Source organism: Paenibacillus sp. FSL K6-2859, assembly GCF_038008265.1.
Taxonomy (GTDB): domain Bacteria; phylum Bacillota; class Bacilli; order Paenibacillales; family Paenibacillaceae; genus Paenibacillus_AQ; species Paenibacillus_AQ nitricinens.
The window spans coordinates 4,608,838-4,666,508 of the sequence record NZ_JBBOYU010000001.1 but is presented as its reverse complement, the minus strand read 5'-3'; the positions used below and the strand labels follow the sequence as shown (position 1 = coordinate 4,666,508).

The 57,671-nt window shown below is 43.5% G+C and carries 49 protein-coding genes (2 of these 49 only partly in view); 39 read left to right on the top strand and 10 right to left on the bottom strand.

Translation table 11 applies throughout. The annotated features are described in order from the left end of the window. The 6 genes from MHB64_RS20890 to MHB64_RS20865 all read left to right on the top strand — a co-directional run. Nucleotides 1–708: the 3' portion of a GDSL-type esterase/lipase family protein gene (locus MHB64_RS20890; protein ID WP_341135303.1), read on the top strand. Its footprint begins 129 nt before the window's first position; 708 of the gene's 837 nt are visible here — the last part of the coding sequence; its start codon lies beyond the left edge, outside the window; it ends in the stop codon at nt 706–708. A 64-nt stretch (nt 709–772) separates the two neighbouring features. Continuing rightward, nucleotides 773–1,753: an ABC transporter ATP-binding protein gene (locus MHB64_RS20885; protein WP_094874813.1), complete on the top strand. Its 981-nt coding sequence runs from the start codon at nt 773–775 to the stop codon at nt 1,751–1,753. Further along, entirely contained in the window at nt 1,746–2,735 is a 990-nt protein-coding gene (locus MHB64_RS20880) for an ABC transporter permease (protein WP_094879024.1), read from the top strand. The genes MHB64_RS20885 and MHB64_RS20880 overlap by 8 nt, the downstream gene beginning before the upstream one ends. Before the next feature lie 168 nt (nt 2,736–2,903). Beyond that, nucleotides 2,904–4,886, top strand: coding sequence for a DNA topoisomerase IV subunit B (gene parE / locus MHB64_RS20875; RefSeq protein WP_042190046.1), 1,983 nt, complete (start codon nt 2,904–2,906; stop codon nt 4,884–4,886). Nucleotides 4,887–5,139: 253 nt separating this feature from the next. Continuing rightward, complete coding sequence (gene gyrA / locus MHB64_RS20870; protein ID WP_094870246.1) at nt 5,140–7,581, top strand: DNA gyrase subunit A; 2,442 nt, start codon at nt 5,140–5,142, stop codon at nt 7,579–7,581. Nucleotides 7,582–7,752: 171 nt separating this feature from the next. After that, nucleotides 7,753–8,184 (top strand): MarR family winged helix-turn-helix transcriptional regulator, encoded by a 432-nt coding sequence (locus MHB64_RS20865; protein WP_094870245.1) that lies wholly within the window; start codon nt 7,753–7,755, stop codon nt 8,182–8,184. 107 nt (nt 8,185–8,291) lie between these two features. Here the strand turns inward: MHB64_RS20865 and MHB64_RS20860 are convergent, their stop codons facing one another. Then, a complete protein-coding gene (locus MHB64_RS20860; protein WP_280786560.1) occupies nt 8,292–9,038 on the bottom strand; it encodes an RluA family pseudouridine synthase in 747 nt (248 codons plus the stop codon). Nucleotides 9,039–9,041: 3 nt separating this feature from the next. Beyond that, on the bottom strand, nt 9,042–9,905 hold the full coding sequence (locus tag MHB64_RS20855; protein WP_042190039.1) for a class I SAM-dependent methyltransferase: 864 nt from the start codon (nt 9,903–9,905) through the stop codon (nt 9,042–9,044). A gap of 228 nt (nt 9,906–10,133) precedes the next feature. Here MHB64_RS20855 and MHB64_RS20850 point away from each other — a divergent pair, with 228 nt between their 5' ends. The 4 genes from MHB64_RS20850 to MHB64_RS20835 all read left to right on the top strand — a co-directional run bounded on the left by MHB64_RS20850 (nt 10,134) and on the right by MHB64_RS20835 (nt 12,856). After that, nucleotides 10,134–10,994, top strand: a complete 861-nt coding sequence (locus MHB64_RS20850; RefSeq protein ID WP_341135302.1) for a helix-turn-helix domain-containing protein — start codon at nt 10,134–10,136, stop codon at nt 10,992–10,994. Nucleotides 10,995–11,086: 92 nt separating this feature from the next. Further along, nucleotides 11,087–11,452 carry a VOC family protein gene (locus MHB64_RS20845; protein ID WP_076299603.1) on the top strand — a complete coding sequence of 122 codons (366 nt, stop codon included), beginning with the start codon at nt 11,087–11,089 and terminating at the stop codon, nt 11,450–11,452. A gap of 170 nt (nt 11,453–11,622) precedes the next feature. Continuing rightward, nucleotides 11,623–12,075 carry a flavodoxin gene (locus tag MHB64_RS20840; RefSeq protein ID WP_094870242.1) on the top strand — a complete coding sequence of 151 codons (453 nt, stop codon included), beginning with the start codon at nt 11,623–11,625 and terminating at the stop codon, nt 12,073–12,075. 25 nt (nt 12,076–12,100) lie between these two features. Beyond that, complete coding sequence (locus MHB64_RS20835; protein ID WP_143812133.1) at nt 12,101–12,856, top strand: hypothetical protein; 756 nt, start codon at nt 12,101–12,103, stop codon at nt 12,854–12,856. A 78-nt stretch (nt 12,857–12,934) separates the two neighbouring features. Here MHB64_RS20835 and MHB64_RS20830 read toward each other — a convergent pair whose 3' ends face one another. Next, nucleotides 12,935–13,780, bottom strand: a complete 846-nt coding sequence (locus MHB64_RS20830; protein ID WP_341135301.1) for a GNAT family N-acetyltransferase — start codon at nt 13,778–13,780, stop codon at nt 12,935–12,937. Nucleotides 13,781–13,863: 83 nt separating this feature from the next. After that, nucleotides 13,864–14,157 (bottom strand): GNAT family N-acetyltransferase, encoded by a 294-nt coding sequence (locus MHB64_RS20825; protein ID WP_341135300.1) that lies wholly within the window; start codon nt 14,155–14,157, stop codon nt 13,864–13,866. Nucleotides 14,158–14,998: 841 nt separating this feature from the next. Here MHB64_RS20825 and MHB64_RS20820 point away from each other — a divergent pair. From MHB64_RS20820 to MHB64_RS20725, 20 genes are all read left to right on the top strand, one after another. Next, nucleotides 14,999–15,901: an ArsR/SmtB family transcription factor gene (locus MHB64_RS20820; protein ID WP_094870239.1), complete on the top strand. Its 903-nt coding sequence runs from the start codon at nt 14,999–15,001 to the stop codon at nt 15,899–15,901. 231 nt (nt 15,902–16,132) lie between these two features. After that, nucleotides 16,133–17,881, top strand: coding sequence for an ABC transporter substrate-binding protein (locus MHB64_RS20815; protein ID WP_094875512.1), 1,749 nt, complete (start codon nt 16,133–16,135; stop codon nt 17,879–17,881). Nucleotides 17,882–17,941: 60 nt separating this feature from the next. Then, nucleotides 17,942–18,895, top strand: a complete 954-nt coding sequence (locus tag MHB64_RS20810; RefSeq protein WP_094870237.1) for an ABC transporter permease — start codon at nt 17,942–17,944, stop codon at nt 18,893–18,895. A 16-nt stretch (nt 18,896–18,911) separates the two neighbouring features. Continuing rightward, the gene (opp4C, locus tag MHB64_RS20805; protein WP_094870236.1) at nt 18,912–19,835 is read left to right on the top strand and encodes an oligopeptide ABC transporter permease; all 924 of its coding nucleotides are present in this window, start codon (nt 18,912–18,914) and stop codon (nt 19,833–19,835) included. Between the two features lie 11 nt (nt 19,836–19,846). Next, nucleotides 19,847–20,830 carry an ABC transporter ATP-binding protein gene (locus MHB64_RS20800; RefSeq protein ID WP_094870235.1) on the top strand — a complete coding sequence of 328 codons (984 nt, stop codon included), beginning with the start codon at nt 19,847–19,849 and terminating at the stop codon, nt 20,828–20,830. Next, nucleotides 20,823–21,788: an ABC transporter ATP-binding protein gene (locus MHB64_RS20795; protein WP_094875518.1), complete on the top strand. Its 966-nt coding sequence runs from the start codon at nt 20,823–20,825 to the stop codon at nt 21,786–21,788. Before MHB64_RS20800 ends, MHB64_RS20795 begins: the two co-directional genes overlap by 8 nt. A 211-nt stretch (nt 21,789–21,999) precedes the next feature. Next, nucleotides 22,000–22,608 (top strand): 50S ribosomal protein L25, encoded by a 609-nt coding sequence (locus MHB64_RS20790; RefSeq protein WP_341135299.1) that lies wholly within the window; start codon nt 22,000–22,002, stop codon nt 22,606–22,608. Nucleotides 22,609–22,931: 323 nt separating this feature from the next. Then, nucleotides 22,932–24,776, top strand: a complete 1,845-nt coding sequence (locus MHB64_RS20785) for a fibronectin type III domain-containing protein (RefSeq protein WP_341135298.1) — start codon at nt 22,932–22,934, stop codon at nt 24,774–24,776. A gap of 450 nt (nt 24,777–25,226) precedes the next feature. Beyond that, nucleotides 25,227–25,772, top strand: coding sequence for a hypothetical protein (locus MHB64_RS20780; protein WP_341135297.1), 546 nt, complete (start codon nt 25,227–25,229; stop codon nt 25,770–25,772). A 189-nt stretch (nt 25,773–25,961) separates the two neighbouring features. Next, nucleotides 25,962–26,294 carry an HIT family protein gene (locus MHB64_RS20775; protein ID WP_341135296.1) on the top strand — a complete coding sequence of 111 codons (333 nt, stop codon included), beginning with the start codon at nt 25,962–25,964 and terminating at the stop codon, nt 26,292–26,294. Between the two features lie 241 nt (nt 26,295–26,535). Continuing rightward, nucleotides 26,536–27,180, top strand: coding sequence for a YhbD family protein (locus MHB64_RS20770; protein ID WP_341135295.1), 645 nt, complete (start codon nt 26,536–26,538; stop codon nt 27,178–27,180). Between the two features lie 11 nt (nt 27,181–27,191). Continuing rightward, the gene (locus MHB64_RS20765) at nt 27,192–27,878 is read left to right on the top strand and encodes a hypothetical protein (protein ID WP_094870230.1); all 687 of its coding nucleotides are present in this window, start codon (nt 27,192–27,194) and stop codon (nt 27,876–27,878) included. Next, nucleotides 27,871–28,527: a hypothetical protein gene (locus tag MHB64_RS20760; RefSeq protein ID WP_094875523.1), complete on the top strand. Its 657-nt coding sequence runs from the start codon at nt 27,871–27,873 to the stop codon at nt 28,525–28,527. Before MHB64_RS20765 ends, MHB64_RS20760 begins: the two co-directional genes overlap by 8 nt. A gap of 45 nt (nt 28,528–28,572) precedes the next feature. After that, nucleotides 28,573–30,111 (top strand): MDR family MFS transporter, encoded by a 1,539-nt coding sequence (locus MHB64_RS20755; protein ID WP_094870228.1) that lies wholly within the window; start codon nt 28,573–28,575, stop codon nt 30,109–30,111. A gap of 290 nt (nt 30,112–30,401) precedes the next feature. Continuing rightward, nucleotides 30,402–31,361 carry an ABC transporter permease gene (locus MHB64_RS20750; protein WP_094870227.1) on the top strand — a complete coding sequence of 320 codons (960 nt, stop codon included), beginning with the start codon at nt 30,402–30,404 and terminating at the stop codon, nt 31,359–31,361. A gap of 17 nt (nt 31,362–31,378) precedes the next feature. Next, entirely contained in the window at nt 31,379–32,275 is an 897-nt protein-coding gene (locus tag MHB64_RS20745; protein WP_042190000.1) for a carbohydrate ABC transporter permease, read from the top strand. A gap of 92 nt (nt 32,276–32,367) precedes the next feature. Continuing rightward, complete coding sequence (locus tag MHB64_RS20740) at nt 32,368–34,203, top strand: ABC transporter substrate-binding protein (RefSeq protein ID WP_341135294.1); 1,836 nt, start codon at nt 32,368–32,370, stop codon at nt 34,201–34,203. Nucleotides 34,204–34,343: 140 nt separating this feature from the next. After that, nucleotides 34,344–36,089 carry a sensor histidine kinase gene (locus MHB64_RS20735; RefSeq protein WP_179281590.1) on the top strand — a complete coding sequence of 582 codons (1,746 nt, stop codon included), beginning with the start codon at nt 34,344–34,346 and terminating at the stop codon, nt 36,087–36,089. Continuing rightward, nucleotides 36,082–37,485, top strand: coding sequence for a response regulator transcription factor (locus MHB64_RS20730; RefSeq protein ID WP_341135293.1), 1,404 nt, complete (start codon nt 36,082–36,084; stop codon nt 37,483–37,485). The genes MHB64_RS20735 and MHB64_RS20730 overlap by 8 nt, the downstream gene beginning before the upstream one ends. Next, a complete protein-coding gene (locus MHB64_RS20725) occupies nt 37,482–39,152 on the top strand; it encodes an extracellular solute-binding protein (RefSeq protein ID WP_341135292.1) in 1,671 nt (556 codons plus the stop codon). The genes MHB64_RS20730 and MHB64_RS20725 overlap by 4 nt, the downstream gene beginning before the upstream one ends. A 356-nt stretch (nt 39,153–39,508) precedes the next feature. On the opposite strand, the gene MHB64_RS20720 is transcribed toward MHB64_RS20725, so the two are convergent. Then, entirely contained in the window at nt 39,509–39,928 is a 420-nt protein-coding gene (locus MHB64_RS20720; RefSeq protein WP_094870222.1) for a MarR family winged helix-turn-helix transcriptional regulator, read from the bottom strand. 164 nt (nt 39,929–40,092) lie between these two features. Here MHB64_RS20720 and MHB64_RS20715 point away from each other — a divergent pair, with 164 nt between their 5' ends. Beyond that, nucleotides 40,093–41,556: an MFS transporter gene (locus tag MHB64_RS20715; protein WP_341135291.1), complete on the top strand. Its 1,464-nt coding sequence runs from the start codon at nt 40,093–40,095 to the stop codon at nt 41,554–41,556. Between the two features lie 28 nt (nt 41,557–41,584). Here the strand turns inward: MHB64_RS20715 and MHB64_RS20710 are convergent, their stop codons facing one another. Together MHB64_RS20710 and MHB64_RS20705 are read right to left on the bottom strand one after the other, a co-directional pair. Continuing rightward, nucleotides 41,585–42,658, bottom strand: coding sequence for a glycosyltransferase WbsX family protein (locus MHB64_RS20710; protein ID WP_094870220.1), 1,074 nt, complete (start codon nt 42,656–42,658; stop codon nt 41,585–41,587). A 13-nt stretch (nt 42,659–42,671) separates the two neighbouring features. Continuing rightward, nucleotides 42,672–43,709 carry a glycosyltransferase family protein gene (locus MHB64_RS20705; RefSeq protein WP_179281589.1) on the bottom strand — a complete coding sequence of 346 codons (1,038 nt, stop codon included), beginning with the start codon at nt 43,707–43,709 and terminating at the stop codon, nt 42,672–42,674. A gap of 206 nt (nt 43,710–43,915) precedes the next feature. Here MHB64_RS20705 and MHB64_RS20700 point away from each other — a divergent pair, with 206 nt between their 5' ends. After that, nucleotides 43,916–44,326, top strand: coding sequence for a hypothetical protein (locus MHB64_RS20700; RefSeq protein ID WP_341135290.1), 411 nt, complete (start codon nt 43,916–43,918; stop codon nt 44,324–44,326). Nucleotides 44,327–44,417: 91 nt separating this feature from the next. Here MHB64_RS20700 and MHB64_RS20695 read toward each other — a convergent pair whose 3' ends face one another. Together MHB64_RS20695 and MHB64_RS20690 are read right to left on the bottom strand one after the other, a co-directional pair. Next, nucleotides 44,418–45,773 (bottom strand): PFL family protein, encoded by a 1,356-nt coding sequence (locus tag MHB64_RS20695; protein ID WP_256989813.1) that lies wholly within the window; start codon nt 45,771–45,773, stop codon nt 44,418–44,420. A gap of 13 nt (nt 45,774–45,786) precedes the next feature. Then, the gene (locus MHB64_RS20690) at nt 45,787–46,056 is read right to left on the bottom strand and encodes an ACT domain-containing protein (protein ID WP_042189980.1); all 270 of its coding nucleotides are present in this window, start codon (nt 46,054–46,056) and stop codon (nt 45,787–45,789) included. Nucleotides 46,057–46,273: 217 nt separating this feature from the next. Here MHB64_RS20690 and MHB64_RS20685 point away from each other — a divergent pair, with 217 nt between their 5' ends. The 6 genes from MHB64_RS20685 (at nt 46,274) to map (ending at nt 56,524) form a co-directional block, all read left to right on the top strand. Further along, nucleotides 46,274–47,905, top strand: a complete 1,632-nt coding sequence (locus MHB64_RS20685; RefSeq protein WP_341135289.1) for a diguanylate cyclase — start codon at nt 46,274–46,276, stop codon at nt 47,903–47,905. A 21-nt stretch (nt 47,906–47,926) separates the two neighbouring features. Further along, nucleotides 47,927–48,301 (top strand): response regulator transcription factor, encoded by a 375-nt coding sequence (locus tag MHB64_RS20680; protein WP_094870215.1) that lies wholly within the window; start codon nt 47,927–47,929, stop codon nt 48,299–48,301. Further along, the gene (locus tag MHB64_RS20675; RefSeq protein WP_094870214.1) at nt 48,285–51,545 is read left to right on the top strand and encodes an ATP-binding protein; all 3,261 of its coding nucleotides are present in this window, start codon (nt 48,285–48,287) and stop codon (nt 51,543–51,545) included. The genes MHB64_RS20680 and MHB64_RS20675 overlap by 17 nt, the downstream gene beginning before the upstream one ends. A 258-nt stretch (nt 51,546–51,803) precedes the next feature. Beyond that, on the top strand, nt 51,804–53,666 hold the full coding sequence (locus MHB64_RS20670) for an assimilatory sulfite reductase (NADPH) flavoprotein subunit (protein ID WP_341136107.1): 1,863 nt from the start codon (nt 51,804–51,806) through the stop codon (nt 53,664–53,666). 45 nt (nt 53,667–53,711) lie between these two features. Continuing rightward, nucleotides 53,712–55,436 (top strand): assimilatory sulfite reductase (NADPH) hemoprotein subunit, encoded by a 1,725-nt coding sequence (gene cysI, locus MHB64_RS20665; protein ID WP_094870213.1) that lies wholly within the window; start codon nt 53,712–53,714, stop codon nt 55,434–55,436. Nucleotides 55,437–55,777: 341 nt separating this feature from the next. Beyond that, nucleotides 55,778–56,524 carry a type I methionyl aminopeptidase gene (gene map, locus MHB64_RS20660; protein WP_094870212.1) on the top strand — a complete coding sequence of 249 codons (747 nt, stop codon included), beginning with the start codon at nt 55,778–55,780 and terminating at the stop codon, nt 56,522–56,524. Between the two features lie 81 nt (nt 56,525–56,605). Here map and MHB64_RS20655 read toward each other — a convergent pair whose 3' ends face one another. Beyond that, nucleotides 56,606–57,010, bottom strand: a complete 405-nt coding sequence (locus MHB64_RS20655) for a CBS domain-containing protein (protein ID WP_042189973.1) — start codon at nt 57,008–57,010, stop codon at nt 56,606–56,608. A gap of 181 nt (nt 57,011–57,191) precedes the next feature. Between MHB64_RS20655 and MHB64_RS20650 the strand changes: the two genes are divergently transcribed. Then, on the top strand, nt 57,192–57,671 hold the start of the coding sequence (locus MHB64_RS20650) for a methyl-accepting chemotaxis protein (RefSeq protein ID WP_094870211.1). 1,629 nt of this gene lie beyond the right edge of the window; the window shows 480 of its 2,109 coding nt (coding positions 1–480); it begins with the start codon at nt 57,192–57,194; its stop codon lies beyond the right edge, outside the window.

Sequence of the window (57,671 nt, the reverse complement as noted above, 5' to 3'; positions counted from 1 at the left end):
GACACCAACATACCTCAACAAACAGCTGCTCCAGCGGCGGAAGCTGACAAGAAGCTCAAAGTTGTTGCTCTCGGAGATTCGCTAACCAAGGGAACTGGTGATAACACCGGGGAAGGATTTGTTAAGCGTACAGTTAGTGGTTTATCTGCTAAAGGTGTTGAGGTTGATTTTTTAGGGAATATGGGGATTAATGGTTTAACTACTGCAGGACTGCTAAGCAAGCTGGAAGAAGATGGTGTAGATTACGCGCTGCATATGGCGAATGTCATTCTGCTCTCGATCGGAGGGAATGATTTATTCAAGGACTCCAATATTTTGCAGAATAGTGGCGCACTTCAAAGTGAATCCACGACCGATCAAGAGCTGACTCCAGAGTCTTTGCTAGCAGCCCTTCCAGAAGCAGTAGGAAGATTAGGTAAGATTCTGCAGAAAATCACGGAAATCAATCCAAATGCTCAAATTTATTATATGGGTCTATACAACCCCTTTGGTGATATACCAGATCTGCTTGTACCAGGTAATCAGGCGGTTGCGAAGTGGAATAATGCGGCAATGGATGTTATTAATAAGCACAGCAATATGACATTGGTTCCAACCTTCGACTTGTTTAACAAGCATTTGGACAAATACTTATCAACGGATCATTTTCATCCCAATGGGGATGGCTATCAGCGAATCGGAGAGCGATTCATTCAGGCTATACACTAGAACACAATTGAGAGCCAGCTTTCTAAGAAAGATGATTTGTGTTTAACAAGGAGCTAAAGAGAATATGACAAAAGCGAACAGTGATGAATCCAGTCCGGTCGTCTTGTCTGTAGACGGGGTACGGAAAAAAATAGGGCGAAAGTGGATTATAGATGATGTTACGTTTGATGTGAGAAAAGGAGAAATTTTTGGCTTCCTCGGACCCAATGGAGCTGGAAAGACAACTACGATTCGAATGCTTGTCGATTTGATTCGTCCAAGCGAGGGCAAGATTACGGTATGTGGTTACAATGTAAACCGAAATCCGGAAAAAGCGTTGCAATTTGTTGGCTCTATCGTGGAGAACCCTGAGGTATATACCTATTTGACGGGATGGGAGAATTTACAGCATTTTGCCCGGATGCAGCCTGGTATTGATAATACTCGCATTAGTGAAGTGGTAGATATCGTACGGTTAGATCAACGAATCCATGATAAGGTAAGTACATATTCGCTTGGGATGAGGCAGCGACTTGGTATAGCGCAGGCTCTTCTGGGACATCCGCGTCTGCTTATTCTGGACGAGCCAACAAATGGCTTAGATCCAAAGGGAATTAAGGAGCTGCGAGAATTTATACGCAAGCTAGCAGATGAGGGGTTGGCGGTATTTGTATCGAGTCATTTACTTAGTGAAATCCAGCTTCTCTGCGACCGTGTTGCGATTATTAGTAAAGGGCGAGTACTTGCAGTGGGTTCGGTAGATGAGCTTATTGCCCGAAATTCGCCGTATGTACTTTGGGAGCTAGAGCCTTTTGCTGAAGCTAGGACATTACTGGCTGATCGCCCAGATATTCAGATTCAGAATCTGGAAGACGTTACCTTGGATGATTCAATAATTGCAGGTATGGGCCCGAATTCTTTAATCACAATTATGGAGCAGGATTTGATCCCCGAGATTGTGGCTGTTATGGTGACTGCTGAAATCGAAGTTAGGGCTGTGCATAAAATCAATCCGACACTGGAACAGCTATTCTTGAAACTAACGGAGGGTGAGAACGTTGAATAATATGCTTCCGCTAATCCGTAATGAATGTTTAAAAATCATAAAAAAGAAACGGTTTTATGTTATACTGCTGATTCTGATTGTTCTGGTGCCTATGTTCACCTACGCGCAAATGCGATCTGCTGAGCGTAGCCGAGATAAATTCAACTCCGATTGGCGCCTGGAGATCCAGCAGCAGATCATTGATAATCAAAATTCTTTGGGTAGCGACCGGATTCCAGAGGAATGGAAGACTTATCGGCGAATATTTGTACAGCAGCTTCAATATTACCTTCACCATGATGTGAATCCGAACGAGCCAAGTGGCGTTACCTTTACCCGTGAGTTTATGGATAATTCCGTTACTTTATTTATTCCACTACTCATTATGGCTGTAGCTTCGGATTTAGTTTCTGCGGAGCGGACTACAGGGACGATCAAAATGCTGCTGACAAGGCCAGTTAAGCGTTGGAAAGTTTTGTTTAGCAAAATGGCGGCACTGCTTATGTTTGTCTCACTCATCGTACTCTCCACATTTGTGATCAGCTATTTGATCTCTGGTCTCGCTTTTGGATATAAGGGCTTCAATATCCCTGTTTTTACAGGCTTTAAGATCAGTGGGGACTCGGTAGATATGTCTACTGTACATGCAATACCACAGTGGAAATATATGCTTATGCAAGGTGGATTGGTCTGGTTCGTAAGCGTTGTAGTTGCCCTGCTTGCTTTTATGATCTCTGTACTTGTAAGGAGCACTGCTGCTAGTATAGTGGTCATGATGGCAGCGCTGATCGCTGGAAATATTTTGACCAATATGGCTTCAGCCTGGACAACAGCGAAATATTTATTTATGGTAAATCTTGGACTGACCGGCTATTTGTCAGGAACTCCCGCCCCTATAGAGGGGATGTCCTTGTCATTTTCCATGGCTGTACTGGCAGTATGGGGGGCTGTTTCGGTGATCATTTCATTCGCCGTCTTTACGAAAAGGGATATTTTGAATTAGAATGTACAAAGTGACGAAAACGTTTGTTTGCATTTTTAGAAATATAAGAACGTATAAGTTTTGCACCTATACTTTATATCTTATGTTTCTCGCTAAAAGGCTTACCGTCCTTATAAGGACGCCAAAGGCGCTAATGCTTTAGTATAGAGAAAAGAAGGAGGAGCATGAATGCTCGAACAGATCGATATGTTTGCTGAAGTTTCTAATAACGGCGAGAATAGCCGTACTGGATACGATGCTGACGACATTCAAGTGCTCGAAGGTCTGGTTGCAGTGCGCAAACGACCTGGCATGTATATCGGCAGTACAAGTTCTTCGGGACTACATCATCTAGTATGGGAAATTGTAGATAATGCTGTGGATGAGCATTTAGCCAAGTATTGTACGAAGATTGACTTACTACTTCGCAAAGATGGCTCAGTAACAGTGACAGACAACGGCCGTGGAATTCCAACTGGAATGCATAAGACAGGAGTGCCAACGCCGCAGGTTGTATTTACAATTTTGCATGCAGGCGGTAAATTCGGTGGATCTGGTTACAAGAAATCAGGCGGTTTGCATGGCGTAGGGGCTTCAGTAACGAATGCTTTGTCTGAATGGCTTGAAGTAGAGATTTATCGTGAGGGCAAAATCCATCGTCAACGTTTTGAATATTGGGTGGACAAGAAGGGGAAAGAGCATGTTGGCGAGCCGGTAACGGGCCTTGAAATCTTAGGCAACACCAACAAAACCGGTTCGAAAATTACTTTTAAACCGGATATTCGCGTCTTTCCAAATGGAATTGCCCTGAATTATGACACGCTGGCAGAGCGGGTACAGGAGATTGCCTTTCTGAATTCCGGTCTGCGTATTACGCTGCATGATGAGCGGAGTAATCGTCAGGACGAGTTCTTTTACGAGGGTGGAGCAAGCCAATTTGTGCAATTCCTGAATGAGGGCAAGGATGTTCTGCATGACGTTATTCACTTCAGCGCAGAAAAAGACGATATCGAAGTGGAGGTAGCTCTTCAGTACAATGGGGGCTATACGGAAACCTTGGCTTCTTTCGTTAACTCCATTCCTACTCGTAGCGGGGGTACTCATGAGACGGGCTTTAAAACTGCGTATACTCGTGTGTTAAATGACTATGCCCGCCGTACACAGTTGCTTAAAGAAAAGGATAAGAATTTAGAAGGAAATGATTTGCGCGAAGGTATGATGGCTGTCATTAGTGTTAAAATGTCCGAGGTTGAGTTTGTTGGACAGACGAAGGATCAGCTCGGAAGTGCTTCTGCCCGTAGTGCAGTAGACTATATCGTATCTGAGAATATGGCTCGTTTCCTGGAAGAAAACCCACAGGTAGCACAGAGTCTTTTGAAAAAATCAATTCAGGCTTCGAAGGCTCGGGAAGCGGCTCGCAAAGCCCGCGATGAGATTCGTACAGGTAAGAAACGTAGCGAGAGCTCGAATCTTGGTGGGAAATTGTCACCTGCGCAGTCCAAGGACGTTACACGTACTGAGCTGTTCATCGTAGAAGGTGATTCAGCCGGTGGCTCAGCGAAGCAAGGCCGTGATTCAAAGATTCAGGCGATCTTGCCGCTAAAAGGGAAACCTATGAATCCGGAAAAAGCCAAGCTGCTGGATATCCTGAAGAACGATGAATATAAAGCAATCATTTCCACGATTGGTGCAGGAATTGGCCCGGATTTTACTGTCGAAGACAGCAATTATTCCAAAATTATCATTATGACCGATGCGGATACAGATGGAGCGCATATTCAGGTGCTGCTGCTGACATTTTTCTATCGTTATATGAAGCCGTTAATAGATGCCGGAAAGGTTTTTATCGCCCAGCCTCCGCTTTATAAGCTGACCCGCAAAACGGGCAAGCTGGAGACCGTAAGATATGCATGGAGTGACGAAGAATTGCAAAATTATTTAAAGGAATTCGGCAAAAACTTCGAGCTTCAGCGATATAAAGGATTGGGTGAGATGAACCCTGATCAGCTGTGGGAAACAACGATGAATCCAGAATCGCGTACACTGCTTCAAGTGCAGATTGAGGATGCGGCTAAGGCTGAGCGTCGTGTTTCTACACTGATGGGTGATAAGGTCGATCCTCGTAAACGTTGGATTGTTGAAAATGTCGATTTCACTGAAATTGTAGAGTAGCTGCAGTTAGTAGTGCTGCAAGTGACGATAATCCCGATTTTCTAAAAGCTTGGTGATTCTTGGAACGTAGGGGAATTTTGGAACTGTAGGAGCGATAGCGTCCGCCTTTGTCTCCTGATTTTATCCGCATTAGCGGTATAATCAAAGAAATCTGGAGACAACAGCGGCTGGAAGTCCAAGAATCCCAGGAGTGTTCATGAGAAGCACCATACTATTATAAAACGGGCAGTTTGAGGAACAGAAGGTGAGCAAAGTGAGTAGTTTATCAGAACAATTTTTGCCGGCTTTTCTGGAAGAGGTCGTCGGTGACCGCTTTGGTCGGTATTCCAAATATATTATTCAGGACCGGGCGATTCCCGATGTCCGCGATGGACTTAAGCCTGTACAGCGCCGGATTCTTTATGCGATGTACGATTCTGGCAACACGCCTGACAAGCCGTACCGCAAGTCAGCCAAAACCGTCGGGGATGTAATGGGTAATTACCATCCACATGGTGACTCCTCGATTTACGATGGTATGGTTCGTATGGCACAGCCATGGAAGATGGGGCATGTTCTTGTTGACGGTCATGGCAACTGGGGCTCGATGGACGATGACCCAGCTGCGGCAATGCGTTATACGGAAGCACGCTTATCTCCGATTGCAATGGAGATGATGCGTGATATCGAGAAGCGGACGGTGCTGTTTAAGGACAACTTTGACAATACAGCCAAAGAGCCTGTAGTTGTTCCTTCCAGGTATCCGAATCTACTCGTAAATGGCACGAGTGGGATTTCCGCAGGCTTTGCCACTGAGATTCCGCCACATAATCTACGGGAGGTTATTGATGCTTGTATCGCAGTGATGCAGAAGCCGGATATTGAACTAGAAGATATCATGACCTTTATGAAAGGTCCGGATTTCCCTACAGGCGGCACTATTATGGGCGGAGATGGCATCATGGATGCTTACCGTACTGGTAAAGGCCGTATTTATTTACGCTCCAAGACTGAGATTGAAAATATGCGTGGCGGCAAGCAACAAATCGTGATTACGGAAGTTCCATTCCAGATTGTAAAATCACGACTAGTTACCTCCATGGAGAATATTCGATTAGAGAAGAAGATCGATGGCATTGCTGAAGTTCGTGATGAGAGTGGACGAGAAGGACTTCGGATTGTAGTGGAGCTCAAGAAAGAAGCGGATGCCCAAGGCGTTTTGGCATATCTGCTCAAAAAAACCGATCTTCAAATTACCTATAACTTCAATATGGTGGCGATCGTCAACAAGGCTCCGCAACAGCTTGGCCTTAAAGCCATCCTGGAGGCCTATATCGCGCATCAGCGTGAAGTAGTGACTCACCGCACCCAATTTGATCTGGAACGCGCAGAAGACCGTGCTCATGTCTTAGAGGGCTTGGTTAAGGCACTGAATATTCTTGATGAGGTCATCGCTGCCATCAAAGCATCGAAGAACCGTCAGGACGCTCAGAACAATCTCGTGTGGATGTTCGGGTTCAGTGAACGTCAAGCGGATTCTATTCTTACCTTACAATTGTATCGTCTGACGAATTTGGAGATTACTTCACTCCAAAAAGAATTGGATGAAATGATGGTCAAGATTACACATCTGCGTGGCATATTGGAAAGTGACAAGAAGCTCGTAGCTGTAATCCGTAAGGAATTGCTGGAGATCCGCGATAAATACGGGATCGATCGCCGTTCGCTCATCCAAGGCGAAGTTGAGGAGCTTAAGGTTAGCCTTGAAGCGCTGGTCAACGCAGAGGATGTGCTAGTAGCACTTTCCGCAGACGGTTATATTAAGCGTACAAGTATGCTTTCCTTTACCCGCTCTGGTGGGGAACGTCATACTTCAGGCGTTAAAGAAGGCGATCATATCGTTAAGCTGCTCGATGTGAATACCCGTGACAGTCTGCTGGTATTTACGCGCAAGGGGCAGTACTTCTTACTTCCGGTTCACCAGATTCCAGAGTTTAAATGGAAAGAACCTGGTACTGCGATTGTTAACGTTATCGGGTTGTCTAAAGGGGATGGAATCATTAGCGTGATTCCGGTCAATAATCTTGATGATCCGCAGCAAAGCCTTGTGTTTATCACCCGCAGAGGTCAGGTTAAGCGTACAGAGCTCAAGGAATACTCTACAAGCCGCTCTGGAGCCGTAGCAGCCTGTAAGGTAGCAGACGGTGATGAGATCATTACAGTCGTTACTAGTACGAATGACAAGGACATTGTACTAGTGACTCGTGAAGGAATGAGTATTAGATTCCATGAGAATGAAGTTAATCCTATGGGCCGTGTTGCATCCGGTGTAAGAGGCATTCAGCTTCGTGAGGGCGATGAGGTGATTTCTTGCTTCTGGGTCAGTGAAGATGAAGGTGAGATCCTTTCTATCTCCGATATCGGATATGCGAAACGTTCATTACTAGTGGATTATCCATCTCAAAGCCGCGGTGGCAAAGGGATGCCAACCTTTGAATTTAAGGAAGGCAAGCGAGTACGGCCAAATGGCAGTAAATTGGCAGGGGCTTTCTATTGCAGAGAGCCGCTGGAACTTAATGCAATTACACGGGAGAATGCACATCACACGTTCTCTTCTGAATCTGCACCACTTGGAGAGCGTCGTTCTACAGGCAAACAGATTGTCCCTGTGGAGAAAAAGGATGAGATTGTTAATCTTTTCCCAGCAGTGAAGTAAACAAGCCAAGGCACGTAGTCAATTCTTCTTGAGAATTGACTACGTGCCTTTTTTTAATTTTCTCGCTTATCAGTTATGAAGATTTATTTTTCTTCTTTTGCAGGAAATGGAATTTGTTTCGCGAAAATGTAGTTATACCGGATAGAACCGCAAGGAAAGGAAGGAATCAGTGTGCACGCTTCTGAATTCAGTAAAATTTGGCATAAAATTTTAAAAGATTACAAACTACATATGGACAGTAATCTTGCCCCATCGCTAACGGATGCCCAACTCACAGTACTTGAACTGCTTCAGGAACGTGATGCCATGAAGCCTTCTGATCTGGCTCCACATCTGGCGACCAGTCCTGCAGCGGTTACTATGTTACTTGATCGGATGGAGAAAAATGGGCTTATCATTCGGGAGAGAGATGCTGCGGATCGCCGTATTGTATGGGTGAGTATAACGGAAATTGGAACGCAGGAGACTGCACGTGGTTTGAAGATCCGCAGTGATTTTTTTGCAGAAGCGCTTGATCCGATATCCTCTCATAACCAACAGCTACTACTCTATTTAATGGGCAAAATGGTTGTTACAACAACACCGGAAGGTTCTACACCATGAATAATCGGGGTGACAAGGGCCGGAGAAATAGATTGAGGTACAAGCTTGCGATGACAAGCTATTAAAAAAGTACAACAACACTTATTTTTAAAAAAGAAGGCCATCCATTAACGGATAGCCTTCTTTTGTAATTCCTTGGACCATAAATCCCAAGGATGGGTTTGCGGGGGCAGGGAAATAAGTTCTACTTCTTCTTTAGTAACAGGGTGGGGAAAGCCTACAAGTGCAGACCACAGTGCAATTTGCTGTCCAGGTCTGTTCACCGAAGCCCCATACTTCTGATCACCGTATAATGGGCAGCCGATGGAGCTGAGCTGCACTCGAATTTGATGGGAACGACCGGTGAGTAAATCGATCTTGAGCAGGCTGTAACCCTCAGCGCTGCCAAGTACTGTGTAATCCAGAATGGCTTCCTTACCGCCGGGGGTTCCTTTACGGACGACAGTGACGGTATTGCTCTTGGCGTCTTTAAGCAGTGTATCGGTAAGACGGCCATGAGATGCTGGTGGTTTACCGTGCACGACCGTTAAGTACACCTTATGAAAGCTGTGAGTTCTGACACACTCGGATAGTCTTGATGCTGCTTTTGATGTCTTGGCAAAGATCATTGCACCCCCAACTGGACGATCCAGGCGGTGGACTAGCCCCATATAGACGTTGCCAGGCTTGTTGAAGCGTTCCTTCACATCTTCTTTGAGCAGATTGAGCAGATCAGGATCTCCAGTAGCATCCTCCTGAACAGGAATATTCACGGGCTTCACTATGCCTAGAAGATGATTATCTTCGTATAACACTTCAAAGCGCTTCGATATTCCGTCCAGCGGCTCGTTGCTGCCAGATAAATGCTGTGTCATGGCTTACGCCTCCCAGCGTCCCAGAATACCGCATGGCAGGTTCATGCCGGAGGAAGTGATCGGAAGACCGATTTCACCGGAGGTGAGCTTCCCGCCATAACGTTTACCCATGGTCATCGACAACATATTACGTAGGACCGTTGGAGAAATCCCAGTGGTGTATGAATTGATTAGCATAAACAAAGGTTTGTCGCTCATGATTTGCATACAGCTCTCAAGGAAAGGATATAAGCTGGACTCCAGCTTCCACATTTCTCCGCCAGGCCCTCTTCCATAGGAAGGCGGGTCCATGATAATCGCATCATACTTACTACCACGACGTTGTTCACGTTGTACGAATTTGAATACGTCATCCGTGATGTAGCGAACTGGACGCTCGCCTAGGCCGGACAGCTGGACATTTTCTTTTGCCCATTGCACCATTCCTTTGGCTGCATCCACGTGAACAACCGAAGCGCCGGCACTTGCTGCGGCTACAGTAGCTCCACCTGTGTAAGCAAATAGATTTAGTACTGAGATCGGACGGTTAGCAGCCGCAATCTTGTCCATCATCCAGCTCCAGTTGGCCGCTTGTTCAGGGAATAACCCTGTATGTTTAAAATTCGTAGGACGCAAATGGAATTTTAATTTTCCGTAACTAATTTTCCAATCATCCGGAATTGTTTTCTTCATTTCCCATTGTCCACCACCCGCTGAGGAACGGTGATAATGACCGTGTACATCACGCCATTTCGCTGTCTCATTGGAGAGTGGCCAAATAATTTGTGGATCCGGACGGCGCAGGATGATGTCACCCCAACGTTCAAGCTTCTCTCCACCGCCAGTGTCAATTACTTCATAGTCTTTCCAGTCGCTAGCTATATACATTTTTTAATCCATCCTTCAAAAATTCATTTAGCCTTTATTGTACATCATTTCACCATATAGCTACAAACAAAATAAGCACAAGCCCAACACTCTGCTTATTTTATCCAATGAAGATAATGTGTATAATATTTCCATGCTCACAGCTATTATTCTGGCAGATCAAGCAATGATTGTGTATGATCAGATACCAGAGTCTTTACAATATTTATGATCGGAGAATAGCAGCTTATGTTCAATCTCGCACCTCTATATTTCCCGATAACTGCAAATCCAGCACAAACTAGTGAATTTCTACCTAGTCGAGCTTTGCAGCCATATATTCGCTGTTTCTGGGGCTCTGTTACACCGCGTATTTCTACAGAGGCATCCGTTCACGTAGTGGACAAGGCATCTGGTTACAAAATTCGAATGGAAACCATTATTCCAGATACATGCATGGACATTATTTGGAATCTGAATGAATCGACAGGCTTAACAACTACCGTTTTTTCCGGCATCAATGATGCTCCTTTTGAAGTCCCTTCAGACAGGGGGAAGGGTATGATCTCAACCTTTGGTATCCGATTTCATTTCTGGGCCGTTCATTTTTTTGCAGATGACCATCTCCGGGATGTCCTGAATGCATTTGTAGATGTGGACCAGTACTTTTGTACTTTTAAAAAAGAGCTAGGACTTCTGCTGGAACAAGCAAATTCTATGAATGAAAGGATAGCAGCAGCTGAGGCATATCTTTTTCAGCGTCTTGAGCGTGGAGGACGGACTAATGATCGGATGATGAATGCAATTTATACCCTAATTAAACAAAAGGGTGTGGTAACAGCTGAGGATTTGGAAACCAGCTCTAATCTAAGCAGACGCCAACTCGAAAGACTTTTTCAAGAATACGTAGGTGTATCCCCTAAAAAAACAGCTGACCTTGTGCGATTTCAGAATGTATGGCGGGAAATGTATCAACTGCCTGTGCAGACGAAGAATATTCAGGATCTTATTTTTACTTATGGATTCAGCCATCAGCCTCATTTTATAAACAGTTTTAAAAAATATGCAGGAAGAACACCACTTGAGGCTTTAGTCTATGCGGGCAGATAAATGTCGCATTTTTGCAATACAAAGGATGCTAGCCTTGTTAAACTCAAGTAAGAAATGGATACTATGATGATGAGAATGAAAGGGGACAAATTATGATTTCGTCTTTTGAAGGTACTAACATCTACACTAAGGATACTGCTGCGTTGGCTGCATTTTATTCGGAGGTGCTAGGGATTCCAATTCCGTTCGAAGGCTACGGCAATTTTGATGGTGCAAAGATTGGATTCGACAAGAAGCAGCCTGGAATCATCATTTGGGATGAGACGAAATGGGAAAAGCTCACGACTGGCTTTGTTAATTTAGTATTCGGCTGCGATAATCTCGATGAGACGTACGAGCAGTTAAAGGCTAAGGGACTGGATTGTCAGCCACCGGTTACGATGGCGTATGGCGGGAAAGAAATGAATTTCCGCGATCCAGATGGTAATCACATTACCTTGCTCGAAGGAGCATACTAAAACATTTTGAACAAAAAAGGGATTGAACGCAAACATCAACCGTGTGATTAAACGGGAGTTTGCGTTTTTTTTTATTTTATTCATTTGACAATGATAATCATTATCAAATAGAATGGGGGTGAAGCACAAATCATTTAAATTTTATGTTTAGTAATGGGAGGAACAGAAAGATGACTAAAGTGCTAGTGGCATACGCCAGTCTAACTGGAAACACTGAGGAAATGGCTGAGTTGATTGTAGAGGGAATACGCCAAGCAGGTGGTGAAGCCGTTTTGAAATCGGTCACTGAATGTAATGCGGTTGAGATAAATTCATATGAAGGCGTTCTGTTAGGAGCATATACTTGGGGAGATGGAGAGATACCAGATGAAGCTCTTGATTTCTATGAGGAGATGGATGAGCTTGATTTGACTGCTATGAAGTCAGCAGTTTTTGGAAGTGGAGATACAGGGTACGCGATTTATTGTGGAGCCGTGGACTTATTCGTGGAGAAGTTAAAGGAACGTGGAGCTGTGATATTACAGGATAGTCTTAAGATTGAATATGGCCCGAACGCTGCTGAAAAAGAAGCCTGCCGTCAATTCGGTCGTCAATTTATCGAAGCTTGTATGGTGGCATCATAGGATGGGCGGGCCAGCAGGAAGTTGGATGAAGAAACAAGTGAATTTACATACGCCTCCATATAAACGACTGCATGATTATCGAGTGGAGCACATTATGCTTGGTGGGGCCGAGAATTTATCAAGCGGAGCTCCAGCGACCGGGCTCCCACGCTGGCGCCAGCAGGTTCAATATGCTGTAGGGCATACACTTAACGACTTTTATAGTTTGCTGCCTGAAGTTCGAAGGGAGATACCGATACAATTTCTGTTAGAGCGTCGTTGGCCGCCTAGAGGGGATGCTTTTCCTTCATTACTGCAATATTGGGATATCAAGACAAGTATAGCGGATGAACTAATGCGTATCGTTTCGACCAATCATTTACTGGAAATTCCGGTTATGCTATACGAGCAGTGGTATGTGCCAGTCCCGGAGCTGAACTTGGAGCTTTCGATGATTACTCAATTAGCTTGGAATTCTATTCAGAATGGTCGAAGCCTGAACATTCAGAAATTTATGGTGAATGGCAATGAGGATACAATTGCGGGCTTTTTGCATATGACTAACGTCTTTTGTTATGCGGCTTACGGTGAACCTGCGGAGACCGTGGAAATCTACTCCTTGCTAGAGGGTCGTAAATACTCTTACAACGGAAATGCAGTCCCGTATAAGGAGTCTTTGGATTATGTTCGATTGTTATCTGTATTTCTGGAGCAGGAAGTGCACGCGGATGGCTCATTAAACTGTAGTGACCGTAGAAATGATAGAGGCGAAGCTAATGTTGGAGGCTTTGGGCTCATGTGATTACTTCTTATAATAAAATAAGGCCTCCTGCTCTACAGGCGAAAACGCCCATTAGACAGGAGGCTTTATTTCTATGGATTAGCCGATATAACGGTAATAATCCTGTTTATTCTGAATGATAAAGCCACAGCTTTCATAAAGCTTAAGCGCATTGGGATTATCTAGAGCGACCTCGAGATTAATTCCATTATAGTTTTTACGTTCTCGTTCGATCGTTTGAAGAAGAGCACTTCGTCCAATGCCTAGCCCCCGTAGCTTCTTGCTGACAGTAAATCCATAAATCCAGGTTTCATTATTTTCGGTCCACAGCCGCATTTTACCAACAGGTTGTCCATCCATTTCGATCATAATATGTTCTTGCAGGCCTTCCTGTTTCTGCAGGTCATAGAGTTCGGCAGCATCTTCTGTCTTTATATCAAAGCCTCCACAATCCAGCTCAACAAGAATTGGGGCTTCGTCTTCACGAGCAGGGCGTAAGATCACAGTCCCTGTGGCTGAGCTTGCTTCAGAAGAAGCAACCGAATTTCCGCCCCATTTCATTTGGTATTCCGCATGATTAAACTGTAGTGGTAGTGTTCGAAGGAATGCTACACCAGATGACGAAGCAGCGGGAGCGTTTAGAAGTAGGGTAGCGACATTGCCCCGTTGGATAATAGTCTGCGCTCGGTTCCACAGTGAGGTGAAGATGCCCCGTCGGCGGTAGCCTGGCCGAACCATGCCGCAGACCTCCATATCGCTTCCGAATCCATAAAGTCCTAAGAAGCCGACGAGTAATTCATCTTCATAAGTCACGAGCCATTCCGTATCTCCTACGCTTGATGGCTGGCGAAGCATATCCCAATTCAATTTCAGTGAAATTCCGTCATATTGCTCACAACGTTCTTGTAATTCTTCTATATTTCTCAAAGTATCGGTAGTAGTCAAACCCGTTTCCTCCTAATGTGTATTTGAACTAAGTGTATTAGTTCGAATAGGTTAATAAAGCTTCACGGAAACGGGAACGGAGATCAGTCTCGCTCGCCTGTGTTTCCGCTCAGCACGTCCTTATACTCCGGATGCTTGTCGAATTGATGAGCTGCATAGGAGCACACAGGAACAATTTTCAAATTTTCATTTCGAGCCTTATCTACAACAGCCCGTACAAGTTCTTCACCGGTACCTTGACCGCGCAGTTCCTCAGAGACACGAGTGTGGTCAATGACCAATTCCCCAGCATCTTTATCCAAACTGTATGTGATCTCGGCAAGGTCCTTACCGTCATTCGCAACAAAAAAACGTCCTGTTCCAGTTTGAATTTGCATCTTATGGCTTCACTCCTAAAATGTTATTGCCTATATTTTACTACCACGATTTGCAAAAAGCGAGGAACGAAGCAGATTGATTGCTCGCCCTGGATGTTTGATGGCGTTCCATAGATGGATTTACCGAGGAAGTTAGGATTATTGGTGTGAATAATGTGCTCTTGTTACTCGAGGCAGTTGCTTGTAATGTTTGTTCTGACGCGATCGAGTGACTTTTGGCGAGCTGAGAAGGTGGGGCTGGAATTTCTGGACAAGCTAGTGTGCTGGATACGTAAGGCGGGCCAGACATTCCCGGCACTCTGATGCAGGAACATCCGGGACTGCCGGAAACATGGGAATCCTTGAGACCTCAACATGTCCAAAACTCCTGTCATCATAATCATCCATTGGAGCTTTCGGACTCCATTGCAGCTATCCTTTGGAAAAGGCACAAATTAGGGGAATACTGCTTATAAGGTCCACTGTGTCCGATAGCAACTTCGTTAGAGTATATTTTACCGATGGAATCGCTATGACTAGGTGGTTGATCGCATGGGTTAAGATCCCCGATGCAACCGTACTGAAATGTCCCTTAGCTGTATTTTACGAGTAGAAGTCCCCTTGCACGAACACCTCGCAAACAAACCTAAATTAAAGTTAGATACGCAGAAATTCTGCGGTCAAACGGCAGTCAATGAGCAGTCAATGAGCAGTCAATCAGCAGTCAATCAGCAGTCAATCAGCAGTCAATGAATTTTTATACACTCCCGTTTATAAAGTAGCTTGCGTATACTCAGGATAATACAATAAGATTAAGAGAATATCTCACTACTGAAAAGAACCGCTAGCAGGAGGAATCATTGTGGAATACAAGGTTGAGGTTGAATTTAGGTCCATTTATGAATTATTGAACAGCTTACATACTTATTTGTGCAAAAAATCCTATAAGAAGATTGATTTAGGAATGGCGTGGGTCACAGAAATTGAGAGCAGCCTCAGTCAAGAACTGCTATCACGCCTGAAAGAAACCGAACTAAATAATGAATGGAAAATGTTGAATCTGCTCATTTACTGTTGTCCATTTAAGGATGATGTAGACAGTGTGTTGAACTGGATTGAAGGGTTATCTGTTGGCGAGTTATATGAGACCTTATCAAAATATGTAAAGGTTTTTCCAAGCCATATGGAGGATTACCGTAATCGCGTAGTGTTTTTACTCTCCGAATGGAACCGCCAGTACTTTAGTCAATGTAATCCTGCGATTCTAAGCAAATTACAGCAGCATGTAGATTTGAAGAACATGGAGCTTAATGAACTGGAAACGGCTGATTTTGTGAACAAGACGACCAACGGATTTTACTTCATTCCTACGGATGGGCTCAAGAAGCTCGTTCTGATTCCACAGTACCATTTTCAGCCTGCTAATATCATCTATTGCTACGGTGAATTAACGATCTGTCATTATGCGGCCTGGATTTCGATAGAGAACGAAGAGATTTCACCATTTATGTACAGAACGATTCGTAGTCTAAGCGAAAAAAGCCGCCTGAAAATCCTCCAAGCCCTTAGCGGTGGCCGCAAAACGTTTACCGAAATTGTAAAGCATGCAGGAATCTCGAAGGGGATCGTTCACGATCATATTTTTAATCTTCGCTGTGCAGGTTTGCTTCATGCCTATATTGAAGGTGAGAATGTCACCGGATATAGTCTGCGTCTGGAAGGCATTCATCGGATGAATGAGCAGCTTTTTGATTATTTAAAATAAAGATTTCGAAAAAATTGTACGGTCTGAAGGTCAGAATTCTCTTATGCAGAGAGGGTTTTGGCTTTTTTTTTTTTTTTAATATTTGCATAATTCTGTTTGTGGAGAATTTTTTTAAAGTTCTCTCTTTACAGAACTTAAAAACCTTTCTATAATGAACATCAGGAGTTATTCATACTTAACAGGTAGGAATTATAGTTATTATTCTATTAGAGAGAAAAGGGAGATAGGTACATGAGAAAAAATGCGATTGTAATCACTTCATTACTGCTTACGGGTTCACTGTTACTTTCGGCTTGCGCTAACAACAGTACTAACGAATCCTCGTCCGCGAACAATGCGGCTAAAGGGTCCAATTCAACTAATGTGGAAGCAGCAACTACGCCAGAAATTGTTCCTGCTGGTGCGCTAAGCGAGCCTTTTACCGCAACTGATTTGTCCAAACTTCCAGCAGTTGCACAGAAACGCACAGACACCATTATCGTAGGGTTAACGGACCCAAGTGGGGCTTTCACTCCGTATTTTCAGCAAAGTGGTTATGATGGCAATGTATCCTCACTGCTATACGCATCTCTCGTAACTGTAGACGATAAAGGCATTCCAACACCGGAGCTTGCGGAGAGCTGGGATGTTTCGGACGATCAGCTTACATACACGTTCCATTTGCAAAAAGATTTGAAATTCAGCGACGGTTCTCCATTAACAGCGGATGATGTAGCCTTTACTTGGACGATCCAATACGACAAATCGTATGACGGTAGCTCGCAGCTTCCATCCCTAAATATTAAAGGCGGCAAAGCCTATAAAGAAGGTACTTCTCCAAAGATAGAAGGGATTAAGGTGATTGATCCACAGACGATCTCAGCTACGCTTGAGCAGCCCAACGCAACAGCGCTGGTACAGCTCGGCTCGAATGTATTGTCTAAAGCTTACTATGGCAAGGACTATACATTTGGAAATCTCGAATACATCAAGAAGCTGCATGAGAAGCCACTGGGGGATGGACCTTACAAGCTGGAGAAATTTATTCCGGGGCAAGAGGTACGTTTTGTAGCGAATGAGAATTATTTCAAAGGTAAACCAAAGACAGAACATTTCATCTACAAAACTACGGAAGGCGATGTATGGCAGTTCGTAGAAACGGGTGAGGTAGACTACGCTTCTTTTAGTGCAACAGACGAGAATATCGAGAAGCTGAAAGCGCTCGGCTTTGTGAATATTATTCCTTACACTCCAAGCACGTACGGATACCTGCAAGTCAATTTGAAGCATGAGCAGCTCAAGGATAAGCTTGTACGTCAAGCTATTGTGTACGGTTTGGATCGTCAGAGTATTTATGTGGATGCAGCACAAGGTGCAGGTTCTATTGCGAACATTCCGGCATCCCCAATCTCTTGGTCTTACACGGAGGAAGGCATTAATCCTTACAAATATGATCCGGAAAAAGCTAAACAATTGCTCGATGAAGCCGGCTGGACTGTAGGAGCGGGTGGTATCCGTGAAAAAGATGGCAAACCGCTCAGCATTCATTACCTCGGTTCGAAGAGTAAAAACACAGATATTTTCATCGCTGTAGCGAAAGAGAATTTTGAAGCACTGGGTATCGACTTCCAGCCTGAGGTGTTCGCAGACTTTAACTCACTGGTATCTAAGGTAGAAGGTGGGGATTACGACCTCGTATCCTTCTCCACAAGTATGTTGACTGATCCGTCTGACGGGTTCATGCAATTCTTTGATGGCGAGATCACGGATTATGACAATCCGAAATTCCTGGAGTTATACAATAAAGCTTTGGCAACTACAGATATTGAAGCCCGCAAAGCGGTATACAAAGAGCTGTACCAGCTCTTCAATGATGAACTGCCTATTATTTTCACAAGTTACAAAAAGACTGTATACGCCTATAACGGACGTATTGAGAATCTATCGGTCAGCCCGTTCATCGGTCTTGCTGGCAGTCTGCCAACTTGGAGCCTGAAATAAATAAAACAGTGTCCCCTGTTCTAGATTCTTGGGCAGGGGACAAATCATAAGGAGCCTGTCATGAGCGCTTATTTATCGAAAAGACTGTTGTACATGGTCATTATCTTATTTGCGGCATCATTATTGATCTTCTGTCTGTATGCTTCAACACCGGGAGATTTCATAACCGGAAATATTAAATTGACGGCAGAGCGCAAAGCAGAGCTGCGTGAGATCTACGGCTTAAACAAGCCGATGCTTGAGCGGTATGGAGTATGGATGAAAAATGCGCTGCATGGCGATTTCGGGTATTCCTTAGCCCAGCAAAAGCCTGTGCTTCAGCTTTTTAATGATTATATTTGGAATTCCTTTCTGCTGGCTGCCGTTTCCACGTTTCTGACGTGGGTGATTGCAGTTATTATTGGTGTGATTTCAGCTTATAAGCAATATTCATGGTTCGATACACTCGTGATGATCGCAATATTCGCAGCCATGTCGCTGCCGTCATTTTTTATAGGCTTATTCCTGATCAAAATCCTGGCTGTCGATCTCAAGTGGCTGCCTCCGGGTGGAATCATCACTACAGGCAGCAACGCTACGGGTCTGGCGTACTTTAAGGAGATTGTTATGCATATGACCCTTCCGGTTGTTGTTATGACCCTCCTTGGATTAGGCTCGCTCACGCGTTATTTCCGCAGCAATATGATCGATGTCTTAAAGCAGGATTATATCCGTACTGCCCGCGCTAAAGGTCTAAGGGAGCGTAAGGTGCTTTTTACACATGCCTTGCGTAATGCCTTATTGCCTGCGATTACACTGGTTGGCTTCGAGCTTCCAGCGCTATTTGGCGGTTCACTGATTATTGAGAAAATATTTAATTGGCCGGGGATTGGGCAACTGTATATGCAGTCCTTCGGGCTTAGGGATTATCCTTTACTGATGGGCTTTACGATGTTTATTGCGATACTTACCGTCATAGGAACGTTGCTTTCGGATGTTTTGTACCGGATCGCCGATCCTAGAGTTCGGCTATAGAGAGGAGGAAGCTGACGTGGCAGTTCAAAGTAATGTAGCGGGGATTTCAAAACCCCAGACCACCAAAGGAAAATCCTCTTTATTCCGGCAATCCCTTCGAAGATTGTTAAAGAACAAGCTGGCGGTATCCGGGTTTGTGGTAGTGATTTTTATGTTTGCGCTTTGTTTTATAGGTCCTCTGTTCTCTCCCTATACCGATAACAAAATTAATATGGCATTGATGAACAAAGCACCTAATATGAAGCATTGGCTGGGTACCGACGCGCTGGGCAGGGATATTCTGACCCGGGTGATGCAGGCAGGACGCATTTCACTGACAGTAGGACTGGCATCCATGGTGCTTTCGGTGTTTATCGGGGCTCTTTTGGGAGCCATAGCTGGATATTACCGTGGAATCGCTGATCAAATCATAATGCGGATTGCGGATCTGTTATTGACGGTTCCGAGTCTGCCTCTGCTTTTTATTTTTGGAGCATTGTTATCAGAGTGGAAAATTCCAACGGATTATCGCATGTATATTGTTATGCTTATGCTTAGCATTGTGAGCTGGCCGGGTATGGCGCGTATGGTGCGGGGGCAAATGCTTAGTCTGCGAGAACGTGAGTTTATGCAAGCAGCCGTAGTATTAGGCCTTCGGGATCGGCGTAAATTGTTTAATCACTTGCTGCCGAACATTGTCCCGCTGCTGATCGTTATGGCTACTCTCAACATCGGTGGCGCTATTCTGAGTGAATCGGTTCTTAGCTTTTTTGGGCTAGGTGTTATGCCGCCAACGCCAACCTGGGGCAATATGATTGATGCAGCGAATAATATGATCGACTTTAAGGATCGGCCGTGGCTGTGGATTCCGCCTGGGCTATCCATCTTCGCGACAGTAATCGCGATCAATATCTTTGGTGACGGACTCCGGGACGTACTTGATCCTAAACAGAAGAGGTAGGTGACCCTCACATGAGTGATTTAATGAATATAGACGGTCTAAGTACATACTTCTTCACGGAAGAAGGGAAAGTGAAAGCCGTTGATGATGTAAGCTTCCGTGTTCGTGAAGGAGAGACGGTCTGTATCGTCGGAGAATCGGGTTGCGGCAAAAGTGTAACTGCGATGTCCATCATGGGTCTTGTTGAAGAGCCAGGGGGCAAGGTTGTCCATGGCAAAATTGATTTTCAGGGTGAAGATTTGTTACAAATGGACAAAAACACACTGCGAGCTATCCGTGGCAACGAGATCGCGATGATCTTCCAGGAGCCCATGTCCTCTCTTAATCCTGTAATTAAGATCGGTGAACAAATTATGGAGCCGTTGATCGTGCATTTGAAGATGAACAAGAAGCAGGCACGTATCCGGGCAATTGAACTGATAAAACAGGTAGGCATATCACGCCCTGAACAAATAGCAGATAGTTACCCACATGAACTGAGCGGAGGGATGCTGCAGCGGATAATGATCGCTATTGCCATCGCCTGCAGTCCAAAGCTATTGATTGCAGATGAACCGACAACGGCGCTGGATGTAACGATTCAAGCACAAATTCTGGATATGCTTCGTGAAATTAAAGCCAGCTCCGGCATGTCTATTCTATTAATCACCCATGATCTGGGTGTAGTCGCGGAGATGGCTGATTACGTGATTGTTATGTACTCCGGAAAGATTGTGGAGGAGGGGGAAGTTGTTGAATTGTTCAACAATCCCAAACACCCGTATACGAAAGGGCTGCTCAAATCGAAGCCAGTTATTAATCAGCGGCAGGATGAGCTGTATTCCATACCAGGCCAAGTGCCAAATCCGCTTGAGCTGGTACCTTCTTGCTATTTTCATGACCGCTGTGAGCATTGCATGCCTGTATGTGCCAGCCAGCAGCCCCAGCTTAAAGAAGTGGCCAGCAGACAAAAGGTAGCTTGCTGGTTGTATGAGGAGGCGGTTGTTCATGCCTGAGGCATTGCTTGAGGTCAATCATCTGAAGAAATATTTCCCTGTCACTAAGGGATTGCTAAACCGTACGGTCGGGCATGTAAAGGCTGTTGATGATATTAGCATTACGCTTCAGCCTGGTGAAACGTTTGGACTGGTTGGAGAATCCGGGAGCGGCAAGAGTACAGTAGGACGGACAATTCTACGGCTAACGGATAAAACGGCAGGTGAGATCAAATTCAAAGGGATAGACATTCATTCTTTGTCTCCCGCTGAATTGCGAAAGATCAGACCGCAAATGCAGCTAATCTTTCAAGACCCTTATAGCTCACTTAACCCTCGGGTCCGCATAGGTGATGCTATCGGAGAAGCTTTACTGGATCATGGGTTATGCTCAAAATCAGAGGTTCGTGATCGGGTGCTTGAGGCGCTTGAGGCATGTGGTTTATCCTCTTATCATATTGATCGCTTCCCGCATGAATTCTCGGGGGGGCAGCGGCAGCGGATCGGAATCGCGCGTGCGCTTGTGCTGAGTCCTGAGCTAATCATTGCAGACGAGCCAGTCTCGGCCTTGGATGTATCCATCCAAGCGCAGATTATTAATTTATTCAGTAAGCTGCAGCAGAGCCGTGGGCTAACCTATTTGTTCATCTCTCATGATTTGAGTGTAGTGGAGCATTTATGTTCAAGAATCGGTGTCATGTATCTGGGATCTATGATGGAGACGGCTTCTAGAGATGAATTATTTAAGAATCCGCTCCATCCGTATACCAAGGCATTGCTATCAGCTGTTCCAATACCTATTCCGAAGCTGAAAAGGGAAAGAATCGTTCTTAAGGGAGACATTCCGAGTCCTGTGAATCCCCCGGCTGGCTGTAAATTTCATACTCGTTGTCCCTATGCCCAAGAGGTTTGCAAATCGGAGATTCCTGTATTCCGCGATGCTGGTAATAATCATTTTGTAGCCTGTCATTTGGTCTGAGCTTTGTCACAGATATAATGATGATTCAATCCTAAGTCTTGAATAATTAATGTTGAATTGTATAATAATACAATTTGACCTTATTTTTGCCTGTGCTTAAAAAGTTTAAAAGGGTTTCAAAGCCAGGTTAATGGGGTAATTAGAGAGTGGTTAGGTTAGACGTACATATCTAATCGGTCTAGTATAAAATCCCTACTTAGGAGGAATCATCGTGAATACAACAGTACGTTTGACAGAAAGATCCGGCTCGACTTCTTCACAGCGCAGAAAAGGCTTTGTACCGGTCGTCGTGTACGGTGCAGGTTCAGATAGCCAGTCCTTTACAGCGGATGCTAAGACAATTACCGGGATTTTGGCTAATAACCCTCGGGCGGTATTAACCTTGGAATTGCCAGATTCAGGTAAAAAGAACGTTGTCATCCAAGAAATTCAGCGCCAGCCCGTATCCAAACAACTGCTGCATATTGATTTTCAGCAGATCGACATGAAAGCCAAATTGGATACGAAAGTAGCCTTTCACTTTACAGGTGATCCAGTAGGTGTGAAGAGTGGCGGTGTGCAGCAAATTGAATTGCATGAGCTGGATATTCGTACACTTCCAGATAAATTAACGGCATCCTTTGAGGTGGATATCAGCGGACTAGATATTGGTGACCAATTGCTGGTATCTGATCTGCCGAAGCATGAGGGCTGGGAAGTGTTGACGCCTGAGGACACTTTGATTGTCCGGGTTGCGCCTCCAGCAGCTCAAGAGCCAACAGATGAGGATGCTGCTGAACCAGCGCCAGACGAAGCTACTGGTGAAGATAAAGCAGAATAGAATAGGGATTGAATCAAAAGAGCAGATAGATCCTTCTCAAGGAGCTGTCTGCTCTTTTTGTTTTATCTTCGTGAACACGTATTAATAAAATAATTGCGGTCTTTCGTATGGTTTCTTAAATGGGATTTATGGTTATTTCGCCTCATTTAGTTAAAAATTTACATAAAATCGTTGACGAATAGGTTGCAAAGGCTGAAAATGAGGACAATTACCATGGTAAAGAATTCAAAAAGTTCTTGTTATCGTTGTTTGAAAACGCTTTATTTATTTTGCTTCAAAGATCTCTCATTACCCTGTTCATCATGATTATGAGGAGGAAAGTTATGAAGATGAGGAAGCTGTTTTCGATTTTAATGACAAGTCTGCTGGTTTTTGGAGTAGCTCTACCTATGGGTGGAAAAGTGAGTGCGGATGCTGCAAGTGATGCTTCAAATCGTGCTTTAGTCTGGTTAAAGACCCAGCAAGATGCTACAGCAGGGTATGCTTTTGAAGGCTTGGTAGATAGCTTTGAGGATTTCTGGGGACCTAACAATCCCAAACAGATTGTATACACGTATGATCAAGCTGTTGCAGCCATAGCCTTTATTGTAAAGGGTGAACGATCACGGGCAGAGCAAGTGTTGAACAAAATGCGGGACATTCAGGACCCTTCCGGCTTCTGGCTGAATTCTTATTGGTATAACAATGGCTTCGGAGAAGAAATTCGTAAACATGTGGGGCCGGTTGTATGGATGGCAATGGCTGCTATGGCCTATGAAAAGCAATATAATGACACGCGATATCGCCCGATGGCGCTCAAAGCACTTGATTGGAGCTTGTCGTATAAAAAAGCCAACGGTAGTATTGCTGGAGGGTGGAGTGGTTGGAGCAATTCAGATGAGCCTTGGAGCTCAACCGAGCATAATATCGATATTTACCGGGTGCTGCAGTATTATGCTTCGGTAGATTCCTCCAAGGCTGCCTCATATAATAGCGCAGCTTCTGGAGTGAAGACCTTCCTGGATAATTATGTGTGGGATGACAGTGTCAAACGCTTCAAGGGAGGCTGGAAAAACGATACGAATCTGATTGACCCTAAAATTCCATTGGACGTGAATCCATGGGGAGTACTGGCTTTAGGAGTATCCGGAACCCATAACTACGGTGCAAGCTTAACTTATGTGGAAAATGCTTCCGGCACCCCGGGGACCCTCGCGAATCCGCGTTACAAGCAGACGCTTACTTACAATGATGCTGGGAATACGCTGACCGGCTATGATTTTGACTGGACGGATGAAGTTTTGCCTGCATATGACGATAACGGGAATCAAATCGGTAATACGGGTGCTGATGTATGGCTTGAAGGTAGCGCATTTATGTCCCTCGCCTACTATTTGCAAGGCAATGTATCCAAAGCGGATGCCATTAACACTGAAATTATTAAAAAGCAGGGCACAAGCGGCGCTTCGCTGGGGGGAATTCCGTACTCGCTTAAAGGGACCAGCAACAGCTATTGGGTTATGGCACAGCAAAACTGCGTGTCTAGCACGGGTTGGTTAATTCTATCACTACACCGGTTTAATCCTTTCACTGGTCAATACTTGACGGGTGGAGGTAATACTGGAGACACGACAGCACCTACTGCACCTGCTAATCTGACAGTAACCAGCAAGACGGATTCAGCAGTTAACCTGAGCTGGTCTCCTTCAACTGATAATGTTGGTGTTACGGGATATTTCGTTTATCGTGGAACACAGCAAGTAGCCTCTGTGGCAGATACTACAGCTACTGTTACTGGACTAACTCCAAGCACAGCTTATACGTTTACAGTAAAAGCTACGGACGCAGCAGGTAATTTGTCATCTGCTAGTAATACCGCAACAGTTACTACTAATCCCACTGGCGGCGGGGGTGGTGATCATGTGACGGCTGACTTTACGGCAGGGGTAACGAGACTTTCTTCAACAGAAGCGAGCATTTATATTACACCTGTGACTAGTGCTCTTTATGTAGATGTGCATTATAAGGTTAACGGGGGGCCACAGCTTAATTACCGGATGATCAATAGCTCAGGTACATGGAAGCAGACGGTGAGTGGTTTAAGTGCTGGCAGCAGCATTGAGTACTGGTTCACTTACGAGAAATCCGGCCCACAATATGATTCAGCGCATTATACCTATGTGCAGTGAGATTCATGAAAGACTTGAACGGTAAGATTTATAGATAGAGCAAGTAAAATAAAGAAGGCTGTCCCAGATGCCATAGTATTGGCTCGGGAGGGCTTTCTTTTCTTTGTATTAGGCTATGTTAAACCACATTGTTGATATTTGAGTTTTACGAACATCGTTTTATGATTAAGATGACACTATGTAAGGAGGTGTGGCAAGCGAGAGCTCATTCACTTTTTTACTGTCCAGAACCAAGGGGATGTCAGCTCCTATTCGTGCGCTTGATGAAATCCAGGAGCAAAAGCATAATGGCTTGTCTGCCCCATTGCAACAAATTTACTTTTACAACGTATATATAATTATTCCATATTTTAGGTATATTAAAGAAGTTAAAAGGAATGTAAATGAAGTATATCTACAAACTACTAAGGTTATCCATTAGTATTAATTCAAATCATAAGAGGTGATTTCATGAACAAATTTGGATTTGTATTTTTTATTGCTGCAATAATATTTTTAATATCAGGATGTCAAAAGGCTGGTTCCAACGATGAATTAGCTAAAGCGCAGGTGCAGGTTAGTGCATTAGGATCATCATTTAGTATCCCTGCACTGGATGGTTATGAAGTTAGTTATGTACAATATAAATTCCCTCCAAAGGACAAACAAGGCAACTTTATTGGAGATAATCAAGAAGTTTTAGTCACATATACGAAAAACAAAGGGAAGCTGGAGAAGTTAACAAAGGGGCAAAAAGAGTCCAGTGAAAGAGAAATCATCTACGGACCTTATCAAGGAGAAACACTCTTTGAAATAACCTATAGCAATACTCAAGTTGATTTGAACGATGCTGATATTATTGATATTAGCGGCAAACAGGTGCAAAAAATAAAAAATAGTGATTATACGTATTTAGCATTCAATGCTTCAAAAGGTTCAATCACTTTAAAGTTTAACAGTTTGGATGAGGATACAATTCTAAGCGTTGCTCAACAAGTAGTAAATGAAAATAAATAAGGAATAGTTAGGTTTTATGCTGAACGGATGGAGATGTTAGTTTAATAAACCGCCTTTTACTAAGTGAAGCCATTTGATTGATCGTTTGGGGAAACTTATATTCACTGTTCTTGGTTATGCTGTGAAGCAACGGCGATATCGTTGTAAGGAGTAACGTAAAATCCCATTTAGGATGGTGTAATGCTATACATGGAATGCTTAGGATGTAGAATCGCTAACGGTATTGAACCTGACTTAAATATTGTTTATGAAAATGAATTTATTACTTGTGTGCTTGATATTGCTCCTTTTAATGAAGGGCATACTCTAATCCTCCCCAAAAAGCATTACTATGATGTCGAAGAGATGGAGGGAAATTTTAACGATCTTACTCATTACCATATGCATCTCATTCCGAGGTACGAAGGCGATGGATTTATCTGGGGTGAACCCTTACACCCACATGGTACTGAAAAACGATTAAGCCAAACCAAAAAAAAGATTCTAAAGACATTAAGTGAAGAAAAGAGAAGGGGTCGATAAAGACTTCTTCTCTTTTCTTCATAAATTAACATTTTACCTTAACATAGCTTAAATCAAAGAATACATTTGGAGTAAAAGAGCGAAGATCCTCCTCTAGACGGAGGTTCACTCTTTTCTTGTGTCGTAAAATCTTGGAGGGAAACTTTAATGCGATGATTTGTTGCAGAGGAGATTCAAGGGGGATTGTTTTATTTACAACGTAACAGTGTTATGTTACGATGTTTTCAAGGAGTGATCGGATATGGAAGATGATTTGATTTCAAAGAAACAACTGCTGGATTTAACCGGTATTTCATATGGGCAATTGTACCGCTGGAAAAGGAAGCAGTTAATCCCTGAGGAATGGTTTATCCGTAAATCTACCTTTACTGGACAAGAGACTTTTTTTCCTAAAGAGATGATCCTGTCCCGGATTCACAACATTGTGAATATGAAAGAAGGGCTTTCTTTGGATGAAATGGCTGATAAGCTATCGGATAAAGCATCCTTTGAGAAGGTGAGTGTAACTGCTAAGGATATTTTAGAACGTAACATTGTTTCGAGAACAACGCTGAGGAAATTTGGAGAAAGTCTCAGTGATGAAAGTAAATATACTTTTGGGGAGCTCGTTCATTTATTCGCTGTAGACCGCCTGCTTAGTGCTGGGGAAATGAGTATGGAGGAGGCGGAGCTTCTGTTTCGCACGTTGCAGGAGAAAGTTTCAAGGCTTGAGAGTGGAAGCTGGGAATTGTTTTTTATCCGGAAAATGGGGGTTTCATCCTTCATTCTGGCACAAGCGCCTGCGGAGTTATGGTTTGATGAAGGGGTTAGATTGGTCAGTAAAATGACCTATGCAGATTTGATCGAACAATTGAAAGGTAAGCTTGCCTACAAGCTTGTTGAATAGGAGGAAGAGTAATGGACAAACATCAGCTGCCTGATTTGATAATAAACGGGGTTAGTGGTGGGGCCGGTGGTACTTACAACAACGTAAACATGGATGGTGTAGGTAAAGTAGTCGGGCCGATTGTGGCGCGAATGTTTAAAGGAAATGGGCATATGAATTTGAATGATGATCTAGCAGCAGAAGAAGCAGAATGCAACGGGGTCATCAAAGTGATGGGTAATATGCGGTTTGGCACCCTAAAGGTGGATGGGGTTCTTAATGTAGGTAAGAGTTTTCGAGGTGAAAGCTGTACCCTTAACGGAATGGTGAGTATCAAAGGGGATTGTGAGCTTGAGGATTTGGTAGGTGAAGGTAGCTTTAATGTTGGTGGTTTACTAAGTGCCGGTCATGTGGATTTTAAACTGCAGAGTCAGGGGAAGGCCAATGAAATTGGTGTGGAGAGCCTCGTGATTCGGCAAGTGAATAATGGATTTTGGAGTAAGATGTTTAGCGGAATTATCCCTAAACTTCGGCCTGAGCTATGTGCTCGAACGATCGAGGGAGATTTTATAGATGTAGAATATACAACTGCGGATATCATCAGAGGAAATATTGTCATTATTGGCCCAGGTTGTACACTCGGACGGGTAGAGTATCGCGAACAAATTACAGTGCATCCAGAGGCTAAGGTTGGAAAGGTGGAGAAGGTCGGTGAATGATAATCTGAAAATAATTGGAACGACATCTTCAGCCGGTGGTTCTTTCAAAGATGTTAAGATCACTGGAGAATGCAAATTCGCTGGAGATGTGAATTGCGAAAAGATGAATCTGACTGGAAATGCCAATATAGCTGGAAATCTGCATATGAAGCAAATGAAAATCACTGGCGAAATTGCACTCGAGGGTAGTCTTGAAGGAGATTCCTTACGTGGACAGGGTGAAATAAAAGCAACCTCCGTAAAAATCGATAAGCTTCATCTCTACGGAAATTTGGATGTGAAGGGTGATTGTGAAGGAGAAAAATTGCAAATTTCCGGTGCCTTAAGCGTTGCGGGATTACTTAGTGCTGAGCATTTGGAGATTAAATTGTTTGGTCCAAGTAGTGCGAAGGAGGTTGGGGGCAGTATCTTAACCATTAAGAAGAGTAAAACGGGAAGACTGCTGCATATGATGAAGCCAACTTCGAAAATACTGTTTGAAGCGGGGCTAATCGAAGGCGATGCTATTGATCTGGTCAATACAAAGGCTAGTATGGTAAGGGGAGAACGTGTAATCATTGGTCCGGATTGTGAAATAGAAACGGTGGAATTCCGCGATATACTAGAAGTTCATAAGCACGCAACAGTGAAGCATCAAGTGAAGATCTAAAGACAATTTTATAGTTATTTTTTGAGGAAAAGAGGAGTGGAACATATGAGTGCTGCCAAATCGCCCAATCTGGGTATTGTTATCGCAGGTCTCTTATTAGGAATTCTTATGGCCTCCATGGACAGCACCATCGTTGCTACTGCAATGGGTAATATTGTTGGGGAGCTGGGCGGAATGGACAAATTTGTCTGGGTCACCTCAGCTTATCTCGTAGCCGAGATGGCGGGTATGCCCATTTTCGGCAAGCTGTCTGATATGTATGGTCGTAAGAAGTTTTTTATTTTTGGAATTATTGTATTCATGGCAGGTTCGGCTCTCTGTGGAACGGCTGATACAATAACACAGTTAGCTGCATACCGGGCTATTCAGGGCATTGGTGGCGGGGCGCTGGTGCCAATCGCTTTTGCAATCATGTTCGATGCCGTACCGCTGCAGACTCGGGGAAAACTGGGCGGGGCATTCGGCGCTGTATTTGGCTTGTCGAGTATATTTGGTCCATTGCTCGGTGCGTATATTACCGATCATATTGCTTGGCAATGGATATTTTATATTAACTTACCCCTTGGTCTGTTGGCTTTTGCGATGGTCGTATTCTTTTATAAAGAATCGCATGAGCATTCAAAACAGCCTATTGACTGGTTGGGAGCGGGTACGCTGCTTGGTTCAGTCATTTCCTTAATGTTTGCGCTGGAGCTAGGCGGAAAAGAGTATGCTTGGGGATCGTCCATGATTCTTGGTTTGTTTGCAGCCTTTGCCATCCTTGCAGTTGTGTTTCTTTTTGTAGAGACCAAAGCGAAAGAACCGATTATTTCCTTTGCTTTGTTTAAAAAAAGATTATACGCAGTGAGCATTATTTGTGCTCTGTTTAGCGGTGCAGCTTTTATTGTGGCTTCCGTGTATATTCCGATCTTTATTCAAGGAGTATTGGGCGGATCAGCTACAAATTCAGGACTTGTATTGCTACCAATGATGGTCGGCTCAGTGGTTACAGCTACGATGGGCGGATTTCTAATGTCAAAAACCAGTTACCGCAGCCTGCTGATTCCTACATTCGCACTTTTGGTGATCGGTACTGGACTTGTAGCGACACTCACGCCGGATGCTTCACGACTGCTTGTTACGTTGTATATGATTTTGATTGGGCTAGGGATTGGTGCTTCATTCTCAGTGCTAAGTACGGCATCTATTCATGGACTGACCGCACAGCAACGTGGCTCTGCCAGCGCAACGCTGAATTTCATTCGTTCACTGGGCATGACGATAGGCATTACCACCTTCGGTATCATTCAAAGTCACTATTTCTCAGGCAGTCTTACCAAGCTACTCTCGGCTAATGGTGGTGGAGCGGCTCCTGCGGGAGCTATGGATTTTAAAGACCCACATGCTTTGCTCTCACCGGAGACTAGGGCGCTCATTCCACCTGAAATTCTGGGTAAAATTACCGCTGGGTTATCCTCATCCATTGTAAACACCTTTGCTTGGGCGGTGATTCCTGCAGCTTTAGCGTTATTGGCTTCGTTTTATATGGGACGTCAGAAGATGGATGCCTCTGCGGAGGGGAATGTTCAGGCGTCTGGACATTAGCATGTAGTCTAGATAATATTCGATTGATTATGATTCAGTGAAAATAGACATATAAAAAAACGACCACCACTTCGGGTACTTCCTAAGTGGTGGTCGTTTTTGTCTAAAGGCATATGTGTGCTCCATTACACCCAAAGCGACTAGGTAGAAAATGGTCGATTGTACTGCGAATTTGGTTCACAAGTATCTGACGGTTTCCCTGAGAAGGCGTTCTGCTCTCTATCTCGCCAGAAGCTCAGATTCTGATACTCTGAAAACGTAATCAAAATCTGGGTATAGGAGATTCCGATATGGGGGTACCTGCTGGCAAACGGCTTCCCAGCGTTGATCCGGTTCATCGATCCCGCTGGAAGATGAAGAACAAACATAAATTGTTCTTCATGGCTTTTCCATTTCTTGTTGTCACCTTTATTTTCTATTATCTGCCGATCAGCGGATGGATTTATGCCTTTTATGATTTCATTCCCGGAATACCGTTGTCAGACACGCCTTACGTTGGATTGAAATGGTTCAAGACGATTGTATCTAATCCGACGCAGACCGCAGAGGTTCTGCGCGTGCTGAAGAACACGCTTGCTATGAGTTCACTCGGATTAATTACATCCATCTTTCCAGTGATCTTTGCCGTTATGTTGACTGAGGTGAAGTCAGGCTGGTATCGCAAGCTGGTGCAGACACTAACCACGATTCCAAACTTTATAAGCTGGATTCTAGTTTATGCCTTGGCATTCTCGTTGTTCTCTGTAGATAACGGTGTCATCACCCACATTCTGGTGCAGCTTGGAATAGTGGATGAAGGCTATAATTTCCTCGCTTCCAGCTCAAATATCTGGGTCACGATGATCGTTTGGTACTGGTGGAAGTCGTTAGGCTGGGGTGCCATTCTCTATCTTGCTGCAATTGCAGGCATTGATCAGGAATTGTACGAAGCTGTTGAGGTGGATGGAGCAAATCGGTTCCGGAAAATTTGGCATATCACCATTCCAGGTCTGATCCCGACCTTTTTTGTACTGCTGCTACTCTCCATAGGTAATCTGGTCAATAACGGGATGGAGCAGTACTTTGCCTTTCAAAATGCGATGAATAAGGACTCTATAGAAGTACTGGATCTTTATGTATATAACATTGCGTTCGCCAACAACTTTCCTTTTGCCACGGCTGTCAGCATGTTGAAGTCGGTTGTCAGTGTAATTCTACTGTTCGCAGCGAACACATTGTCTAAGATGGTGCGTGACGAATCTATCATTTAAGTCAGGGGTGATCCCATTTGAGAAAGAAAAAACTAACGGCTGGAGAACTTATCTTCCAGATTATGATCTATACGCTCTTTGGATTGTTCACCCTGTCATGCATCTACCCATTCTATTATTTGTTCATCAATACGATCAGCTCGAATGATCTTAGCGCAGCGGGTGATATCAAATTTTATCCAAGACAGATCCATTTTGATAACTATAGTAAGGTGCTAAGAATCAGTGGTCTAGGACATGCGGCGACAGTCTCTGTGTATAGAACGGTTGTCGGGACATTGCTTACCGTGGGGTCGTCAGCTTTTTTAGGATACTTGTTCACCAAAAAGGAAATGTGGGGCCGGAGTATTTGGTATCGGAGTGTCGTGGTTACGATGTATTTTAGCGCAGGTCTGATCCCTTGGTATATCACCATGCACAATTTACATCTGACCAATAATTATCTGGCTTATATTTTGCCTACGATTATTACGCCATTCAACATCATTCTGGTTAAGACCTTCGTTGAGGCCATTCCTCCATCCCTTGAGGAGTCAGCGTCGATGGATGGTGCTGGTTACATGAGAGTGTTTTGGAGCATTATTGTACCGCTTACTACGCCCATTTTGGCTACAATTACGATTTTTTCCGCAGTGAATCAGTGGAACTCATTTATTGATACGGCGTTTCTGATGACAGATACGAAATATTTTACGCTCCAATTCTTGTTATGGCGTTATTTGAACGAGTCCAGCTCGCTCGCTGCTTTAATTCGTAACTCGCCTGATATGGCCGCTAGTGTAGCGAATATGCAGACACCAACCTCTGTACGGATGACCGTAACGATGATCGTCGTATTGCCGATTCTAATCGTGTACCCATTCTTCCAGCGCTTTTTCGTCAAAGGGATTATGATCGGTGCGGTTAAGGGCTAATGAGCTACCGGATCGGTAATGAAATGGGGTTTTCCTCTGCTAGGAGCAGAGTTGGACTATAAGAAAAGATACGAGAGGGAGGGTATAAAGCAATGAGACTAAGAAGAGCATCGCTTGTCATGCTATCCGTAATCCTGGTCTTTGTTCTTGCAGCATGTGGCGGGGGGAATAATACGGCTAACTCGGGCAAAAACACAAGTACAGAAAAGCCCACTTCAGCTGCAACGAATGCGCCGGCGGAAGAAACAGCAGCACCAGATGACGGAACACTAGATCATTCCAAGCCGCTGAAGCTGACCGTATTCTCTACAACAGCTAACTATGCGGGTCCACAGACCGGATGGTTTGCCAAAATCATCAAAGATAAGTTTAATATTGAGATGGACATTGTAGCTTCAAACCTGACGGGTGGAGATACCAAAATCTCTGCAATGATGGCATCCGGCGATCTTGGCGATATTATCATTTTCGGTGATGATAAGAACCATTATCCAAACGCTATCAAAGGAAAACTTCTCTTAGACTGGACTCAAGACGGGCTCCTAGATAAATACGGAAAAGACATTACTAGTACGTTTCCAAAAGCTATTGAGAAAGCAAAGATCGCTTTTGGTAGTGGGACATCCGTTTTTGGCATCGGGAACAGCGTAGCTTCTAATCCATCTGGACCCTCTGAAGGAAAAGACATGACTTGGGGACCCGACCTACGCTGGGATCTTTACCAACAAATCGGAGCACCTGAAATTTCAAAGATAGAAGATTATCTTCCCGTGCTGAAAAAAATGCAAGAGCTTGAACCAAAAAATGAGCAAGGAAAGAAAACCTATGCCTTCTCGATGTGGTCTGACTGGGACGGTAACTATAAAATGACACTGGCTAAACAGTTCGCCAACATGATGGGTTATGACGAAATTCCTGACACTGCTGTGTATGTTAAAGCAGATGAAGAAAAGTATTATGACTTCCTATCCGAAGATAGCTGGTATATGAAGTCGCTCAAACTGTATTTTGAAGCTAACCAAATGGGGCTGGTTGATCCAGATTCCATGACGCAAAAATTCGACGATGTGGTAGCGAAATACAAAGATGGTCGTCTGTTGTTCTCCTGGTTTCCGTGGCTTGGAGCAGCTAACTACAATACACCGGAAAGAACAGCAGAAGGTAAAGGTTTTGCACTAGTTCCGTTCAAGGATGAGCTGATGTATTCCACTGGCTTCAATGTATACGGTGGTAACGGTATTATAGCAATCGGTGCAAAATCTAAAGAACCTGCTAGAATTATGGAATTCCTTAACTGGATGTACACTCCGGAAGGCGCAATGATCTCTGCAGGAAGCGGAACAGCGGTGCCGAACGGACCTAAAGGTCTGACTTGGGATATGGATGCAAGCGGTAAACCTGTCGTGACTGACTTTGGCTGGAAGGCTTATACCGATCAACAGAATACACAAGTGCCTGCAGAATATGGTGGTGGTGACTACTACTACGGCTCTAACCAAATGAACTTCTCTTTTGTAGTTCCGGCGATGGTGAATCCTGACAACAAAGAGCCATACGATCACAATCTATGGACGACAACCTTAGAGCGTAATCCGTCTAAGCTTGATAGTGACTGGAGAGCGAAGATGGGTGTTCTGACGCCTAAGGAGTATTTTGAGAAAAATAATCTATTGGCTGTCGCGCCACAAGGCTTCACAGGTAAAGAGCCATTGATGATGGACAAAACAGTGGAGCAAAAGAACAAACAAATCGGTACGGTCATTCAACAAATTTCTTGGAAAATGGTATTTGCTAAGAATCAAGCAGAATATGACAAATTGAATAAAGAAATGCATGATAAGGTGAATGGTCTCGGTTATGCCGAAGTGATGGATTTCTCGATTAAAAAGGCAGAGGAACTGTTTGAGGCTCGCAAAAGCGTGAAATAAGGTTTAATTAGAAAAAATACAAATAGGGCGGGGCGGCGTGAAGGCTGTTCTGCCCTATTCTATTCAATTAAGGATAAATGTGGTATTCTCACATTGATATATATAGAACGCTTACAAGAAGAAAGAAGAGGATCATTCAGATGGTGAGAGTATTCCGGCGTAATCATACCCCAGCTGTCAAATCCTTACGTAAGACTTTATTCATCTATCTAGTGATCGGAACGTTACTTCCGCTTCTTTTAGTAGGATTCGTAACCTACACCTCTATTTACTCTATCCTTTCAGGGAAAATTGGCAATGGTATAAGTGCAAGCTTGAAACAGGAAGCCTCTAGCTTGGAGAATGCCATCGACAATATGGATTTTGCCTCTAAACAGTTTGCGCTGGATGGTCAGATTGTGGAAGAAATGTCCTCTTTTATTCAGGAAAAACAAATTTATCGCAAATCGCAAATGATGAACTCCATCAACCAGAAGATCAACCTCGTTAATTTCACGAATCCCTACATTGGACTTACAGCCTACATTATGCCAAGCAGTGATGATCCGGTTCTGTTCACAAATATGAGTGCGCGCAGAAATTTCGATATCAGTACATTACCTTCTTTTATGCGATATAACGGAGCTGATTATTATGGGCCGCATTCTACGATGTATGCCGTCGGCGATAATCTCGTGTTCTCAGAACAGCGCATTGTACGCGTACCAGGTGAACATAAGCTATATATTTATTTAGAGACAAATTATAGTCTGCTTCGCAAAATATTTAATCAGGAATCTTACGGGATGAAGGTTAACCACCTACTTGTGAATCAACAGGGCACTAGCACTTATGTCATTGATGGTAAATTACCTCAAGGAATTATCAAAGCTGCTGGAAGCAACTCTAATCTATCACATGAAACACTTACCGGATATCATCTGTTTCGATACGCTAGTCCACAGGGATGGAAGCTTATTGCAGTAGTTAAAAAGTCCGAATTCAACAGTGAAATTTATTCTTGGTTCTATAAAATGATCCTGCTCGCGTTCTCGACACTACTCTTTGCCGGAGTTCTGGCTTTGATGATTTGGAAAAAGATTTATGGCCCTTTGCGGAAGGTTAACCTTGAAATTAATCGAATGGCGGAAAATGTTACTTCTCCCGTTGCATATACGAATGTGGAAGAGTTTGATTTTGTGCTTAGTAACTTTCAGCAGATGAAGAAACAGGTGAATGAGCTGATTGTTGCGGTAGCCTATAATGAGAAGCAGAAAAGCCAATTCGAGATTGAAAAGCTACTTAGCCAGATTAACCCTCACTTTTTGCATAATACATTGAATACGGTGCAGTGGATGGCAAGGCTTAACGGTCAGAAGGAGATCGACAAGCTGGTCACTCTTCTTGTAAAGGTGCTGCATTATAATCTGGGCAAGCAAAGCATCATCGTTACCCTTGGAGAGGAAATTGAAGCGATCCGAAATTATATGGAGCTGCAGCGTATTCGTTATGACTATGAATTCGAATTTAACGTGGAGGCTGATGAGGATGTATTGTCTGTGGCTGTCCCTAGATTCTTACTTCAACCCCTTGTAGAGAACTCGATTTATCATGGTCTAAGCGATAATGGCAGGGTGGACGTCTTGATTACAAAGCATGGTGAAGGAGAAGTTCAGCTGTGTGTAAGAGACAACGGGGCTGGAATGGATGCAGATACGTTAGATCAGCTGCTGTCAGAGGATGGTGCTAAGAAGCGGGGGCTCGGAATCGGCTTCTCATACGTGAACCGAATGCTCAGAACCTACTATGGAGAACAAATGAAGCTAGAGATGTACAGCAAACTAGGGGAAGGTACGGTTGTATCTATCGTAATTCCGAGGAAAGGTAAGGAGGACTTCGATGATTAAAGCTGTAGTGGTTGATGATGAGAGACTTGTGCGGAAAGGTTTTATCTCTCTAATTGATTGGTCATCCTTAGGAGTTGTGATTGTCGGTGAGGCGGGAGATGGCAAATCCGCTTTGGAGCTACTTCAACAACAGGATGTAGATCTGATATTTGTAGATTTGACTATGCCCGGCATTTCTGGGTTTGAGCTAATTAAACTAGTAAGGCAGCGTTTCGCAGGTGTTCGCTGTGTTGTGCTTACTTGCCATCATGAGTTTGACTATGTGCAGGAGGCCATGCGTTTAGGAGCCGTTGATTATATTGTCAAAACTCTATTGGAGATGGAAAATGCGGACGAGACTATACGTCGCCTGGTCGATCGCATCAAATGGGAGGACAATACAAGGGATGCACTGGTTCATGGTGAAGGTAAAAGGATAGCTGCAGACAAGGCACTGCTCTATTTACCATTAAGCAGCCACTGTAATGAAGAAGAGTTATTTCACCTATCCTTCGTGAAGAATAATCCGCTGATTACCTTTCATGAGATGTGGATGTCGCCCTTGCTTCACCGGTTCTCGGAAGAGGAGGGGAAGCGTGAGCTTAAGAGCCAGCTGTCTGGGAGATGGCAGACTGCGCTCATCAGTGGGTTAAGAGATCAGTCACTACAGGAATTGGAGGAGCAGCTCACCACGAAGCTTCGACATATGCTATTTTATCATTCTAGTGCTGAAGAACTGACCTTTCTGAATTATGAGGAACTAAAGAAGGAAATAGCGATTCCCCATTTAAAACCGGATGAAGCTGATGTATTCGAGCAAGCTCATAGTCTCAAGTGGACGATTGATGGGAATGAATGGGAGAATTTTGTAAAGAACATTAGCTTGCAGAAGCCTCGATACGATAGATTTCCAGCTTTCGCACATTCTCTTTTACAAAGCTGGAGCGCTTTATTGTTAAAACCTGATGATGCTGTTCAACTGGAACGCGATATTTCGATGAACTTGAATTGGTGTCACTGGAAGACCTGGCTGCGCCGATTCTCTGATCATGTGGGACGGAGAATGCTCGAGCTAGGATTGACTAAAGAAGTGATGTCTTGTCTTATTCGCGCAGTTCGTTATATGCAGAGCCATGCAGGTGACAAAATCAATCAGAGCGACGTAGCGGCGGAAATTAATATGAGCCGTGGTTATTTCAGTCAATGTTTCGCTCGTTTTGCCGGGGAGACATTCGGTGAATGTTTACGGGGAATGCGACTTGAGTTGGCTAAATCATTATTGCGGGAGACTTCATTACCCGTCTGTGAGATTGCTTCAAGGTCTGGCTTTGAAGATGACCGCTATTTCAGTAGACTGTTCAGAGAACGTATTGGTCAACTGCCGAGTGAATATCGTGCGGAGGAGAAGGACCAATGATGAGATTGTGGAGATTCATCCTCTTATTTGTAATGATGATCGGACTTACATCATGCCGTGACCAGAACAAAACAGTAGATTCTACTCGAAGTCCTCAGGGTGAGGTCGAAGATGCTTCTGTAGCGTATAGCAAATACGAAGATCCGATCGTGATTCGTGTAGGATTTAAGGTTCCTGATTCCAGGCTAAATACAGGTGACAGCAACGACAACAATCCAATTACCCGTTATTTGGAGAGCATTACGAATATCAAGGTAGTTCACTCTTGGGAAGCGAAGGGTGAAGATGCCTTTAATCAAAAAGCACAACTTGCGATCGATAGCAATGATTTGCCGGATGCGATGGTTGTAGATCGAGATCAATTAAAGAAACTCATTGACAATGATATGATAGAGGACCTCACAGAGACCTACAATGTATATGGCTCTGATTTAATTAAGGATATGTACAATTCTACTCAGGGTGGGGCATTATCTGATGCTTCCCGATACGGTAAGTTATATGGATTACCTAACGTAGCAATTGATGCGGATTCGCCTGTTCTGCTCTGGGTGCGTCAGGATTGGCTGGATAAACTGGAGCTGCAGGCACCGCAAACCTTTGAAGATATTGAGAACATAGCGAAGGCTTTTATGGAGAAAGACCCCGATGGCAATGGTAAAAGAGATACCGTCGGACTTAGCGGCTATAAGAATATCGTCTATGGGACAAAGCCATTAGTAAATGGTCTGGATGCTGTGTTTAGTGCATTGCATGCTTTTCCTACCAATTGGATCAAGGATAACGCTGGGAATATTGTATATGGATCCATTACACCTGAGACCAAACAAGCGCTTGCCAAACTGGCAGATTGGTATAAAAGAGGGTTGCTGGACCCCAATTTTGCACTTTATAAAGAAACACAAGAGCCTATTATTACAGGGAAATCAGGCATGTTCTTTGGCCCATGGTGGATGCCATATTATCCTTTGTCAGAGGCGGTTGCCCTCGATACGAAGGCAGAATGGAGAGCATATGCAGCTCCACTTGATGAGTCTGGTAAGTTTGTTGCACATTTGGCTCCGGTAACAGACCGTTACCTTGTTGTGCGTAAAGGTTTCGAGCATCCAGAGGCGATTATGAAGCAGTTGAACGTGTTTACAAGACTTGAGAGAAGACAAGACCCTAATTCGGAGGAAGTTAAGACGCTTGATGATTTCTCAGCGCAAACAGGAATTCAGTTGCGTGCCTATTATCCGTTTGACCTTCTAATTGATTATTCGGATGCAATAGAGAAACATTATGCAGATATCCAGCAAGCTTTGCATGGCAAAATTGACCCGGATACATTAAATCCAGATACCCGTCTCATTTATGATCAATGGGTGGAGGACACGGAACAACCAAAGAAAGATCTGGAAGGCTGGAAAGCAGCGAATGCCTATAAATATGGAGTTGCTGTCTTAACCTCTACCGCTATTGAGGGAGTGCGAGGGGTCTTTTACGGAAACACCCAACTAATGAAGAGCAAATGGACGGAGCTGCAAAATCTGGAGAGCGAGACATTTTTGAATATCATCGTGGGCGATTCACCACTTAGTGATTTTGACGTTTTTGTAGAGAAGTGGAAGAGTCTAGGTGGGGAAGCGATTACGAAAGAAGTAGCTGAGACCGTAAAATTGAAATGAACACGGGATGATATAGGTTTTTTCGCTAAAAGTAGCGGAGTGAATGGACTGATTGTGGAAAAGTGGAGTGTCCTCACCAAGGAAACGGGAGCACTGATCGATCATTAGGGAATTCCTCCCTGTAATTCTGAGATTTCTGCTCATCTGACTAATAATTAGGGAATTTCTCCCTATAATTTCGCTGATTCGTTGGTAAATACCGATATTACTCTGATTTTTAGGGAGGATTTCCCTCTTTCTATTCATTTAAAACATTTATCAGCTATTTTCAGGGAGCTTTTCCCTAATAATTCTCAAAAAAAGAAGCTGTCCCTTAAGTAGCCATTACTACTTTTGAGACAGTTTCTTTTTTTGTCCTATTCTTCGTCAGTGCTGATTTTTTGAAGTAAGGTACGAAGCTGCTCTACTTCCGCGGTGGTTAATTTACCAACTAGGCTCTTGTTATAATCATCTAAAATAGACTGAAGAATTGGCGAAAAATCGATTGCTTTAGGCGTTGGATATAGTAGTTGAGAGCGTCGATCATTAGGATCTGGTTTACGTTCAATATAACCCGAATTCTCTAATTGCTTCACGGAGCGTGCGGTGGTGGCTTTATCAAATTTTAGTTCAGAAGTTAGTTGATCTTGTGTAATCCCTGGTCTGGAAGTAATCAGTTTTAGAAAACTATGTTGCCCACCACTACCTATTCCATAGGGCATGAACTTTTTTACCAATTGCTTCTGATTTTGACGATGAAAATAGGAAATCAACTTTCCTATAGGCTCTTTTTCCAAAATATAGACACCTCTTTGGGTATATAGTTCGCTTATTTGCTACTCTGAGACAAAGTGTACAATAAAGTCGTTGCGCGCGCAACTAAATTGATGTAGACTATGTAAGTAAGTTTTGTTGCGTGCGCAACTAAACGTTGATTATACATTCAATGAGGTGTTAGTTTATGAGTTCTATTAGCGCAACCTATCAGGAAGACAAGGAAATTCAGAAGAAACGCTGGATGATTTTAATTGTACTGAATATTTTCACCTTCATGTCCACACTGGATGGCAGTATCGTCAACATCGCTCTGCCAGAATTATCGAAACAATTGAAGCTGCCTATGGCACAAATCGAATGGGTAACCACAGGTTATTTGATGGCGATATGTGCTGCGATTCTTTTCTTCGGGAAGCTTGGAGATATTGTTGGGAAGATTCGAATCTTTAAGATAGGGACGATTGTTTTTGTTATTGGTTCGATGCTGTGTGGATTCAGTTTAAGTTTACCGGCATTACTTGCTTCACGCGTCATTCAGGCTATTGGAGCTTCGATGACCATGGCGAATAGCCAGGGAATCGTTACGGATATCTTTCCTGCCAATGAGCGGGGTAAAGCGCTTGGTTTCATAGGTACATTCGTGTCTCTGGGAAGTATAGCTGGCCCTAGCTTAGGTGGGATTATGGTTTCGACATTAGGCTGGGAGTATATCTTTTGGGTGAACATTCCTATTGGAGTGATCGCTATTCTGTTAGGCTGGAAGGTACTGCCTAAGGATTTAACTAGGACGAAATCTACAATAGACGTTCCAGGTAGTTTACTCTTCGCTATTTTTATCATAAGTTTGTTCGCAGGGCTTTTATTGGGACAGCAGCTCGGTTATGGCGATAGCTTAATTGTGACGTCTTTAATCGTAGCTATAGTCAGCTTCATTGCTTTCTTATGGACGGAGCTTCGCCGGAAAGAACCGCTACTACAATTGTCATTATTTAAGAATCCGTTGTTTTCATTAAGTATTTTATGTGGGTTTCTCGTGTTTACAGCGAACTTCTGCTTTAATATCATCGCGCCATTTTATGCACAGAATATGCTGAATCTATCGCCCTTTGAAGCGGGATTCCTGTTGATGCTGTTACCGATATGTATGGTTGTCGTAGCACCAATAAGCGGAGCTTTATCGGATAAAATCGGGTCTGAATTCCTAACTTTTGCAGGGCTGGTAGTCATGGTTATTGCTCAGTTTGGATTAGCAGAGCTTCATGAAGGAAGCTCTGTTGTGCTGGTAGGCGTGTGGATTGCTATGTTAGGAATCGGTAGTGGTCTATTTCAATCGCCGAACAATTCACTTGTGATGTCTAAGGTGCCTAGGACTCAGCTTGGTTCTGCGGGCAGCGTCAATTCGTTAGTTCGTAATGTGGGGATGGTCGTCGGTATTACGATAGCTACTACGATTCTCTTTCATGTGATGAGCAGTGAAGCTGGTTATCGGGTAACAGGTTTAGTTCCAGGTAGACCAGAGTTATTTATCAGTGGGATGCATGTAGTGTTCATGACTTCGGCATCCATATGCTTTGTGGCTGCACTGCTAACGGGTTGGAGAATGATAAGTGCAAGGAGCGCCAGAGTGCAGACTTCGGAAAGATCATAAGGAATAAAAGAAGAAGATCCTTCTGACGCTACGGCGTGGAAGGATCTTCTTTGTGAGGAGATTGAAGGGCTTTCTTAACGGCTTGCAAGTATTGATACCGATACTGATCATCCGGTTCTAAATAGGCACCCTCAGCCCACTCGTTCCAAGCGTTAATATAAATAAAATCACTTTTGAACATCTTCTTGGTCCTCTCAATTTGTCGAGACAGATATTGACCGAATTTGTGAGGATTTGCACCTAAAGTACTTTGTCCGGCAGCACCTTTACGTGGTGTATTATCCCAGTTGACAAATGCTCCCGGATATATAATTTCCCCATCTCTATGAGGTGTCCGTTCTAACATAGATTCCCATAATTCATCATAATCAATGACAATATGCTTTTGATCCTCCACCTGCTTGGAACTCCATAAGTGCTTTACACCGCCATGTGCGAATGTGTAGTGAGGCTCGAATTCTAGACTGGCGTCGAACCCGTGCTCTGTCATTAGGGGGAATCCGCCCAGTGTCCGGACAAGATGAAGGCCCTTAAGTCCGTTTTGCTGAGCTAAATCACGCCAACATTGAAGCATTTCATCACACCGAGGGATGCTGGAGGATCTATAGATAATAAATACTGGTTTGCCGTCTACGCAAATATATCGTTCATCTTGGAAAGCCTCGAGTAAAGTATAAAAATGCATTCGCCAATCCCGTTCTTCTCCATATTCCTGTGGCATCAAGACATCTTCTTCAGTGCCATCCCAGCTTCGTGTCCAAGGTTCGTTAGCCCAAGACAGACAAAAGGGGAAGTCAGGCTCTTTGCTGGCAAGAATCTGCTGAACCGGTTGTTCCAGAAGTCGCCTGCCATTGAACCAATAGTGATAATAACAAAACCCGTAAATGCCATGAGCTTTTGCAGTTTCAGCCTGCCATTGTTTCACTTTAGGGTCCGTTAAATCGTAGTAGTTATTATTTAATGGTTTTTTCGGTTGATCATGTTCAGGATAAAGGGCTGTAGCCTTCCTGACATTTGTCCATTCTGTAAATCCCTCTCCCCACCAGGAATCGTTCTCTGTTATCTGATGAAACTGAGGCAATACAAAAGCGATGCATTTCAAGTCAGATCACCCCCTATGGCTCCGTGAATATTTTTTTGAGCAGCAGCTTTCCCTGCTGAAGATAGGAATAATTGTACTTTACTTCCTTTAGAGCACGAGAGGCCGAACTTCTCCTTTCATCACTATGAGCAATATAGTACCTGAAGCTCTCAGAGAGCTCTTTAAAGTTCTGGAAACGAATAAGACTTTCTTCTGCAATGGGGTAACTTTGAAGATGGGGATGGTCTTCCACGAACTGAAATACGCCGCAAGCAGAGACCTCCATAATTTGCTGCACAGAACCTGTGCAATTGATGACGATCCTTGCTCCGTTATAATAGTTAGACATTTCTGCTTTATCGTAGGTGATGTCTATGAAATTTTTGGTAGGCTCCCACCCGCTACCAATGGTCATTATCTTGAGGCCATGAAGTAGTTCTGAATGAGCTAGGGTGTCCAGAACATTATTCATTTGAAAATGGCCGAGAATGAGTACGTCACTGTGGTAACATTTCTCTACACGTCTTGGGTAATAGAGGTCTGTATCTGGAGCATAAGGGAGGTAGCTAGAATGTTTCTCCCGTAAACCTTGATAATAGATTAGATTAGCTATGTTCTGTGTGAAAATATAATCGAATAATAGCGCTAGATTACGTTCTGTTCGGGTAAGGCAGGTCGTGTCTGCCATCCATACGGCCTTAGGAGCGTTATAAGCTTTGAGGGCAGGAATATTCTCCTCAGGGAACAGGGACTCTGATCCCAAGGCCAATATCAGATCAGGCTGATACTGGGCTAAATATTCTTCCAGATTATGATGTAGCTTAATGGCAAGCACTTCTTTGACCAGATGCCTTAGCTGATCTTTAAAAAGTCGTACATTAGGCATTTTTTCACTTATCTCTGAGGGGATCAGAAGCAATACTCTTAATTGTTTTAGTTCCCGTGTTATGGATTCCGTTCTATAAGAGTTCTCGAGAATGAGATTATGGTGTTGCGATTGATGAACTTGGCTGATGGAGACTTCGTGAGTTGAGGGCAATTGAGGAGTGAGCCTAGTAGCTGTCTTCTTCATAATTCCTCCTGTATTCATTGGAGCCAGTCGTTCGCTCTAGCACCTAGTCTTGCTAATCATTATATGTGTAGGGGGTTCATTTGACTTTAGGTATAAGACCATTAATCTGAATCTTGAAGGAAAAAGCGGATTTAGTAAAAGATGTATATCTATCTATGACCGGATTGTCTTGTCTAACATAAGATATACTATAAAACCTGAAAGGGATGATCGTCTTGCCAACCTTCGATAATATTCTTGTTACAGGAAGTCAGACCATTCAAAATGATCTGCATGTCAACGGGAATGAGACTATCGATTTAGACTTGCAATTAAATGGTAGTCAGACCATTATGGGAAGCCTTCAGGTGAACGGCAGTCAGTCCCTGCTCGGTCATTTGGGGGTTACCGGTGAAATTAGCGGTGCAGGCACCATCAAAACTGCGACCCGTTTGATCGCGGTGAATCAGGCTTTGTCACCAGTTTCAGCCCCTACGAGCCTTCAAGAAGTCAGATATTTCGCTATGGGAGTTGTAAGTCAGACAGGACTCGTGCTGAAGGGCACGGATGGAAATGACTATGTATTATTTATCGATTTGACCGGGGGAACACCTAATATTGGGATCCAGCGGGCTTAAATCTGATAACATTAACATCTTCAGGCTATGAACAATAAAAAAACAGCAAGTCGCCTAGGTACAAATAGGGACTTGCTGTTTGAGGTTTCTATTAATTCTTAAAGCTGTGAATTGGAGCAGGAATTCGTCCACCTCGGTTAACGAAATTGGCGCAATTAAAGCCGTTAACAGCCATGACAGGCGCATATCCAAGGAGGCCGCCAAATTCTACAATTTCGCCTACATCCTTGCCAATAACAGGAATGACGCGAACAGCGGTTGTTTTGTTATTGACCATTCCGATAGCAGCTTCATCGGCGATGATGCCAGAGATCGTCTCTTTGGTGGTACTTCCCGGAATAGCAATCATGTCCAGTCCTACAGAACATACACAGGTCATGGCTTCTAGCTTTTCGAGCGTAAGAGCACCACGCTGTACGGCTTGAATCATTCCGTGATCTTCACTAACCGGAATAAAGGCTCCACTGAGTCCGCCAACATAGGAGGAGGCCATAACGCCACCTTTTTTAACATTGTCATTTAGAATCGCCAGAGCGGCTGTTGTTCCTGGTGCGCCAGCTTCTTCCAGACCCATGACTTGAAAGATCTCTGCAATGGAATCCCCAATTTCTGGTGTTGGAGCCAGAGATAAATCGATAATCCCAAAAGGCACGTTCATCCGTTTCGATGCTTCCTGCGCAACTAGTTGTCCCACACGCGTAACTTTAAACGCAGTCCGTTTGATCGTTTCACATAAGGTTTCGAAGTCCTGCCCCTTTACTTCCTCTAATGCACGCTTGATTACACCTGGGCCACTGACACCAACGTTGATGACACATTCCCGTTCACCAACCCCATGAAAGGCTCCAGCCATAAAAGGATTGTCCTCGACAGCATTACAGAAGACAACCAGCTTAGCACAGCCGATGGAATCCCGATCCTTGGTGCGTTCCGCAGTTTGAATAATGATATCACCCATTAATTTCACAGCATCCATATTGATTCCACTTCTGGAAGAGCCGACATTGACGGATGAACAGACTCTTTCAGTAACTGCTAGTGCTTCTGGGATGCTGTCGATTAGAATACGGTCACCTTTGGTGCACCCTTTTTGCACAAGCGCAGAGAAGCCACCAATAAAGTTAACGCCAACTTCTTTGGCAGCCTTGTCCAAAATTTCCGCTACAGGCACATACGTATCCGTCTTCACGGCGCCAGCAGCAATAGCAATAGGGGTCACAGAAATCCGTTTATTAACAATGGGTACACCGAATTGTCTTTCCAGATCTTCACCTGTTTTGACGAGCTTCTCAGCGGATCTAGTGATTTTGTCGTATACGTTTTGGTTAAAAGTTCTCATATCTGTATGCGCACAATCCATGAGGCTGATTCCCATCGTTATGGTACGTACATCCAGATTCATTTCACGGATCATTTTATTCGTTTCTTGTACTTCCACCAGTGATATCATGGTCATCCTCCTAAATGCGGTGCATAATATTAAAAATATCCTCATGCTGAAGCTTGATTTCCACGCCGATCGCTTCTCCGATCAAATGCAAATCCTCAACAATATCCTCAAATGCTTTAGTCGCGCCAGAAATGTCTACAATCATCATCATATTGAAATAATCTTGTACAATCGTCTGAGAAATATCCAGAATGTTCAAATTGTGCTCGGCCAGATATGTACATACCTTGGCGATAATCCCTACTTTGTCTTTTCCTAATACAGTAATAATCCCCTTCATAAATACAGCCTCCCTTTGTATATGGTGATTACGCCGTGTAAACGGAATGAACCATTCCAATCATTATTACAAATGCTGAAGCAAGCTTCAACCAAAGGTTTTTTGTCAGTTTGATCATTTTTATATAAAGTCCTGTGAATTTAAAGAAAATTCGATTGACAGTATATGAAAAATATGATGAAGTGAGAGATTGATACGATACTCTGAAGGAGTAAATATGACTACACAAAAATATAAAGATATGGTTGAAGAGCGGACCAAACAAACCCTCCAGGAATGGTCGGAACTGTCGGAAGTTAACGAGAAGGACATTTATCGTTTTTTGCATAATTTGAAAGGTACGGCAGGAACAGTGGGGTTACAAGAAGTTGAACAGTTTGCCGATGCAACGTTGCCCTATTTCATGGAAAGTAGCCTTAAGAGCTGGTCTTTTGAAGAGTGGGGCGATTATTTGTATCCGCTTATTCCACTGTTTAACCAAGATTCATCGGTTTCTCTAGGTTCAGTTAAGACGTTAGACAAAAAAGGAACTGATGATGCGCTCCCACATAATGATATTTTACTTATTGATGATGATGTAGAATTAGTGGCTTATTTAAAAGAATCATTGGAGAAGCAGAACTATTATGTAAGCATTGCCTTATCCGCTGAACGAGGTCTCAAGATTTTTTATGAAAGTAAACCGGATCTAATTCTTCTGGATATTCTTTTGCCTGATATCAGCGGGATTGAGGTCTTGAATCAAATTATCGGCAAAGCCAAAAAAGAACGTATTCCAATCATCATTATAAGTGGGGAGTCCTCCAAAGCGACGCAATTGCATGCGTATAGGCTGGGGGTGATGGATTTTTTATCGAAGCCTGTAGATATTGATTTATTTCTGGCATTAATTAAAAACCGCTTTGAGTTAAAGCGGGAGTGGCAGGAATCCATCATTGTGGATGAATTGACGGGTGCGTTCAATCGAAAACACTTTAATCAAGTGATGAAACAGCTGATTTGCGATTTTAAGCGTACGGAAAGGGTGTTTTCTTTAGCGCTGATTGATCTGGACTATTTCAAAAAGATTAATGATACATACGGTCATCTAATCGGAGATGAGGTATTACAGTCCTTGTCTGAGCTTGTAAAGGGTTCGATTCGTATGGAAGATACCTTTTGCCGCTTCGGTGGAGAAGAGTTTGCTGTGTTCCTGCCAAATACGGATGCGAGTTCTGCATTGACAGTAATAAACCGTATTCAGGAGCGATTTGCTGCCACCGACTTTTTTGCGAAGAATGAAGTCTTTCATGTGACCTTCTCGAGTGGGATATCAGAGGTAACAGAAGCTGAGAATATTGCCGATAAAATTGTAGAGGAAGCAGACCAGGCTCTCTATGCCAGCAAAGATGCCGGAAGGAATCAGACTACACTCTACACGGACCATTTATCGTCGACTAAAAAGCATTCGGTTCTAAATGTAATTGTTGTGGATGATGATGCGTTAATTCGAAAAATAGTGACTCATCAGATTGATACTTGGGAGCCGGAGGATATTGCTGAGGTGAATATCAGCAGTTTTGCGAATGGGCTGGATTTCTTGCAGTCGGATTGGTATTCCATAGATGAGAAATATATTATTCTACTGGATGGTGTGATGCCGGATCTTGATGGTGTTGAAGTTCTGGAAAGAATTCGCAAGACATATCCGGAAGTGAATATATTAGTGATCATGCTGACAGGGAGAAATAATCAGGCGGATATTGTACATGCCCTGCAGATGGGTGCCGATGATTATGTAGTAAAACCTGTTCATATGCCTGAGCTGTTGTCCCGAATGGAACGGTTGGCTCATAGATTCTTGTTCTAACACGAAGGGAATTGTGCGAATATGCAAAAAATAATGGTAGTGGATGATGAAGAAGTATTACGGATGTTAATCGAGGATACATTGGAAGATTTGGAGAATGTTGAGATTCACACAGCGGAGAATGGGTTGGAGGCGCTATCTAAGCTGTCAACGGATCCTTATGATCTGGTGATTCTGGATTATATGATGCCGGAAATGACAGGGATTGAAGTGCTTCAGCAGCTGGATGAGGAGAAGAAGAAAACTACAGCTATATTAATGTTGACGGCCAAGGCTCAAGATGTGGATCGACTTCGCGCTGTTGAAGCAGGAGCACGTTATTTTATGCCCAAACCCTTTAGTCCGATGGAACTCTTGCAGATTGTGGAGGGGATCCTAAGTGACGAAGAGAAGTAACGCTAATCACAGTATCAGAAATAGGTATTTTCGTATCATTGCGCTTGTTTTCGCTTTAATCATCCTTATGGGCTCGGTATTTTTCTTTTTCATTAACGATGAACAGAACAAATTAAGTAGAGACCGAGAAATTCTGCAAAATAAGGCGGATACGATTACCGATTTGGCGAGTGCTTTAAATGAGGTGTTTTTCCGTGCCAGGGGATTCAGCGCTCTTAAAAGTGATAACGAATTAAAGCTCCTGAATGTAGGACTAATTAACTTTGATAAGATTCTGGATACCTATTCCAATCTCAATCTATCTCCCGAAGAAGCTTTGTTCAGAGATGGTCTAAAGGCCTTTTATGTCCAGTATAAAAATAAAACGTTACCTGAAGCGATTCGGCTAGTTGAGGCAGATGACTATGTGGCTTTGCGTGCTCTGTCCGCAGATGGTACCACTAAATCAGTGAATGATTTTCTTGGCTATACGGAAGAGTACAAAAAACGCTCGGATGAAGCCTTAAATACTATGGCTATGGATTATATTAAACAGGCAAATGAATTTACCTTTATCGCATTTTTTATAAGCGCGATTATTCTGTTGTTCTTTACCTTTATGATCTGGCGGATTCTAAAGAACCTCATTGACCCTATTCTGAAGCTGGAAGGGGCAACGCATTCACTGGCTGCCGGTGAGGAAATTCTTCTGGGCAAGCTTAAGCATCAAGATGAAATTGGCCGACTTTATAATGCTTTTCTAAATATGGCCAGAAGTATTCAGGACAAAGAAGAAGAGTTGATGATGCAGAATGAAGAGCTGCACGCTCAGCAGGATGAGCTTCAGGATCAGCAGTATAGGCTGCAACGTTCACTCAGTGAAATTGAGAGCATGATGAAAGCGCTCGATCAGTCATCTGCCGTCGGTATCCTTACCGCTAAAGGTGTGTTTACTTACGCCAATGAGAACTTAAGTGAATATACCCGCTATAAGAAATCGGAGATTATCGGCTATACATATAGACTTTTTGAACTTTATAATGTGTCTCCTGAAGAATTCCAAAAAATCAGCAATAAATTAAGTACGGGCGGAGTATGGAGCAATGAGCTTCAGATTGTAGCCAAAGACGGATTGCCGATCTGGCTGCATCTGACGATTGTGCCATACTTGAATGAAGAGGGTGTAATTTATCAGTACATCCTTATTGCGAACGATATTAACTCTATGAAGAGCGTGCAGCAAGAGCTTGCTGAGACGCTGAAAAATACGGAACAGACTAAAAAGATGCTTGAGCTAAACAACCAGCTGAATCATGATATTACCTACACGTTAGATAAACATGAATTTGCAGATAAGTTTATTGAATTTATGCATCATCTGTATTCCTTTGATTCAAGCTTCTTCTTGCTAGTAAAAGATAAGATTGCAGCTGTTAAAGGGATTCCTCAGGAAAATGTTGAGCGTTATCTCGATAGTGAGAACAATGAAATGTTATATCGTTTAAAGACTGAAAAGACCTATCTGATTAAGCGTTTAGCTACGCAATCGGAGCAGGGAATCTCTTCGGATGAGGTCTACTGTTATGACTTCTACACGACTGTTGTGAATGCAGAAGATGAGATTCTAGCTGTATTTTGCGGAACCCGGATTGGACATTCCTTCAGCAAAGAAGAGATTAATGAGGTTCAAGGGATGATGAACCGCGTAGCTCTGGCGATTGAACGTTTGTTTATGTATGAAGAGATTGAACATGGACGGAAGCTGAATCGAGATATCGTCAATAACGTAAATGAAGGCATTCAGTTCGTGAATACTGATGGCATGATGCTGCAGATGAATAAGGCGCTCTGCAGCATAGTGAATTATGAATGGAACGAAGGTACCTTGATCCCTAGACAAGAATGGATGGATTATTTCATCGAACGCTCGAATGAGAACCAAGAACTTGGGTCGTTTTTTGAACAAGCAATTTCTGAGGATGCTCTGGAGTCAAGCAGTATGCAATACTCCATTGGAACGGAATCCAAGAAGCATATTGATGTTTATGCGATTCCTGTATTCCGACGTGAGCTCCGGATTGGTACATTGTTCGTATACAGAGATATCACTAGGGAGTACGAGCTGGATCTTATGAAATCCGATCTTGTTAGTACAGTAAGCCATGAGCTGAGAACGCCATTGTCGAGTGTACTAGGATTCACGGAATTGCTATTGTCCAAAACCATGAAGCCGGAGAAGCAGCTGAAGTATCTGGAGACGATTCATAAAGAAGCGAAGCGGTTGACTGAGCTCATTAATGATTTTCTGGATCTGCAGAGAATGGAGTCAGGAAAGCAGCAGTATATTACGGAGCATGTGAATCTCAGTGAAATTGTACTAGGGGTTATCGATCAATATAAGCTTAGCAGCACACATCATGTGCTTCTGGTGGATGAGGCTCTAAATGCGGAAGTAGATGTGGACAAGGATAAGATTGTTCAAGTTCTAACGAATCTGTTAAGTAATGCGATCAAGTTCTCGCCTACTAACAATGAAGTCAAAGTGCTGTTGCATAATGAGCCAGACCAGATTATTGTGCGTATTCAAGATAACGGTCTCGGGATTCCTAAGGATCAAATAGGCCAGCTATTTCAAAAATTCAGAAGAGTGGATAATAGTGCCTCCAAAAGAATTGGCGGAACAGGTCTTGGTCTTGCCATCTGTAAAGAAATTATTGAGAAACAAAAGGGAACCATCGGTATTGATTCCGTAGAGGGAGAGGGGACAACGGTTTGGTTTAGCCTCCCCATCCTCCATGGGGACACAAGCCGACAGCAGGATGAGCTAAATAAATGGAATGCAGATAAAGAGCTTAAGCCTAATGTAATGATCGTTGAAGATGATTACAGCCTTTCTTTGCTTTTATCCGAGGAGCTGAAAGGAAAGGGCTTCAGGGTAACTCATCATTATCATCCGAAGGAAGCTTTTGACCATGCCTTGAAAACACCATTTGTTGCGATCGTGGTTGATTTGATGCTGGGAGAAGAATTGGACGGATGGGATCTGATCCGAATGCTAAAAGAGGATTCGAGAACAGAGAATATTCCGATTGTAATCTCTTCCGCTCTGGATCAATCGGATAAGAACCAATTGAATGATGTGATACAGAAGTATTTAACCAAGCCTTATCCGCCTGGTGAGTTATCGAATACGCTTGAAGAGATTGTGAAGATAAAGACAGGGGCAGGCGAGGTATTATTTCCCGAAAGTAAGAAGGATTTATAGTTTTTATTTATCACAATATTTTATAAATAGTATCATTTTTTATAATGAAACCGATCAAAACAGCTTAAATCATACTGTTTTGATCGGTTTTTATGTACTTTATAGATACTTTTTCAATAAATACCATTAATTAGGTAAAAACGACTGGATTGATCGTTTACAATTATTGTGATAGCCTGATTTTATGAGGTTCTAAAAAAGGCTCAGATAGAGGTACGGATATTAACCAGATTTCATGTTTAGGAGAGGTGGATATTGTTGCAACTACAGGTAACGAACAGTCCCTTTAACGAGAACCAAGTCGAGCTTCTCAATCGTCTTCTACCAACCTTAACGGAGACACAGCAAATATGGCTTAGCGGATATTTATCTGCAATTGGGCGTACTGCGGCAGCAGCGCCAGTGGGTGCTGAACTTCAAGCGCCATCAAACACGGTCGGAACCGCAGAGGTCGGCGCTGCCGCTACGATTCAACCTGCTGCATCACGTGAAGTAACCATTTTATTTGGTTCACAAACAGGGAATTGCCAGCGACTGGCGGGGAGCTTGTCCCGCAAGCTGGAAGAGCAAGGATTTCAGGTGACGCTCACCGCGATGAACAGCTTTAAGCCTAATGCGCTTAAGAAGGTAGAGAACCTGCTGCTGCTGGTCAGTACGCATGGCGAGGGTGATCCACCAGATAATGCACGGATGTTCCATGAGTTCCTCTACAGCAAAAGAGCACCTCAATTAGAGAACCTGAGGTTTTCAGTTCTGGCTCTGGGAGATACCTCTTATGAATTTTTCTGTCAGACGGGTAAAGAGTTCGATCAGAGGTTAGAAGAACTTGGTGGTAAGCGCCTAAGTCCACGTGTAGATTGTGATCTCGATTATGACGATTCCGTTGCCGAATGGTTTGAAGGTGTGATTGGTGCATTAAATGTAAATTTAAATGCTCCAGCCATTGCTGCAAAAGCAGTTCAAGCCGCAGAGGACGCAGAGTCACAAGAACCTCTATATACTCGGAATAATCCTTTTAAAGCAGAGGTACTGGAGAATCTGGATTTGAACGGACGCGGCTCGGACCGGGAGACTCGCCATTTGGAACTATCGCTTGAAGGCTCTAATATACAGTTTGAACCAGGGGATGCACTGGGAGTATATCCAGAGAATCATCCCGAACTGGTGGACGCTATTATTCATACTATGGGCTGGAATCCTAATGATAAGGTTCCGTTTAATAAGAAAGGTGATGAAGGAGCCTTACGTGAGGCACTTCTGCATCATTATGAAATCACTGTATTGACCAAACCTTTGCTGGAGCAAGCGGCAAAGCTGTCTGCTTCAAACAAGCTGAGTGAGTTATTAGCTCCAGATCGTGCTTCGGAGCTTAAAGCGTATATTCAAGGACGCGATCTACTCGATTTGATCCAGGACTTCTCACCGTGGGAAGGTCCAGCCAGCAGTTTTGTGACGATTTTGCGGAAGCTTCCTGCACGCCTTTATTCTATCGCTAGCAGTTATAAAGCAAACCCGGATGAGGTTCATCTAACCGTCAGAGCTGTACGTTATGAGGCTCACGGTAGGGCACGTTACGGTGTCTGCTCAGTGCATTGCGCAGAAAGAGTAGAACCGGGGGATACACTGCCTATTTACATTCAGCATAATCCTAACTTTAAGCTGCCTACTAATCCGGATGCACCGATCATCATGATTGGACCGGGCACAGGTGTTGCGCCATTCCGCTCTTTCTTAGAGGAACGTGGAGAGCTGGGAGCGGAAGGGAAATCTTGGCTGTTCTATGGGGATCGGCATTTTGTAACAGATTTCCTCTATCAGACTGATTGGCAGAGAATGCTAAAGGATGGCGTTCTAAGTAAGCTGGATGTAGCCTTCTCACGTGATACCGAAGAGAAAGTATATGTACAACATCGTATTTTGCAAAAGAGTCGTGAGGTTTATGAATGGCTGCAAAAAGGTGCTCATATCTACGTTTGCGGTGACGAGAAGTACATGGCGCATGATGTTCATTCTGCCCTGCTTACAGTGATTCAGAGTGAGGGTGGACTGAGCCCTGAAGCGGCAGCGGCTTATCTGGAAGATATGCAACAGACGCAGCGTTACCAGCGTGATGTCTATTAATGGATAGATGGAGTTATCGAATGACTTCGGGGGGAGATAACAACAATGGCAAACAATGAGAAGGTTAAGCCGATCGGCGGGCCTCCTAGTGATGTAGAGCATATTAAGTCGGAGAGTAACTATCTGCGGGGTGCATTGGTTGAGACACTAAGCAATCCGATTACGGGTGGTCTACCTGAAGATGATAATCGGCTGCTAAAATTTCACGGAAGCTATATGCAGGATGACAGAGATTTACGCAATGAACGGGAACGTCAGAAGCTGGAGCCGGCATTCCAGTTTATGCTTCGCGTAGTTGCCCCTGGTGGTGTAGCTACACCGGAACAATGGCTGGTGATGGATGATCTGGCACAGAAGTATGGTAACGGAACCTTACGTCTAACTACAAGACAGGCATTTCAAATGCATGGTGTGCTTAAATGGAACTTAAAGAAGACCATTCGGAGCATCAATGATACGCTAATGACGACCCTTGCAGCTTGTGGGGATGTTAACCGTAACGTAATGAGCAATCCGAATCCTTATCAATCTGAGGTGCATGCAGAAGTCTATGAATGGGCGCGCAAAGTTAGTGACCATCTATCCCCACGAACTCCCGCTTACCATGAAATTTGGCTAGACGGTGAAAAGGTAGTGGATAGTTTAGGAGATCGTGCAGAAGTTGAACCGATCTATGGTCCGGTATATTTACCGCGTAAATTCAAGATTGGTCTTGCGGTACCCCCTTCAAATGACGTAGATGTGTTCTCGCAGGATCTAGGCTTCATCGCTATTCTTGAGAATGATAAGCTGGTAGGGTTCAACGTTTCTGTAGGCGGCGGTATGGGAATGACGCATGGCGATACCAGCACGTATCCTCAGCTTGGCCGTATCATTGGTTTTTGCCGTCCTGATCAATTGATCGATGTAGCGGAGAAGACAGTAACGATTCAGCGGGACTATGGAAATCGTTCTGTCCGCAAAAATGCACGGTTCAAGTATACGATTGACCGCCACGGTTTAGAATGGTTTGTCGGTGAGCTGCATGAAAGACTCGGATGGCAGCTTGAGGCGGCACGTGATTACCATTTCGATCACAATGGAGACCGCTATGGCTGGGTGAAGGGTACCAATGGAAAATGGAATTTGACGCTTTATATCCAAAGCGGACGGATTCATGACCAAGAAGGGTACACATTGATGACTGGACTGCGGGAAATTGCCAAGATTCATACCGGGGATTTCCGGCTTACGCCGAATCAGAATTTAACGATTGCTAACGTAACCACTGCCAAAAAGCGAAAAGTGGCTGAGCTGGCTAAACAACATGGACTTACAGATGGAGCTCATCTATCTGCGCTACGACGCAGTTCAATGTCTTGTGTGGCACTACCAACCTGCGGACTTGCAATGGCTGAAGCGGAACGTTATTTGCCTTCGTTGATTGATAAGCTAGAGCTTGTCCTTGATGAAGCTGGTCTCCGTGAGGAGGAAATCGTGATCCGGATGACAGGTTGTCCTAATGGGTGTGCAAGACCGGCACTAGGCGAAATCTCGTTTATTGGTAAAGGTCCAGGCAGATATAATATGTACTTGGGAGCAGGTTTTACGGGAGATCGCTTGAACAAAATGTATAAAGAAAACATAGATGAAAAAGAAATTCTGGAGACACTGGAGCCGATTCTTCATCATTATTCGAAAGAACGTCTGCATAGTGAGCATTTTGGAGATTTCGTAATCCGTACAGGTTATGTAAAGGCGGTTACCTCAGGTCTTAATTTTCATGACTAATCTAATATAGATTGAAGGGGTGTCCCGGAGCCTACATTATGGCTGCTGGGGCACCTCTTTGTTAGTTGATTTTTTGGTTTTAAACTTTAACGGTTGCTCGTTGTCGAGTGGATTGGAGCTAAGTTAGATTGAGTGGGACGGATAAGATGCTATCGGACTCAGATGATCTAATATTTTCATTAGAAAAAGGGATTCCTTTTAGAATGTGTATGAAAAATATATTTTTTTGCATAATGATTTGGATTTCTCGTGTTTTTCTTTCATAATATAAAGGGGAAACTAAATACAAAAGAAGAGCCATTGCCCGAGAGTGATGTGTTCTGTACAGAAGAGGCGATATTATGATTATCATGAAAACGATGGAAGAGATCGAAAAAATGCGTGCGGCGGGAAAAATTCTCGCTGAATGTCATCGTCAAATTGCGCAAATTCTACAGCCGGGAATTACCACCTGGGAGATTGATGAATTTGCAGAAAAATTTATACTGTCTCAAGGAGCGACTCCTGAGCAAAAGGGATATAACGGATATCCGTACGCAACCTGTGCATCTGTAAATGATGTAATCTGCCATGGCTTTCCGAAGAAGGAACCACTTAAAGATGGAGATATAGTAACCATAGACATGGTAGTTAACTTAGAGGGCTGGTTGGCAGATTCCGCTTGGTCATATGGGATTGGCAACATTAGTGAGCAGGCGACCAAATTACTAGACACCACAAAAGAATCTTTATTCCGAGGGATCGAGCAGGCAGTTGCAGGCAACCGTATCGGGGATGTTGCTCATGCTATTCAAGTTTACGCAGAGTCTAATGGTTTTTCTGTTGTGCGTGATTTTATTGGCCATGGGATTGGTTCAGAAATGCATGAAGCACCAGAGGTACCTCACTATGGTCCGGCTGGCAGAGGACCCCGTCTTAAAGAGGGGATGGTATTTACCATTGAGCCGATGCTGAACACAGGCAGCTATAGAACAAAGATTGATGCCGATGGTTGGACTGCACGTACCATTGACGGCGGTCTGTCAGCACAGTATGAACATACATTAGCTATCACCCCTCAAGGAACGATTATCCTGACTGAACTATAATTTAGGGTGGAAAATAGACCTGATTAGCTTCATCTTCTCATGATGTTGCTGATCAGGTCTATTTGTTGTTCAACTAATCAATTAATCAGTAATGTTGCGAGTATAGTATTCAATGATATCTTTTCGACGAATAATTCCGACAAACACGCCTTCTTTATCAATCACAGGAACAAAATTCTGATCTGCGGCGAGCGTCAACATATCCTCCATTTCGGCATTTATGAGAACGCTCTCGTTATGGACATGCTTCTGGATATCGCTTACTGGAACTTCTCCTATATTGTCAAAAGTTAGACCTGCTGTGTTTTTCAGCTTCCACAATAGATCACCTTCCGAAAGTGTTCCTACATATTTTCCTTCATTATCAATAATAGGGATAGCCGTATAATGGTGCTGCTCTAATTGTTCTAAGGCTTCCAGCATGGATAGTGAGTTAGTGATATAGGCAACTTGATCTTTAGGCAACAAAAAAGAGGATATTTCCATCGGCATGAACTCCTTTGTATTGAGATTTTTTTAGTTAGGCTACTTTTATTTAAACATACTTTTTGAAGAGATAGGTGTTTTAAATTTTATTATTTAATTATAGGTAAAAAGACCTATTAAATGACAGTCGCATTTTGTCGATTAAAGATAAGGTATATTATCCTAGAGTGGAGTTGTTCAGATGGCGTTGTATCGTAGGCTTTCTTTAACGGTTAAATTTGTTCTGGTAGTAAGTTTAGTTATCATTGTTATCTTTTTCTTTAGTTTAGTTGCAAATCTGCAAAATCTGCGTAATGTGAGTATTTCGAATGGTGAACTTCAAGCGGAGGTTGCCGGACGAAGTTATGCGGAATCCATCCAGAATACTATGATAGACATGGAGTCAACAACTAAGGTATTCGCAGAAGTGTTGCTGGAATCAAGAGAACATCAGACCTTAAGTCGTGAGGATGTTATCTCTACAATGAAGGCTATGCTTGAGAACAGACCTGAAATTTTGGGTATTAGCACATTATGGGAGCCGAATGCCTTCGATCAAAAGGATCAGGCTAATATAAATAAAATGCCGTACGACGACAACACAGGGCGTTTTGTTCCTTATGTTGTTAAAAATGAGGGTTCAATTACGATTGAAGCTTCGAAAAATTACGAAGTAGAAGGC

Bases quoted from the DNA above. Each gene is read 5' to 3' on its own strand.
- MHB64_RS20885 (WP_094874813.1), top strand. From the start codon at position 773: ATGACAAAAGCGAACAGTGATGAATCCAGTCCGGTCGTCTTGTCTGTA.
- parE (WP_042190046.1), top strand. From the start codon at position 2,904: ATGCTCGAACAGATCGATATGTTTGCTGAAGTTTCTAATAACGGCGAG.
- MHB64_RS20860 (WP_280786560.1), bottom strand. From the start codon at position 9,038: ATGACACAGCATTTATCTGGCAGCAACGAGCCGCTGGACGGAATATCG.
- MHB64_RS20855 (WP_042190039.1), bottom strand. From the start codon at position 9,905: ATGTATATAGCTAGCGACTGGAAAGACTATGAAGTAATTGACACTGGC.
- MHB64_RS20850 (WP_341135302.1), top strand. From the start codon at position 10,134: ATGTTCAATCTCGCACCTCTATATTTCCCGATAACTGCAAATCCAGCA.
- MHB64_RS20845 (WP_076299603.1), top strand. From the start codon at position 11,087: ATGATTTCGTCTTTTGAAGGTACTAACATCTACACTAAGGATACTGCT.
- MHB64_RS20840 (WP_094870242.1), top strand. From the start codon at position 11,623: ATGACTAAAGTGCTAGTGGCATACGCCAGTCTAACTGGAAACACTGAG.
- MHB64_RS20835 (WP_143812133.1), top strand. From the start codon at position 12,101: ATGAAGAAACAAGTGAATTTACATACGCCTCCATATAAACGACTGCAT.
- MHB64_RS20825 (WP_341135300.1), bottom strand. From the start codon at position 14,157: ATGCAAATTCAAACTGGAACAGGACGTTTTTTTGTTGCGAATGACGGT.
- MHB64_RS20815 (WP_094875512.1), top strand. From the start codon at position 16,133: ATGAGAAAAAATGCGATTGTAATCACTTCATTACTGCTTACGGGTTCA.
- MHB64_RS20810 (WP_094870237.1), top strand. From the start codon at position 17,942: ATGAGCGCTTATTTATCGAAAAGACTGTTGTACATGGTCATTATCTTA.
- MHB64_RS20800 (WP_094870235.1), top strand. From the start codon at position 19,847: ATGAGTGATTTAATGAATATAGACGGTCTAAGTACATACTTCTTCACG.
- MHB64_RS20795 (WP_094875518.1), top strand. From the start codon at position 20,823: ATGCCTGAGGCATTGCTTGAGGTCAATCATCTGAAGAAATATTTCCCT.
- MHB64_RS20785 (WP_341135298.1), top strand. From the start codon at position 22,932: ATGAAGATGAGGAAGCTGTTTTCGATTTTAATGACAAGTCTGCTGGTT.
- MHB64_RS20780 (WP_341135297.1), top strand. From the start codon at position 25,227: ATGAACAAATTTGGATTTGTATTTTTTATTGCTGCAATAATATTTTTA.
- MHB64_RS20775 (WP_341135296.1), top strand. From the start codon at position 25,962: ATGGAATGCTTAGGATGTAGAATCGCTAACGGTATTGAACCTGACTTA.
- MHB64_RS20770 (WP_341135295.1), top strand. From the start codon at position 26,536: ATGGAAGATGATTTGATTTCAAAGAAACAACTGCTGGATTTAACCGGT.
- MHB64_RS20765 (WP_094870230.1), top strand. From the start codon at position 27,192: ATGGACAAACATCAGCTGCCTGATTTGATAATAAACGGGGTTAGTGGT.
- MHB64_RS20755 (WP_094870228.1), top strand. From the start codon at position 28,573: ATGAGTGCTGCCAAATCGCCCAATCTGGGTATTGTTATCGCAGGTCTC.
- MHB64_RS20750 (WP_094870227.1), top strand. From the start codon at position 30,402: ATGGGGGTACCTGCTGGCAAACGGCTTCCCAGCGTTGATCCGGTTCAT.
- MHB64_RS20740 (WP_341135294.1), top strand. From the start codon at position 32,368: ATGAGACTAAGAAGAGCATCGCTTGTCATGCTATCCGTAATCCTGGTC.
- MHB64_RS20735 (WP_179281590.1), top strand. From the start codon at position 34,344: ATGGTGAGAGTATTCCGGCGTAATCATACCCCAGCTGTCAAATCCTTA.
- MHB64_RS20730 (WP_341135293.1), top strand. From the start codon at position 36,082: ATGATTAAAGCTGTAGTGGTTGATGATGAGAGACTTGTGCGGAAAGGT.
- MHB64_RS20725 (WP_341135292.1), top strand. From the start codon at position 37,482: ATGATGAGATTGTGGAGATTCATCCTCTTATTTGTAATGATGATCGGA.
- MHB64_RS20715 (WP_341135291.1), top strand. From the start codon at position 40,093: ATGAGTTCTATTAGCGCAACCTATCAGGAAGACAAGGAAATTCAGAAG.
- MHB64_RS20705 (WP_179281589.1), bottom strand. From the start codon at position 43,709: ATGAAGAAGACAGCTACTAGGCTCACTCCTCAATTGCCCTCAACTCAC.
- MHB64_RS20700 (WP_341135290.1), top strand. From the start codon at position 43,916: ATGATCGTCTTGCCAACCTTCGATAATATTCTTGTTACAGGAAGTCAG.
- MHB64_RS20690 (WP_042189980.1), bottom strand. From the start codon at position 46,056: ATGAAGGGGATTATTACTGTATTAGGAAAAGACAAAGTAGGGATTATC.
- MHB64_RS20685 (WP_341135289.1), top strand. From the start codon at position 46,274: ATGACTACACAAAAATATAAAGATATGGTTGAAGAGCGGACCAAACAA.
- MHB64_RS20680 (WP_094870215.1), top strand. From the start codon at position 47,927: ATGCAAAAAATAATGGTAGTGGATGATGAAGAAGTATTACGGATGTTA.
- cysI (WP_094870213.1), top strand. From the start codon at position 53,712: ATGGCAAACAATGAGAAGGTTAAGCCGATCGGCGGGCCTCCTAGTGAT.
- map (WP_094870212.1), top strand. From the start codon at position 55,778: ATGATTATCATGAAAACGATGGAAGAGATCGAAAAAATGCGTGCGGCG.
- MHB64_RS20655 (WP_042189973.1), bottom strand. From the start codon at position 57,010: ATGGAAATATCCTCTTTTTTGTTGCCTAAAGATCAAGTTGCCTATATC.